General features: G+C 62.1%; 57 protein-coding genes (2 of these 57 cut by a window edge). 23 read left to right on the top strand and 34 right to left on the bottom strand.

Going from position 1 to position 56210, the window contains the following annotated elements:
• The 5 genes from ACYU03_RS05105 to ACYU03_RS05085 form a co-directional block, all read left to right on the top strand.
• Positions 1-63 carry the 3' portion of a penicillin-binding protein activator gene (locus ACYU03_RS05105; RefSeq protein WP_461888547.1) on the top strand. It extends 1752 nt beyond the left edge of the window, so 63 of the gene's 1815 nt are visible here — the last part of the coding sequence; the start codon falls outside the window, past its left edge; it ends in the stop codon at positions 61-63.
• The gene (locus ACYU03_RS05100) at positions 63-434 is read left to right on the top strand and encodes a YraN family protein (protein WP_461888545.1); all 372 of its coding nucleotides are present in this window, start codon (positions 63-65) and stop codon (positions 432-434) included. Before ACYU03_RS05105 ends, ACYU03_RS05100 begins: the two co-directional genes overlap by 1 nt.
• An 88-nt stretch (positions 435-522) precedes the next feature.
• Positions 523-1116 carry a phosphoheptose isomerase gene (locus ACYU03_RS05095; protein ID WP_461888544.1) on the top strand — a complete coding sequence of 198 codons (594 nt, stop codon included), beginning with the start codon at positions 523-525 and terminating at the stop codon, positions 1114-1116.
• The gene (locus ACYU03_RS05090) at positions 1113-1691 is read left to right on the top strand and encodes a BON domain-containing protein (protein ID WP_461888542.1); all 579 of its coding nucleotides are present in this window, start codon (positions 1113-1115) and stop codon (positions 1689-1691) included. Before ACYU03_RS05095 ends, ACYU03_RS05090 begins: the two co-directional genes overlap by 4 nt.
• Positions 1692-1803: 112 nt before the next feature.
• A complete protein-coding gene (locus ACYU03_RS05085; protein WP_461888540.1) occupies positions 1804-2022 on the top strand; it encodes a YgdI/YgdR family lipoprotein in 219 nt (72 codons plus the stop codon).
• 52 nt (positions 2023-2074) lie between these two features.
• Here ACYU03_RS05085 and ACYU03_RS05080 read toward each other — a convergent pair whose 3' ends face one another.
• The 7 genes from ACYU03_RS05080 to rplM all read right to left on the bottom strand — a co-directional run bounded on the left by ACYU03_RS05080 (position 2075) and on the right by rplM (position 6958).
• The gene (locus tag ACYU03_RS05080) at positions 2075-2506 is read right to left on the bottom strand and encodes a ClpXP protease specificity-enhancing factor (RefSeq protein WP_461888538.1); all 432 of its coding nucleotides are present in this window, start codon (positions 2504-2506) and stop codon (positions 2075-2077) included.
• Positions 2507-2518: 12 nt separating this feature from the next.
• Positions 2519-3142: a glutathione S-transferase N-terminal domain-containing protein gene (locus tag ACYU03_RS05075; RefSeq protein ID WP_461888536.1), complete on the bottom strand. Its 624-nt coding sequence runs from the start codon at positions 3140-3142 to the stop codon at positions 2519-2521.
• A gap of 130 nt (positions 3143-3272) precedes the next feature.
• Positions 3273-4052: a cytochrome c1 gene (locus ACYU03_RS05070; RefSeq protein WP_461888534.1), complete on the bottom strand. Its 780-nt coding sequence runs from the start codon at positions 4050-4052 to the stop codon at positions 3273-3275.
• Positions 4052-5263, bottom strand: a complete 1212-nt coding sequence (locus ACYU03_RS05065; RefSeq protein ID WP_461888532.1) for a cytochrome b — start codon at positions 5261-5263, stop codon at positions 4052-4054. The genes ACYU03_RS05070 and ACYU03_RS05065 overlap by 1 nt, the downstream gene beginning before the upstream one ends.
• Positions 5263-5856 carry a ubiquinol-cytochrome c reductase iron-sulfur subunit gene (gene petA / locus ACYU03_RS05060; RefSeq protein ID WP_461888531.1) on the bottom strand — a complete coding sequence of 198 codons (594 nt, stop codon included), beginning with the start codon at positions 5854-5856 and terminating at the stop codon, positions 5263-5265. The genes ACYU03_RS05065 and petA overlap by 1 nt, the downstream gene beginning before the upstream one ends.
• A 266-nt stretch (positions 5857-6122) precedes the next feature.
• Positions 6123-6515: a 30S ribosomal protein S9 gene (gene rpsI, locus ACYU03_RS05055; RefSeq protein ID WP_461888529.1), complete on the bottom strand. Its 393-nt coding sequence runs from the start codon at positions 6513-6515 to the stop codon at positions 6123-6125.
• Positions 6516-6529: 14 nt separating this feature from the next.
• Positions 6530-6958, bottom strand: coding sequence for a 50S ribosomal protein L13 (gene rplM / locus ACYU03_RS05050; protein WP_038607182.1), 429 nt, complete (start codon positions 6956-6958; stop codon positions 6530-6532).
• Between the two features lie 253 nt (positions 6959-7211).
• Here rplM and ACYU03_RS05045 point away from each other — a divergent pair, with 253 nt between their 5' ends.
• Positions 7212-8252 (top strand): NADP(H)-dependent aldo-keto reductase, encoded by a 1041-nt coding sequence (locus ACYU03_RS05045; protein ID WP_461888527.1) that lies wholly within the window; start codon positions 7212-7214, stop codon positions 8250-8252.
• Between the two features lie 266 nt (positions 8253-8518).
• Positions 8519-9415, top strand: coding sequence for a GlxA family transcriptional regulator (locus ACYU03_RS05040; RefSeq protein WP_461891391.1), 897 nt, complete (start codon positions 8519-8521; stop codon positions 9413-9415).
• 99 nt (positions 9416-9514) lie between these two features.
• Here ACYU03_RS05040 and zapE read toward each other — a convergent pair whose 3' ends face one another.
• The 3 genes from zapE to ACYU03_RS05025 form a co-directional block, all read right to left on the bottom strand.
• On the bottom strand, positions 9515-10609 hold the full coding sequence (zapE, locus tag ACYU03_RS05035) for a cell division protein ZapE (RefSeq protein ID WP_461888525.1): 1095 nt from the start codon (positions 10607-10609) through the stop codon (positions 9515-9517).
• Positions 10610-10692: 83 nt separating this feature from the next.
• Positions 10693-12042, bottom strand: a complete 1350-nt coding sequence (locus ACYU03_RS05030) for a tryptophan--tRNA ligase (protein ID WP_461888523.1) — start codon at positions 12040-12042, stop codon at positions 10693-10695.
• Positions 12043-12067: 25 nt separating this feature from the next.
• Positions 12068-12703 carry an alpha/beta hydrolase gene (locus tag ACYU03_RS05025; protein ID WP_461888521.1) on the bottom strand — a complete coding sequence of 212 codons (636 nt, stop codon included), beginning with the start codon at positions 12701-12703 and terminating at the stop codon, positions 12068-12070.
• Between the two features lie 139 nt (positions 12704-12842).
• Between ACYU03_RS05025 and ACYU03_RS05020 the strand changes: the two genes are divergently transcribed.
• On the top strand, positions 12843-13277 hold the full coding sequence (locus ACYU03_RS05020) for a Z-ring associated ZapG family protein (protein WP_461888519.1): 435 nt from the start codon (positions 12843-12845) through the stop codon (positions 13275-13277).
• A gap of 80 nt (positions 13278-13357) precedes the next feature.
• On the opposite strand, the gene ACYU03_RS05015 is transcribed toward ACYU03_RS05020, so the two are convergent.
• Entirely contained in the window at positions 13358-14554 is a 1197-nt protein-coding gene (locus ACYU03_RS05015; protein WP_461888517.1) for a methionine gamma-lyase, read from the bottom strand.
• A gap of 127 nt (positions 14555-14681) precedes the next feature.
• Between ACYU03_RS05015 and ACYU03_RS05010 the strand changes: the two genes are divergently transcribed.
• From ACYU03_RS05010 to ACYU03_RS04990, 5 genes are all read left to right on the top strand, one after another.
• Positions 14682-15161 (top strand): Lrp/AsnC family transcriptional regulator, encoded by a 480-nt coding sequence (locus ACYU03_RS05010; RefSeq protein WP_461888515.1) that lies wholly within the window; start codon positions 14682-14684, stop codon positions 15159-15161.
• Positions 15162-15272: 111 nt separating this feature from the next.
• Positions 15273-17585, top strand: coding sequence for an S-type pyocin domain-containing protein (locus ACYU03_RS05005; RefSeq protein ID WP_461888514.1), 2313 nt, complete (start codon positions 15273-15275; stop codon positions 17583-17585).
• Entirely contained in the window at positions 17582-17845 is a 264-nt protein-coding gene (locus ACYU03_RS05000) for a bacteriocin immunity protein (protein ID WP_461888512.1), read from the top strand. The genes ACYU03_RS05005 and ACYU03_RS05000 overlap by 4 nt, the downstream gene beginning before the upstream one ends.
• Positions 17846-18087: 242 nt before the next feature.
• Entirely contained in the window at positions 18088-18408 is a 321-nt protein-coding gene (locus ACYU03_RS04995) for an S-type pyocin (RefSeq protein WP_461888510.1), read from the top strand.
• A complete protein-coding gene (locus tag ACYU03_RS04990) occupies positions 18402-18668 on the top strand; it encodes a bacteriocin immunity protein (protein ID WP_461888509.1) in 267 nt (88 codons plus the stop codon). Before ACYU03_RS04995 ends, ACYU03_RS04990 begins: the two co-directional genes overlap by 7 nt.
• Before the next feature lie 455 nt (positions 18669-19123).
• On the opposite strand, the gene cysN is transcribed toward ACYU03_RS04990, so the two are convergent.
• From cysN to ACYU03_RS04975, 3 genes are all read right to left on the bottom strand, one after another.
• On the bottom strand, positions 19124-21025 hold the full coding sequence (gene cysN, locus ACYU03_RS04985; RefSeq protein ID WP_461888508.1) for a sulfate adenylyltransferase subunit CysN: 1902 nt from the start codon (positions 21023-21025) through the stop codon (positions 19124-19126).
• Positions 21026-21041: 16 nt separating this feature from the next.
• On the bottom strand, positions 21042-21959 hold the full coding sequence (cysD, locus tag ACYU03_RS04980) for a sulfate adenylyltransferase subunit CysD (protein WP_461888506.1): 918 nt from the start codon (positions 21957-21959) through the stop codon (positions 21042-21044).
• A gap of 178 nt (positions 21960-22137) precedes the next feature.
• Positions 22138-22896, bottom strand: coding sequence for a Nif3-like dinuclear metal center hexameric protein (locus ACYU03_RS04975; protein ID WP_461888504.1), 759 nt, complete (start codon positions 22894-22896; stop codon positions 22138-22140).
• A 211-nt stretch (positions 22897-23107) separates the two neighbouring features.
• Between ACYU03_RS04975 and algW the strand changes: the two genes are divergently transcribed.
• Positions 23108-24271, top strand: a complete 1164-nt coding sequence (gene algW / locus ACYU03_RS04970; protein ID WP_461888502.1) for a Do family serine endopeptidase AlgW — start codon at positions 23108-23110, stop codon at positions 24269-24271.
• Positions 24272-24472: 201 nt separating this feature from the next.
• Here the strand turns inward: algW and ACYU03_RS04965 are convergent, their stop codons facing one another.
• The 4 genes from ACYU03_RS04965 to ACYU03_RS04950 all read right to left on the bottom strand — a co-directional run bounded on the left by ACYU03_RS04965 (position 24473) and on the right by ACYU03_RS04950 (position 28631).
• Positions 24473-25237 (bottom strand): amino acid ABC transporter ATP-binding protein, encoded by a 765-nt coding sequence (locus ACYU03_RS04965; RefSeq protein WP_461888500.1) that lies wholly within the window; start codon positions 25235-25237, stop codon positions 24473-24475.
• 11 nt (positions 25238-25248) lie between these two features.
• On the bottom strand, positions 25249-26346 hold the full coding sequence (locus ACYU03_RS04960; RefSeq protein ID WP_461888499.1) for an amino acid ABC transporter permease: 1098 nt from the start codon (positions 26344-26346) through the stop codon (positions 25249-25251).
• 10 nt (positions 26347-26356) lie between these two features.
• Complete coding sequence (locus tag ACYU03_RS04955; protein WP_461888498.1) at positions 26357-27535, bottom strand: amino acid ABC transporter permease; 1179 nt, start codon at positions 27533-27535, stop codon at positions 26357-26359.
• A 67-nt stretch (positions 27536-27602) separates the two neighbouring features.
• A complete protein-coding gene (locus ACYU03_RS04950) occupies positions 27603-28631 on the bottom strand; it encodes an amino acid ABC transporter substrate-binding protein (protein ID WP_461888496.1) in 1029 nt (342 codons plus the stop codon).
• Positions 28632-28966: 335 nt separating this feature from the next.
• Between ACYU03_RS04950 and ACYU03_RS04945 the strand changes: the two genes are divergently transcribed.
• Both ACYU03_RS04945 and rhlB read left to right on the top strand, forming a co-directional pair.
• Positions 28967-29623 (top strand): alpha/beta hydrolase, encoded by a 657-nt coding sequence (locus ACYU03_RS04945; RefSeq protein ID WP_461888494.1) that lies wholly within the window; start codon positions 28967-28969, stop codon positions 29621-29623.
• A 102-nt stretch (positions 29624-29725) separates the two neighbouring features.
• On the top strand, positions 29726-31156 hold the full coding sequence (gene rhlB / locus ACYU03_RS04940) for an ATP-dependent RNA helicase RhlB (RefSeq protein WP_461888492.1): 1431 nt from the start codon (positions 29726-29728) through the stop codon (positions 31154-31156).
• A gap of 132 nt (positions 31157-31288) precedes the next feature.
• Here the strand turns inward: rhlB and moaE are convergent, their stop codons facing one another.
• The 5 genes from moaE to ACYU03_RS04915 form a co-directional block, all read right to left on the bottom strand.
• Positions 31289-31735: a molybdopterin synthase catalytic subunit MoaE gene (gene moaE / locus ACYU03_RS04935; RefSeq protein ID WP_461891389.1), complete on the bottom strand. Its 447-nt coding sequence runs from the start codon at positions 31733-31735 to the stop codon at positions 31289-31291.
• Positions 31736-31737: 2 nt separating this feature from the next.
• Complete coding sequence (locus tag ACYU03_RS04930; protein ID WP_461888490.1) at positions 31738-31983, bottom strand: MoaD/ThiS family protein; 246 nt, start codon at positions 31981-31983, stop codon at positions 31738-31740.
• Positions 31980-32453, bottom strand: coding sequence for a cyclic pyranopterin monophosphate synthase MoaC (gene moaC, locus ACYU03_RS04925; protein WP_461888488.1), 474 nt, complete (start codon positions 32451-32453; stop codon positions 31980-31982). The genes ACYU03_RS04930 and moaC overlap by 4 nt, the downstream gene beginning before the upstream one ends.
• A 97-nt stretch (positions 32454-32550) precedes the next feature.
• Complete coding sequence (locus ACYU03_RS04920) at positions 32551-33945, bottom strand: PhoH family protein (protein ID WP_461888486.1); 1395 nt, start codon at positions 33943-33945, stop codon at positions 32551-32553.
• A 329-nt stretch (positions 33946-34274) separates the two neighbouring features.
• Positions 34275-35396, bottom strand: a complete 1122-nt coding sequence (locus tag ACYU03_RS04915) for a polysaccharide deacetylase family protein (RefSeq protein WP_461888484.1) — start codon at positions 35394-35396, stop codon at positions 34275-34277.
• A 134-nt stretch (positions 35397-35530) separates the two neighbouring features.
• On the opposite strand from ACYU03_RS04915, the gene yaaA reads away from it, so the two are divergent.
• The 3 genes from yaaA to ACYU03_RS04900 all read left to right on the top strand — a co-directional run bounded on the left by yaaA (position 35531) and on the right by ACYU03_RS04900 (position 37889).
• A complete protein-coding gene (gene yaaA, locus ACYU03_RS04910) occupies positions 35531-36310 on the top strand; it encodes a peroxide stress protein YaaA (RefSeq protein ID WP_461888482.1) in 780 nt (259 codons plus the stop codon).
• Between the two features lie 171 nt (positions 36311-36481).
• Entirely contained in the window at positions 36482-36946 is a 465-nt protein-coding gene (locus tag ACYU03_RS04905; RefSeq protein WP_461888480.1) for a multidrug transporter, read from the top strand.
• A gap of 118 nt (positions 36947-37064) precedes the next feature.
• On the top strand, positions 37065-37889 hold the full coding sequence (locus ACYU03_RS04900; RefSeq protein ID WP_461888478.1) for an SDR family oxidoreductase: 825 nt from the start codon (positions 37065-37067) through the stop codon (positions 37887-37889).
• A 47-nt stretch (positions 37890-37936) separates the two neighbouring features.
• On the opposite strand, the gene ACYU03_RS04895 is transcribed toward ACYU03_RS04900, so the two are convergent.
• The 4 genes from ACYU03_RS04895 to ACYU03_RS04880 all read right to left on the bottom strand — a co-directional run bounded on the left by ACYU03_RS04895 (position 37937) and on the right by ACYU03_RS04880 (position 43031).
• A complete protein-coding gene (locus tag ACYU03_RS04895) occupies positions 37937-39385 on the bottom strand; it encodes an efflux transporter outer membrane subunit (protein ID WP_461888477.1) in 1449 nt (482 codons plus the stop codon).
• On the bottom strand, positions 39382-40443 hold the full coding sequence (locus tag ACYU03_RS04890) for an HlyD family secretion protein (protein ID WP_461888475.1): 1062 nt from the start codon (positions 40441-40443) through the stop codon (positions 39382-39384). Before ACYU03_RS04890 ends, ACYU03_RS04895 begins: the two co-directional genes overlap by 4 nt.
• A 30-nt stretch (positions 40444-40473) precedes the next feature.
• Entirely contained in the window at positions 40474-42015 is a 1542-nt protein-coding gene (locus ACYU03_RS04885) for an MFS transporter (RefSeq protein WP_461888473.1), read from the bottom strand.
• Between the two features lie 110 nt (positions 42016-42125).
• Positions 42126-43031, bottom strand: coding sequence for a LysR family transcriptional regulator (locus ACYU03_RS04880; protein ID WP_461888471.1), 906 nt, complete (start codon positions 43029-43031; stop codon positions 42126-42128).
• Positions 43032-43188: 157 nt separating this feature from the next.
• Here ACYU03_RS04880 and ACYU03_RS04875 point away from each other — a divergent pair, with 157 nt between their 5' ends.
• A complete protein-coding gene (locus ACYU03_RS04875; protein WP_461888470.1) occupies positions 43189-43638 on the top strand; it encodes a universal stress protein in 450 nt (149 codons plus the stop codon).
• A 44-nt stretch (positions 43639-43682) separates the two neighbouring features.
• Here the strand turns inward: ACYU03_RS04875 and ACYU03_RS04870 are convergent, their stop codons facing one another.
• From ACYU03_RS04870 to ACYU03_RS04855, 4 genes are read right to left on the bottom strand one after another with little or no spacing between them, the layout of a single operon-like run.
• Positions 43683-44543 (bottom strand): efflux RND transporter periplasmic adaptor subunit, encoded by an 861-nt coding sequence (locus ACYU03_RS04870; protein ID WP_461888468.1) that lies wholly within the window; start codon positions 44541-44543, stop codon positions 43683-43685.
• A gap of 11 nt (positions 44544-44554) precedes the next feature.
• Entirely contained in the window at positions 44555-44755 is a 201-nt protein-coding gene (locus tag ACYU03_RS04865) for a DUF1656 domain-containing protein (RefSeq protein ID WP_461888466.1), read from the bottom strand.
• Positions 44745-46931, bottom strand: coding sequence for an FUSC family protein (locus ACYU03_RS04860; protein WP_461888464.1), 2187 nt, complete (start codon positions 46929-46931; stop codon positions 44745-44747). The genes ACYU03_RS04865 and ACYU03_RS04860 overlap by 11 nt, the downstream gene beginning before the upstream one ends.
• Positions 46928-48454 carry an efflux transporter outer membrane subunit gene (locus ACYU03_RS04855; protein WP_461888462.1) on the bottom strand — a complete coding sequence of 509 codons (1527 nt, stop codon included), beginning with the start codon at positions 48452-48454 and terminating at the stop codon, positions 46928-46930. The genes ACYU03_RS04860 and ACYU03_RS04855 overlap by 4 nt, the downstream gene beginning before the upstream one ends.
• 185 nt (positions 48455-48639) lie before the next feature.
• Between ACYU03_RS04855 and ACYU03_RS04850 the strand changes: the two genes are divergently transcribed.
• Both ACYU03_RS04850 and ACYU03_RS04845 read left to right on the top strand, forming a co-directional pair.
• A complete protein-coding gene (locus ACYU03_RS04850; RefSeq protein ID WP_461888460.1) occupies positions 48640-49587 on the top strand; it encodes a LysR family transcriptional regulator in 948 nt (315 codons plus the stop codon).
• A gap of 118 nt (positions 49588-49705) precedes the next feature.
• Positions 49706-50677: a 2-hydroxyacid dehydrogenase gene (locus tag ACYU03_RS04845; RefSeq protein WP_461888458.1), complete on the top strand. Its 972-nt coding sequence runs from the start codon at positions 49706-49708 to the stop codon at positions 50675-50677.
• Between the two features lie 78 nt (positions 50678-50755).
• Here the strand turns inward: ACYU03_RS04845 and ACYU03_RS04840 are convergent, their stop codons facing one another.
• Positions 50756-51658 (bottom strand): DMT family transporter, encoded by a 903-nt coding sequence (locus tag ACYU03_RS04840; protein WP_461888456.1) that lies wholly within the window; start codon positions 51656-51658, stop codon positions 50756-50758.
• Between the two features lie 227 nt (positions 51659-51885).
• On the opposite strand from ACYU03_RS04840, the gene ACYU03_RS04835 reads away from it, so the two are divergent.
• Positions 51886-52761, top strand: coding sequence for a helix-turn-helix domain-containing protein (locus ACYU03_RS04835; protein ID WP_461888454.1), 876 nt, complete (start codon positions 51886-51888; stop codon positions 52759-52761).
• A gap of 3 nt (positions 52762-52764) precedes the next feature.
• On the opposite strand, the gene ACYU03_RS04830 is transcribed toward ACYU03_RS04835, so the two are convergent.
• Entirely contained in the window at positions 52765-55161 is a 2397-nt protein-coding gene (locus ACYU03_RS04830) for a TonB-dependent siderophore receptor (protein WP_461888452.1), read from the bottom strand.
• Between the two features lie 153 nt (positions 55162-55314).
• Positions 55315-56210, bottom strand: partial view of a FecR family protein gene (locus ACYU03_RS04825; RefSeq protein ID WP_461888451.1) — the 3' portion only. 88 nt of this gene lie beyond the right edge of the window; the window shows 896 of its 984 coding nt (coding positions 89-984); its start codon lies beyond the right edge, outside the window; its stop codon occupies positions 55315-55317.

Genomic DNA, 56210 nt, shown 5'->3' with positions numbered 1-56210 from the left:
CAGCTGCCATGGGCCGAATTCACCGGCGGCCAGGTCAAGCGCCTGCCAGACACCCCACGCTGATGCCCCAGACATCGCCCTTGAGCGCTGGCCAGGCCGCCGAAAGGCAAGCCCTTGAATACCTTCAAGAGCAAGGCCTGCGCCTGCTGACGCAAAACTGGCGATGCAAAGGCGGCGAGCTTGATCTGGTCATGCTCGACAGCGATACAGTAGTATTCGTCGAAGTCCGCTACCGGTTGCACGCGGACTTCGGTGGCGCCCTCGGTAGTATCGACGGGCGCAAGCAGAAACGACTGGTGCTTGCCGCCAACCTTTTCCTGCAGAAGGAGTCCCGCTGGGCCAACCATCCCTGCCGTTTCGACGTTGTCGCCCTGCAGGGCAGCCGCCACGCAGGTCAACCGCTTCAATGGCTGAAAAACGCCTTCGAATGCTGAACCCATTCAACCTTTTTGCTCTATGTTTCGCGGGCTGGCCTGTTGCCGCGCGTCGCGCCGGCCACCGCCCCACTTAAGGTCACACCAGATGGACATGCAATCCCGAATTCGCCGGCTATTCCAGGCCAGCATCGACACCAAGCAACAGGCAATGGACATCCTGGCACCGCACATCGAGCTGGCCAGCCAGGTCATGGTCAATGCCCTGCTCAACGAGGGCAAGATGCTCGCCTGTGGCAACGGCGGCTCGGCAGGCGATGCCCAGCACTTTTCCTCCGAGTTGCTCAACCGATTCGAGCGCGAGCGCCCGAGCCTGCCGGCCATTGCCCTGACCACCGATAGCTCGACCATCACTTCGATCGCCAACGACTACAGCTACAACGAAGTCTTCTCCAAACAGATCCGCGCCCTGGGGCAACCCGGCGATGTGCTGCTGGCAATCTCCACCAGCGGCAACTCGGCCAACGTGATCCAGGCGATCCAGGCCGCACATGATCGGGAAATGATTGTCGTAGCATTGACCGGACGCGACGGTGGCGGCATGGCTTCGCTGCTACTGCCTGAAGATGTCGAGATTCGTGTACCGTCGGCGGTCACCGCACGTATCCAGGAAGTCCACCTGCTGGCGATCCACTGCCTCTGCGACCTGATCGACAGCCAACTGTTCGGGAGTGAAGAATGATCCCTAAACGCCTCGGCCTGATGGCCCTGACCCTATGCCTGAGCGTCACCGGCTGCACCTCGGTGCTTACCGCATCACGCGAAAAACCCATCGAGGATGACCGTGGCACCCGCACCATCGGCAGCAAGATCGACGACTCATTGATCGAAACCAAGGTGGCAGTCAATGTCGCCAAGGCCAGCCCCGACCTGGACAAGAACTCGCACATCGTCGTCACCAGCTACAACGGCATCGTCCTGCTGGCCGGACAGACCCCACGCGCCGACCTCAAGGGCCTCGCCGAACAAGCTGCCAGTCAGGTCCAGCGGGTCAAGAAGGTACATAACGAGCTGCAGGTGATGCAGCCCTCCTCCCTCCTGGCACGCAACAACGACGCCTGGCTGACCACCAAGATCAAGACCCAGATGCTGGCCGACGCCAACGTCCCCGGTTCGCGCATCAAGGTGATCACCGAGAACGGCATCGTCTACATGCTCGGCCTGCTGACCCAGCAGGAAGCCGCCCGCGCCACCCGCGTGGTGCAAGGTGTGTCGGGCGTGCAGAAGATCGTCAAACTGTTCGAGTATATCGACTGACCGGCTCTTCCCATCACGGGGCAAGCCACCTCCACGCTCGACCACATTGGCGCAACAGGAGGTCGGCCAGCCCCGCGACCAGCTCCATCAACCACTCCTCCAGGAACCCTCTATGAAAAACCGCCTGCTGCCCACCCTGCTGCTCGGCGCCTTCGCCGCCCTGGCCGGTTGCTCCACTCCTAGCCTGATAACCCTCAATGATGGTCGCGAATATCAGGCCTTCGACAAACCGCACTACGACCGCAACTCAGGCTTCTACGAGTTCGAACAGCTGGATGGCAAGCTCACCCGCGTCAACAAGGATCAGGTTCGCAGTATCAGCGACCTGTAATCGCGGACAAGCCTCCATGAAAAAGGCGATCCCGGAGGATCGCCTTTTTTGTTTACTTGACCACCTTGAGGCTGGGCCGACCGCTCGGCCGCGGCGGCTGCCCACCACCGTTCGGCGGCCCATCATCATCCGGCTCGACACCTTCGTCCTCCAGCTCATCGCTCTCCATCAACGGAGGCTCGAGCTCGAAGACCATGCCCTGACCATTCTCGCGGGCATAGATGCCAAGGATGGCACCCACCGGCACATAGAGCGTATGAGCCACGCCACTGAAGCGCCCTTCGAAGCTCACCGCCTCGTTGTCCATGTGCAGCTGGCGCACGGCATTGGGAGAGATGTTCAGGACGATCTGACCATCACTGGCGAAACCCTGAGGCACCTGGACCGCCGGATACTCGGCATTGACCAGCATATGTGGGGTGCAATCGTTGTCGACGATCCATTCGTACAGTGCACGTACCAGATAGGGGCGACTGGAGTTCATCAACGGCTCCTCTTAAACCTTGCGCATTTCACGTTCAGCAGCGGACAAGCTCGCCTGAAAGGCATCACGAGCAAACTGTCGCTCCATATAATCAAGCAGCGGCTTGGCCTGCCGCGGCAACTCGATACCCAGGACTGGCAAACGCCAGAGTATGGGCAGTAGACAACAATCGACCAGGCTTTGCTCCGCACTCATGAAGCAAGGCATTTCCGCGAACAGCGGAGAAACGCCGGTAAGGCTTTCGCGCAGCTCCTTGCGTGCCTGGGTACGTGCGCTGTCTTTGCTGCGTGGATCAAGGATGGCATCCACCAATGCACACCAGTCGCGCTGGATGCGATGCATCAGCAGACGGCTGTTTCCCCGTGCCACCGGGTACACCGGCAATAGCGGCGGATGTGGATAACGTTCATCGAGGTACTCCATCACCACGCTCGACTCGTACAACGCCAAGTCGCGATCGACAAGGGTTGGCACACTGCCATAAGGGTTCACTTCGATCAGCTTGGGGGGCAGGTGGCCGGCATCGACATCGATGATCTGCACACTGACCCCCTTCTCGGCGAGAACGAGGCGCACCCGATGAGAATAATGGTCAGCGGGGTCGGAATAGCAGGCTAACCTGTTGGTCACGCCCATGGTGTTCCTCCTCGCGGGATTTCCCAAACAACATTCTTGTGAAACTACAAATGCAAACGCGCCCTGGGTGCCCTCCTGCTGTCGCAGGAGCGCCCCAGGGCGCGTTCAACTACCAGAAACTACTGCGTGATCAGTGCACGTCCTTCCAGTATTCGCGCTTGAGCAAGTAGGCGAAAACGAAGAAGAAAGCCAAGTACAGCAGCACATAGGTACCAATGCGCTGGCTTTCCAGTTTTACCGGGTTGGCCGAGTAGGCCAGGAAGGTCACCAAGTTCTTGACCTTCTCGTCGAACTGCTCTTCCGTCAGGGTACCGGAATTCGGCTCGATGGTCAGCTGGTCACAGGCCTCATGGGTCAATGGGCTGCCAGTCAGGGGGTCGAACTGCTTCTTGCCATCGACCACCGTCTGCACCTGCTTGCACCCGATCACCTGGTTGCCTTGCAGGCCAACCAACACGTTGGGCATGCCGACGTTCGGGAATACCTTGTTGTTCACACCCCATGGGCGCGACTTGTCTTCATAGAAGCTGCGCAGGTAAGTGTACAGCCAATCGTTGCCCCGCACCCGAGCAACGAGAGTCAGGTCGGGCGGCGCGGCACCGAACCAAGCCTTGGCGTCGTCAGGCTGCATGCCGATATTCATGTGGTCGCCGATCTTGGCGCCGGTGAACACCAGCTTCTCGAGCATCAGCTCGTGAGGAACCCCCAGATCGTCGGCAACACGCTCGTAACGCTGGAACTTGGCGCTGTGGCAGCCCATGCAATAGTTGGCGAAAGTGCGCGCACCATCCTGCATGGCGGCCTTGTCGGTCAGATCGATATCGACCTTGTCCAGTTCGAGAGAATGCTCGGCAGCGAAAGACAAGGTGGGCATCACTGCCAGGATCATTACTGCAATAAGCTTTTTCATCAGCCAGTCACCCTTTCCGGAACCGGTTTGGTCTTCTCAAGCCTGGTGTAGAACGGCATCAGAACGAAGTAGGCGAAATACAGCACGGTACAGACCTGCGACAGCAGGGTGCGACCTGGTGTCGGCGCCAGTACGCCCAGCACGCCCAGGATCACGAAGGAGATGCAGAACACCACCAGCCAGATCCTGCTCAGCCAGCCCTTGTAGCGCATGGAGCGTACCGGACTACGGTCGAGCCAAGGCAGGACGAAGAGCACAGCGATCGCCGCCCCCATGGCGATGACGCCGAACAGCTTGTCAGGCACCGCGCGAAGAATCGCGTAGAACGGCGTGAAGTACCAGACCGGCGCGATGTGCTCAGGCGTCTTGAAGGCGTTTGCCTGCTCGAAGTTGGGTTTTTCCAGGAAGTAGCCACCCATTTCCGGGAAGAAGAACACCACAGCGCAGAACACGAAGAGGAACACCACGACACCGACAATATCCTTCACCGTGTAGTACGGGTGGAAAGGAATACCATCGAGCGGCACACCATTCTCATCCTTGTTCTTCTTGATATCGATGCCATCGGGGTTGTTCGAACCCACCTCATGCAGTGCCAGGATGTGCAGCACCACCAGACCAAGGATGACGATCGGCAAGGCGATCACGTGCAGAGCAAAGAAGCGGTTCAGGGTGATGCCCGAGATCAGGTAGTCACCACGGATCCACTGGGTCAGGTCGTCGCCGATCACCGGAATCGCGCCGAACAGCGAGATGATCACCTGGGCACCCCAGTAGGACATCTGGCCCCAAGGCAGCAGGTAGCCCATGAAGGCCTCGGCCATCAGCGCCAGGTAGATCAGCATGCCGAACAACCAGACCAGCTCGCGTGGCTTCTGGTAGGAGCCGTAGAGCAAGCCCCGGAACATGTGCAGGTAGACCACGATGAAGAACGCCGAAGCGCCGGTAGAATGCAGGTAACGCAAGATCCAGCCGTACTCCACATCCCGCATGATGTACTCGACCGAGGCGAATGCCTCTTCCGCCGACGGCGTGAAGCTCATGGTCAGCCAGACCCCGGTGACGATCTGGTTGACCAGCACCAGTAACGCCAGGGAGCCGAAGAAATACAGGAAATTGAAGTTCTTTGGCGCGTAATACTTGCTCAGATGGTCTTCCCACATCTTCGTCGCGGGGAAGCGGGCGTCAACCCAATCCATGAACTTACTCATCACGCGTTCTCCTGATCGACGCCGACGACGACGATGTCGTCCGACTCATAAGAGTGCGGTGGCACTGGCAGATTAAGCGGTGCCGGCTGGGCCTTGTAGACGCGGCCGGCCAGGTCATAGTGCGAACCGTGGCAAGGGCAGAAATAACCGCCGACCCATTTCGGGCCAAGGTCGGCTGGAGCGACTTCGGGACGGAAGGTCGGCGAGCAACCCAGGTGGGTGCAAAGGCCGACAAGGATGAGAATCTCGGGCTTGATCGCGCGGTTTTCCGGATCGACGTAGGCCGGTTGATCCGAAGCCTTGGATTCAGGATCAGAAAGTTCGCCAGTGATTTTCTTGAGGTTACCGAGAATCTCTTCCGTTCGCCGCACGATAAATACTGGTTGGCCACGCCACTCAGCGACCATCTGCTGACCCGGTTCGATCTTCGCGATATTGACCTTCACCGGTGCACCTGCAGCCTTCGCCTTGGCACTGGGGAACCATGACCCCACGAACGGGACCGCAGCCCCCACCGCCCCCGCCGCACCCACCACAGACGTGGCAGCTACGAGGAAGCGGCGCCGGCCCGCGTTGACGCCGTCATTGCTCATTCAGTCCTCTCCCATCAGCTTTGTGGCCTGTTAGAACAGGCATCTACTTAAGTAATGTCTGTAGCACTAAAAAGTGGCCGCATGGTAAATAAAAAAACCCTACACTGACAAGGTGATTTACCCCCTCAAAAGGCTACAACCCTTGCAATGCTTGACCTGCGTCTATGCGGCAAGTTGTCACAGACATGCTTCACAGGTTAGTTCAAGACATAAAAAAAGCCCGGTTCCATTTGGAACCGGGCTTTTTTTTGACTGCCGAAGCGTGATTAACGCTTGGAGTACTGAGGACGCTTACGCGCTTTACGCAGACCCACTTTCTTACGCTCGACTTCACGAGCGTCGCGGGTGACGTAGCCAGCACGGCGCAGGGCGCCACGCAGGGACTCGTCGTAGTCCATCAGGGCGCGGGTGATACCGTGACGGATCGCACCGGCCTGGCCGCTGACACCACCACCGATAACGGTGACGTAGATGTCGAACTTTTCAACGGTCTCGGTCAGCTCCAGCGGCTGGCGAACAACCATACGAGCGGTTTCGCGGCCAAAGAAAGTGTCCAGGGGACGGTTGTTGATCGAGATGTTGCCAGTGCCCGGACGCAGGAAAACGCGAGCGGTTGCGGTCTTGCGACGGCCAGTGCCGTAATTTTGAGTCGCCGACATAATGAACTATTCCGTTAAATCTTCAGTTCTTGAGGCTGCTGAGCAGTATGAGGGTGGGTAGCGCCCGCATAGACTTTCAGCTTACGGTACATGTCGCGACCCAGCGGGTTCTTAGGCAGCATGCCTTTAACCGCGGTCTCGATCACGCGCTCAGGGGCCTTGGCGATCAACTTCTCGAAGTTGATTTCCTTGATACCGCCCGGGAAACCGGAGTGGGAGTAGTACATCTTGTCCGAAGTCTTGGCACCAGTGACACGGATCTGCTCGGCGTTGATGACGACGATGTAGTCGCCGGTGTCAACGTGAGGAGTGTACTCTGGCTTGTGCTTGCCACGCAGACGGCTAGCGATTTCGGTAGCCAGACGACCCAGGGTCTGACCAGCGGCGTCAACTACGAACCAGTCGCGCTTTACTGTTTCCGGTTTAGCAGTAAAAGTTTTCATTCTTTATAGCCTCAGGGGCCGCCCAGCGAAAATAAGACGGCGGATCTTACTGGATAGTGCTTCGCTTGACAAGTCAAGCGCGCAGCCGCACACGGACGCTATCGGGGGCTCGGGTCAGCGCGTCCAATATTCGGCAGGGTTCCTCCAGCGGGCGGGGCATCACTTCCACCACACGGAGAGGGCCAGAATTATCCAGATTGCGGAAAAAAATTCAACCTGCTTTGATGGCTATTTTACCTGGGAGAGAAAACACATGGACTACCGCAAGCTCGGCCGGACCGATCTGAACGTCAGCGCACTATGCCTGGGCACCATGACCTGGGGCGAGCAGAACGACCAGGCTGAAGCCTTCGCCCAGATCGCCCGGGCCAAGACCTGCGGCATCAATTTCATCGACACCGCCGAGATGTACCCGGTCCCGCCCCGCCCGGAAACCTATGCCGCCACCGAGCGCATCATCGGCAACTGGTTCCAGCAGATGGGTGACCGTGACGACTGGATCCTGGCCAGCAAGGTCGCCGGCCCCGGCAACGGCATCAGCCACATCCGCGACGGCCAGCTCAAGCACAACCGCCAGCATATCGTCGCCGCCCTGGACGACAGCCTTCGGCGTCTGCAGACCGACCACATCGACCTGTACCAGTTGCACTGGCCGGAGCGCAGCACCAACTTCTTCGGCAAACTGGGCTACCAGCACCTGCCCCAGGACCACTTCACCCCTCTGGAAGAAACCCTCGAGGTGCTCGACGAACAGGTCCGCGCCGGCAAGATCCGCCACATCGGCCTGTCCAACGAAACGCCCTGGGGCACCATGAAGTTTCTGCAACTGGCCGAGAGCCGTGGCTGGCCGCGCGCGGTATCGATCCAGAATCCCTACAACCTGCTCAACCGCAGCTTCGAGGTGGGCCTGGCGGAGATCGCCATCCGCGAACAGTGCGGCCTGCTGGCCTACTCGCCCCTGGCCTTCGGCATGCTCTCAGGCAAATACGAGAACGGCGCCCGCCCGCAGAACGCCCGCCTGACCCTGTTCAGCCGCTTCGCCCGCTACTCCAACCCGCAGACGGTGGCCGCCTGCAGCCGCTATGTGGCGCTGGCCCACGAGCATGGCCTGGACCCTGCACAAATGGCCCTGGCCTTCGTCACCCAGCAGGCCTTCGTGACCAGTAACATCATCGGCGCCACTACCCTGGAGCAGCTCGACAGCAACCTCGCCAGCATCGACCTGACCCTCAGTGACGAATTGCTGGCCGCCATCGAGGCGATCCACCAGGAGCAGCCCAACCCCGCGCCATGACGAATCTGGGGGCCAGCGTCGGTTGGCAAAGCCTTGCCAACGGCAGGAGCGCGGCCCCCACTTGCCCACGACAACCAGCAACAATCCCTGGGGTAGACACAACCGACAAAAAATAAGACGATCCAGCCGGTGATTGACCACTTTCCCTTATAAGAACAATGACAATGATGTTTACCCAACCCTCCGCGTCCTTGCGGCGCGTCAGCATCCTGGCCATTGACAAGGTGTTCGCCTCGACCCTGATGCAAGCCAAGGATTTCTTTCACCTGGCCGCCCTGCGCTACAGCAAGCAATTGGGGCTGGGCCTGCAACCGATGTTCGAGACTCGCCTGGTGAGCCCGGACGGGCAGCCGGTGGACAGCTTCAGCAACGTCCAGATACCGGTCGACGGCGGCCTGGAAGAAGCCGATATCATCATCCTTCCAGCCTTCTGGGACGATTTCGATGAGCTGTGCCAGCGCTACCCCCAGGTCCTGCCGTGGCTACGCGAACAGCACGCCCGTGGCGCAGTGCTCTGTGGCGAAGCCAGTGGTGTGTTCTGGCTGGCCGAGGCCGGCCTGCTCGATGGCAAGGAAGCGACCACCTACTGGCGTTTCTTCAACAGCTTCGCCGAGCGCTTCCCCCAAGTCCGGCTGAACCAGGACAAACACCTGACCGACGCCGACAACCTTTACTGCGCCGGCGGTACCACTTCAGCCTGCGACCTGTACATCTACCTGATCGAGCGTTTCTGCGGCGCCAATGTCGCCCAGGCGGTGGCCCGCGACATCCTCTACGAAGTGCAGCGCAGCTATACCCCAGGACGCATGGGGTTCGGCGGCCAGAAGCTGCACCAGGATCTGACCATCCTGCAGATCCAGCACTGGCTGGAGGAGCACTTCGCCGACAAGTTCCGCTTCGAGGATGTGGCCCGCAACCATGGCATGAGCATCCGCAACTTCATGCGCCGCTTCCAGACCGCCACCGGCGACAAGCCCCTGCACTACCTGCAGCGTCTGCGCATCGAGACCGCCAAGGGTCTGCTGTCGAGCACACGCAAAAGCATCAAGACCATCAGCTATGAAGTCGGCTACGACGACGCCAGCTTCTTCGCCCGACTGTTCCGCCAGCACACCGAACTGTCACCAAACCAGTACCGGCAGCAGTTCATGCAAGAGGCCTGAACGGCCTCTCGGACAGCAAGCTACAAGCCATAAGAAAAAGCCAGGGCAGTCTGCGAACTGTCCTGGCTTTTTCTTATGGCTTGTAGCTTGCCGCTGCTGTCAGGGCTTGTGCGCCCGCGACAGGAACTCGTGGGACTGCATCTCCAACAGCCGGCTGAGGGTACGCTGGAACTCGAAAGTCAGGCGGCCACCGGTGTACAAGTCCTTGAGCTCGACCTCGGCAGAGATGATCAACTTGACGTTGCGGTCGTAGAACTCGTCGACCATGTTGATGAAGCGCCGGGCGATGTCGTCTGTGGTCACACCCATCTGCTCCACACCGCTGAGCAGCACAGCGTGGAAGATCTTGCCCAGCTCGATGTAGTCGTTCTGGCTGCGCGGGCCGTCGCACAGGGCGCGGAAGTCGAACCAGGCAACGTCATCACAGGTGCGCAGGGCACGGATTTCACGATTCTCGATCATCAGCACGTCGTTCTCGACGGCCTGGGTGCAGTCCGGGGTCAGTGCCTTGAAGCTCTGGCGCAGGCTTTCCTGGGCCGCTTCATCGAGCGGGTAGTGATACAGCTCGGCCTGCTCCAGGTGACGCAGGCGGTAGTCGACGCCGCTGTCGACGTTGACGACTTCAGTATTCTGCTTGATCAGGGCAATGGCCGGCAGGAAGCGGGCACGCTGCAGACCATCCTTATACAGGCCGTCCGGAACGATGTTGGAGGTCGCCACCAGGGTAACGCCGTTCTTGAACAACTCCTCCATCAGGGTGCCGAGGATCATGGCATCGGTGATGTCGGACACGAAGAACTCATCGAAGCAGATCACCCGCGCTTCTTCGGCAAAACGCTTGGCGATGATGGTCAGCGGGTTCTTCTCGCCCTTGAGCGATTTCATCTCCTCGTGTACGCGCTTCATGAAGCGGTGGAAGTGCGTGCGCATCTTCTGCTTGAACGGCAGCGCTTCGAAGAAAGTGTCGACCAGATAGGTCTTGCCCCGGCCTACCCCGCCCCAGAAATACAAGCCCTTGACTGGTGCCTGCTCCTTCCTGCCGAACAGCTTGCCGAACACTCCCGGCTTGTTGTGCTGGGCGGCCAGCAGGTCGTCGTATAGACGCTGCAGGTGACGCACCGCTGTTTCCTGCGCCGCATCATGGAAGAATTCGGGACGTTTGAGGTCTGCTTGATATCGTTCTAGGGGCGTCATAATTCGTTAGCGAGGTAACAAAAGCGGGCCGTCACTGTAGCGACGGCCTCGGATAATGGCAATCAGACTTGCGTCAAAGTGCCTCAGTCCTGTTGTGGTTGCAGGGCTGCGCGCAGGTTGCCGATGGCCGAATCACGCGCTTCGGCGTCGGCGAACTGCGGCCCGTCGGCGACGCTTTCGCCATCCAGCCATAGGCTGAAGCCCAAGCCGTCGACACGTACATCTAGTTCACCGCCCTGCTGCAGCTGCTTGCTCACCGCACCGGCGCTCTTGCCATCGGCAAAGTTGCGCGACAGCAGCAGTTGCTCGCCGTCGGCAGCCAGCAGGCGGAAGCGGAAGCTGCCGTCCTCGTCACGGAAGCTGACGAAACGCGCAGCCTTGGCCGCCTTCTTCTTCACTTCACCACTGGCCTGGACGCTGGTGCGGAACGAGCGCAGGCCAACCGCTTCGCGCAGTTGCTCGAGGAGCGGACTGGCGATCTTGCGCGCCTTTTGCGCGCCGGCCAAGAGGATGTCCTCGAGGTCCGCCGGGCGATCGATCAGTTGATGGTAACGTTCACGGGCCTCGCCCAACTGGCTGTCGAGCAACTGGAACAAACGCTGCTTGGCCTCCCCCCAGCCCAAGCCCTGCAGCAACTCATCACGGAAGCCAGCGGCCTGGTCCGGGGTGGAAAACGCCTGGTACAGGGTGAACAGGTGCGAATTGTCCGGATCCTTCGGCTCGCCTGGGGCGCGCGAGTCGGTGACGATGCGCGAGATGGCGTCCTTCATGTCCTTGGCGCTGGTGAACAACGGGATGGTGTTGTCGTAGCTCTTGGACATCTTGCGACCATCCAGGCCAGGCAGGGTCGCCACGCTTTCCTCGATCACCGCCTCGGGCAGGACGAAGAACTCCTTGCCCTGGCCGAACAGGTGGTTGAAACGCTGGCCGATGTCACGGGCCATTTCCACGTGCTGGATCTGGTCGCGGCCGACCGGCACCTTGTGCGCGTTGAACATCAGGATGTCCGCGGCCATCAGCACCGGGTAGCTGTACAGGCCCATGGTGATGCCGGCATCCGGGTCTTCGCCGTTTTCCAGGTTCTTGTCCACCGAAGCCTTGTAGGCGTGGGCGCGGTTGAGCAGGCCCTTGGCGCTGACGCAGGTCAGCAGCCAAGTCAGTTCCGGGATCTCGGGGATATCGGACTGGCGATAGAAGGTCACCCGCTCGTGGTCCAGGCCGCCGGCCAGCCAAGTGGCGGCGATTTCCAGGCGCGAGCGCTGGATGCGCAGAGGGTCGTCGCACTTGATCAGGGCGTGGTAGTCGGCCAGGAAATAGAACGAATCGGCACCCGGCTGCTGGCTGGCGAGGATGGCCGGGCGGATGGCACCGGCGTAGTTGCCCAGGTGCGGGGTGCCAGTGGTGGTGATACCGGTGAGGATACGCGTAGTCATGGGTTATCGCTTAATCAGGCTTGGCTCAGTTCGAAAGGCGCGGCAGTACCAGATCCTTGAGGTCGGTCAGCTTGCCATGAAAGAAGTGTCCGCATTCTGCCACTTTCAGCAGCTCATGGGGGCGCGGGAGTGCGTCAGACCAGTCGTAGACCAACTGCGGCTCGACCACTTCGTCGGTCTCTGGCTGGATCACGCTCAGCGGGCAGCGCTGAGGCAGTGGGTAATCATCGGTCAAGCGCATCACCGCCGGAGCCACCATGAACAGATGTTGCAGCTCAACGCCCTCGGCCTCCAGGCGGCCGCCCAGGCTCGCGGCGACGAAGCCTCCGAAGGAGAAGCCCATCAGTACCAGAGGCAGGCCCGGGTGTTGCTGCCGCGCCCAGGCAGCAGCGGCTTGGGCGTCAGCGACCTCGCCACTCCCCATGTCGTGACTACCGGCGCTTTGACCAACACCTCGGTAGTTGAAGCGCAGCGTGCTGTAGCCGGCGTCGCGGGCGGTGCGTTGCAGGGTCGAGACCACCTTGTTGAGCATGGTGCCGCCCTGGACCGGGTTGGGGTGACAGATCAGCACGATGCCGTGGGCATTGGCGACGTCCAGGTACAAGGCTTCCAACTGACCGCAGGGGCCATCGATGAATACAGGGGTTTCGCGGATAAGCAAGGCACTACTCCGTGACCTCGAGATGGGTCGACTCGTCTAGCTGAAGAATTCTGTTCTGAGATATTTGCGATCGCTCGCGGTATACAGCGCAGGTCCGAGCCGTTAACGTAAAGCAAAGCCGTTTATAGAGGAAGGACTCGTGGAACTCTCGCTCTTAGTTTGGTTGTTGCCGACCCTGGCCCTCATCGTGGGTGTCGTCGTTGGTTTTCTGGTTGCCCGCCTGTTGCCCAATGCCGCGCCGAGCAGCACACAGCGGCAGCTGGACGACATCCAGCAGCGTTTCGACAACTACCAGAACGAAGTGGTGACCCACTTCAACAGCACCGCCGCGTTGGTCAAGAAGCTGACCCAGAGCTACCAGGATGTCCAGGACCACCTGGCCGAAGGCGCCAACCGCCTGGCGCTGGACGAACTGACCCGCCAGCGCCTGCTGGCCTCGCTACATTCCGATGCGGCCCAAGGTCCACGTGACCGCCTGACCCCACCGAAGGATACCGAAGTGCCGCGCGACTACGCACCCAAAACGCCGAACTCGCCGGGCATGCTCGACGAGCACTACGGACTCAAGCGCTGAGTCTGAAGCAATGACTGAAGGCCTCGTAAGAGGCCTTTTTCTTTTATGGGCCGGTAGGGCATGCCTTGAGTCTTTTCACGCTATGCACAGGCCTCCAGTGCCTGCTCAATGTCGGCCAGCAAATCCTCGGCATCCTCAAGGCCAACCGACAACCGCACCAGGCCTTCGGAAATACCATGATGCCCCCGCTCTTTCGCGGTGTAGCTGGAGTGCGTCATGCTCGCCGGATGCTGGGCCAGCGACTCGGCATCCCCCAGGCTGACCGCACGGCTGAATAGCTGCAGGGCATTCATGAAACGCCGCCCGGCCTCAATGCCCCCCTTGAGTTCGAAAGCGATCATCCCACCCGGCAGACGCATCTGTCGCTGTGCCAGTTCGTACTGGGCGAATGTCGGCAACCCCGGGTATTGGATCAGTTCCACCAGAGGGTGGCGCTCGAGGAACCTGGCGACCAACTGAGCATTGGCGCAATGGCGCTCCATGCGCAACGCTAGGGTTTTGATACCACGCATCAGCAGCGACGCATCATGCGGCGACAACACCGCCCCGGTCATGTCTTTGAGGCCCTTCAGGCGGATACGATCGATCAGTACCTTGCTCCCCACCACCAGGCCCGCGGTGATATCGCCATGCCCGCTGAGGTACTTGGTCGCTGAATGCACCACCAGATCGGCGCCCAGCTCCAGCGGACGCTGCAGGTAGGGCGTGCAATACGTATTGTCGACCACCACCTGGATGTCATGGCCATGGGCAAGGGTGGCCACCGCGGCAATATCCACCAGGTGCATGTTCGGGTTGGCCGGGGTCTCGAAGTAAATCATCCGAGTATTTGGCCCGATGGCCGCTTTCAGCGCCCGTAGGTCATTCAGATCGACGTGGCGCACCTTGACCCCGAACTCGCCGATACCGTGGTGCAGGAAGGCGAAGGTGCAGCCATACAAGGTGCTGCCGACAATCACCTCATCACCAGGGCGCAGCAGGGTCCACAGCGTAGCGGTGATGGCCCCCATGCCCGAGGCCAGCGCCAGTCCGGCCTCCCCACCCTCCAGCGAAGCTATGCGCCCTTCCAGCAACGCCAGGGTCGGGTTGGAAATACGGCTGTAGAAGTGCCCGTTCACCTCACCGGCGAAACAAGCAGCACCGTATTCGACCGTTGGGAAGGCAAAGGTAGAGGTCTGGTAGACCGGCGGCACCAGCGCACCATTGTGCGTCTGCGGATCGTAACCATGGTGGATGGCCCGGGTGGAAAAACCAGAATTATTGTTGGAGTCGCGCATGGCAACAGCCTCTGAGGGTTTGTTATAAGCTTATGCCAGCGAGGTACTGATATTTTTCCAAAATCACCCACACATCCATGGGCTCATTGGAATGAAAACCACGATTAAAACGACTGGAGGGCAAGATATGCCTTCGACCCTCGACCGTACCGACCGCGCCCTGCTCGCGGCCCTGCAAGACAATGCCCGCCTGACCGTCTCGGAGCTCGCCGACCAAGTCGCCCTGACCACCTCGCCTTGCTGGCGGCGGGTCAAGCTGCTGGAGGAAAGCGGCTATATCACCGGCTACCAGGCCATCCTCTCGCCCAAATCCCTGGGCTTCGGCGTCACCGCCTTCGTCAGCATCATGATGGACTCGCACAATAAGGAAATGGCCCGCTCCTTCGAGCAGCGGCTGATGGAAATTCCTGAAATCGTCGCCTGCCACAACATCTCCGGGCGCTATGACTTTTTGCTGGAGATTCTTGCCAGGGATCTGGAGTCGTTCGGAGACTTCACCCGCGAGGTCTTGCAGTCACTGCCGGGGGTGAAGGAGATCTATTCGAGTTTTTCGTACAAGGCTGTGAAGGAAAGGCGGGTGATTCCAGTGTCGGAGCAACACATATAGGAAGAGCCCTCCCCTTGACCGGGCCCAGCCCTACGGCGGTCTAGGCAACGCCCGGCATCTTCAAATCCGCAAAGCCAGCAATCTGACCATGTCGAGATCAGGAGGATCTACATGGCTCAGGACAATGCATACCATCTTACAGAGGGGCTCTGGATTACCGCAGCGGCACCCGACCGCACTCCCTTGCCCCCCTTGAACTCTGGCGGAGGCGGACCAGGCTACGGAGGCTGGGGTCTGAGCGACGGGAGGCCCCGGGGCACGGGCGGCCCGAACAAGAACCTCAACTATGAAATTTCCACTCGAAGAGTCCTGGGTGAGGAACGCCAAAGCATAGACCGAGAGTACGCCGACAAATACGCACCTTTGATCAAGGACCTGCCAGCCCAGATTGCTGCGCAGCGTGCTCAAGTGCGCGAACACGCGAACAAAGCAGGTGCAACCTCATTATTACGGCAAGCAGCCGAACAACACGGTTTGACCAGTCTCATCCGACAGAAGCGGGAGAATTACCTAAGGATATTGCCTGATGCTCTGAGCTTCTACGGCTCTCCATCGTTCTACAAACGTTCGGACTCAATGATGAGCCGAATCTATGACCCTGGCGTATTCACACAGAGAGGCGAAGCGTTCGCAAACGAGTTCTGGTCAAGGTTGAACAGGTCTGCCGATGGCGCCTACCGCTTGCATATTGAAGCGACGGCAATTCACTCATTGGCCAATGATCTGCCCAGCCTCGCCTTGCAGCATGACCTGACCGAACTCCAGTCTCAGCCTGTCGACCTACCGAAAGCCATCTCACGGCGAACAGCACAACTTCATCAGGAACGGCAGATCTGTTTCGAATGCCTGCCCAACTTCCTGCAGCACGAGTTGGTCAAGTCAACTACGGTCAAGCCCGAGCACAACCTCGCACAGGCCATCTCAGCTTACCTGGCCAGTGCTGCTAGCCTCATCGCGTCGAAACAGCGAAATATCCCGAAATTCAAAACGCACAACCCAGAGATCAAGAGCCCGCTTTCAAAACCGCAACTAGAGGCGCTCCATCATCTGGTGGCGGAACAGAAAATCCGCCGCGCCGGGTCGTTATGGAAGGAATACCACAGCGCCCTTACCCAGACCGAATCCATCCGCTACCTCCAGTGGTTCACCGCAGCCTTGAAAGGGCTGCACCAGCGGGCTGAGCAAATAGAAGCACTTCAAAAAAAATATCAAGCTGAACTGGTCGCAGCGCGGGAAGCGCAAGAAGCTGCACGGAAGAAAGCAGAGGCTGAGCGCAAGGCCAAGGAAGCAGCACAGAAAGCCGAAGCCGAGCGCAAGGCCAAGGAAGACGAACGAAAACGCACAAGTTATGTCGCTCTGGGCAGCGCTTCCGCCTCGATACCCCTGGTAATCCCGATTGGTAGCGCCGCTTTCGATCTCACGCTAGGTGGCTACCTGGCGATGCAACAAGCGATTCGCATCGCAGTCTTGCCAGCTACCGCCTCCGCTGGCGCAGTGGCCCTTCCCTTTATCGTCGGCGTTGTCAGCCTGCTCTGGCCATCAACCCTCGGCAATAGCGAACGACAGTACCTGACCAGCGTTCCATTGGCCGATCTCTCTCCGCTTGAAGGCATTGACCTGGCAGCACTCGCCGCTGCCGGCGGCAGTCTCAAGTTGCCTTACACCCTCGGCACTCGCGAGACCGAGGATCAATTACACCTAATGGTCACCGAGGGGAGTGGGCCAATCCCCGTCCGTGCTGCGACCTTCGACAATGAACGTCAAGTCTATAGCCTGGCTCTCGATAACCCCTCGCGCCTCCTCACCTGGACCCCGGCCAACGCTCCCGACAACGACCAGAGCAATTCCACCAGCCTGCCGCCAACACCACCCGGTGTCGTCATCTATGCCGGCAATACGCTTAAGCCCCCAAGCAACGAGCAAGAAATCTATCCAGCACTCGACCTACTCGACCTTGAGCGTCTGATCGTTACCTTCCCGGCTGACTCGGGATTGGCACCGATACTGATTGTATTCAGAGACCCCAGACTCGAGCCTGGAGCATTCTCTGGAAGTGGTGAGTTCATTTCTGATACATGGCTGAATGAGAAAGCACGAGGTGCAGGTGCTCCGGTCCCAACGCAAATCGCTGAAAAATTATCAGGAAAGCACGTCAGCAGCATTAAAGACTTCAGAGAAATTCTCTGGAAAACGGTTGCAGAAGACAAAAAATTGTCTACTCAGTTTAGCGAGTCAAATGTGAAACGCATGAAACTTGGTCTCGCACCAAAAGTTCAGAGAATCGATAGGCACAAGTCACAATCGACGTACGTCCTTCACCACCACACTCCAATATCGGAAGGTGGAGCAGTTTATGACCTTGACAACATAAGGGTCGTTACTCCGAGCGCTCACCAACACATCCATTACGGGACAAAACCATGACAGCCAAAACGAAGCTATCAGACTATACCGAATCCGAGTTCCTAGCATTTATAAGATTAATATTTGAAACAAACGGTTCTGAGCCTGATGAGATACTAGACCCTCTACTTGAGCATTTTGAAGTCATTATCGAGCACCCCGCTGGTACTGACCTGATCTTTTGGCCGGAATCTGAAGGCCTGGACACACCAGAACAGATCCTACGCATAGTTAAAGAGTGGCGCGCTGCTAATGGTAAACCGGGTTTCAAGCCAACATAGCCCGAGCAGACAGAACGCCAATTAAAGCGCCCCGCCACCGCGGGGCTACTGCTTGCCACTCACTGATAGAAAAGCCCAGACTTATGCGGGGCATTTTTCTTCCCCGCCCCCGATAATACAATGGAAATCTCCTATGTAGAATTAGAAATCCCCTACAATACTCTCAGCAATCCAAAAACATCTTCTGCGCTAAGATCAAGCGAGTCTCTTTATCCCCTATATAAAAGGAGAAAATCGCTGATATGGCCGCCTACCTCCCAGACCACATCATCAAAAAACTATCAGGACAAACCTTCAATCATTTCGAGCATTTCTCTCAGTCTTTCTGGATGGCGATCGCCGAAGACCCCATTTACTCTCAACAATTCATCCCCTCTCAACTCAACCGCATCAAGCGAGGCTGGCCACCCCGCGCGCCCTTCCATGACACTGCGAAGGGCCTGCGCTCATACCAGATCCTCCATCTCACCCCACCCGAGTTCGGTGGACTGATGTATGACGCCGATAACCTGCGCATCATGAGTGCGATGCAGTACGCTCTTTCTTCGGAGGTGCCGTGGTGATCGACCAAAAACGCAACCTTGCGGACTACACCTGCGCCGAGTTCGAATCCATAGTGGAAGAACTACTACAGGCCGCCGGGACCTCGGCTTGGCAGGACCGACTGCTGGAGCACTTCATCGAGCTGGTAGAGCACCCCAATGGCTCGGATCTGATCTATTACCCCGAATCCGAACAGCAAGGCTGCGCCAAGCAGGTGATCGCTCATATCATGGCCTGGCGAAAAACAAAGGGGCTTCCCCTGTTCAAGGATGTGCAATAAAAAGTACTGATACTGTTACTGCTTCCGTCCGGCTTCGTCGATGGCATCTTCCTTTTGCCTGACCAGCAGAATCAGAAGTTTGGCTGTGACATGGACCATGACATGCAAGGACACCAACGAGAAAGCGACTACGACCGGTACTTAAAATCGATTGAAAACAAGAAAAACCAAACGGTGATGGCTACTGCGTCAAGGCTGCCTCTTTCCTGCAACCCTTTCACCTAGCGGCCTCTCCGCGTATGAATACATTGATCGGATAGTCTCATGAGCAGTACGGTAAGTGGCACGAAGATAAATTAACTGTGCAAGTAGTAGAAACGCTCAACAGATATCCGACTTGGCTGAATGGATATAAAAAAATCCGATGCCAGGAGGCTGGCATCGGATTTTCTAGAAAGCCCTGCTTGGACTCAAGTGCTTAAGCCCAAGCAGTTTTTTTCATGCAGCATCAGCGCTTAGATAGCACCACGCTGACGCAGCAGCTCCAGCACTTGCCTGACACCCTCTTCCACGCTAGTGCTCTGGGTGTCGATCACCAGATCGGCATCCAGCGGTACGTCGTACGGGAAGCTTTCACCCGGGATATTGTCGCCAGCGGCGGCGTACAGGCCCTGTGGATCGCGTTCGCGGCAAGCCTGGGGCGACGCCTGGACGTAGACGGTGAGCAGGCGCTCCTTGCCGATCAGGGCCTTGGCCTGTTCACGGCCTTCGGCATCCGGGGCGACGAAGGCGGCCAAGGTCAGCAGGCCAGCTTCGTTGAACTGACGCGCTACATGGGCAGCACGGCGCCAGTTCTCAGTGCGACCGGAACGGTCCTGGGGCAGGCCTTTGTTCAGGTCGTGGCGCAGATTCTGGCCATCGAGCACGTAGACCGCACGGCCCATATCGAACAGTTTGCGCTCCACAGCGTAGGCCAGGGTGCTCTTGCCTGCGCCGGACAGGCCGCTGAACAGCACGGTGGCCGGCTGCTGGCCAAAGCGCAAGGCGCGCTCTTCGGTGGCGACGTGGGCCAGCTTGCCATGCTGGCCGATGGTGCCGTGGGGCACGACCGGTGGCGCGATGATCATGCCGGCACCTACGGTGCCGTTGGTCAGGCGGTCGATGACGATGAAGGCACCAGTGGTGCGGTTGCTGTCGTAACCGTCCAGGGCAATGGCAGCGTCAAGGCTGACCTTGACCCGGCCGATCTCGTTCAGTTGCAAGGCACTGGCCGACCCCTGCTCCAAAGTGTTCACATCGACCTTGTGGCTGATGCTGGCGATCGAGCCCGGCACATAGCTGGTGGCGCGCTTGATGTCGTACTTCTTGCCCGGCAGCATCGGCTCTTCAGCCATCCACACCAGCATGGCGTCGAACTGGTCGGTGACCGGCGGCACGTTGTCGGCATGCACCAGCAGGTCGCCACGGGAGATGTCGATCTCGTCTTCCATGGTCAGGGTCACGGCCTGGCCTGGGCCAGCGTGCTCCAACTCGCCTTCGAAGGTGACTATGGACTTGACCCGGCTGCTCTTGCCCGACGGCAGCACGACGATTTCGTCACCCTTGTACACCACGCCGCTGGCCAGGGTGCCGGCGAAGCCACGGAAGTTCAGGTTCGGGCGGTTGACGTACTGCACCGGGAAGCGCAGGTCGGTGAAGTTGCGGTCGGCCGCCACTTCCACGGTTTCGAGGATTTCCATCAGCGCTGGGCCCGTGTACCACGGCGAACGTTCGCTGCGGTTGACCACGTTGTCGCCCTTGAGCGCCGACATCGGCACGAAGTGCAGGCTGCTCGGGGTCAGGTTGATAGCTTCGGCGAACGCCAGGTAATCAGCCTTGATCGACTCGAACACCTGCTCGTCGAAGTTCTTCAGGTCCATCTTGTTGACCGCGACGACGATGTGCTTGATGCCCAGCAGCGAGGCGATGTAACTGTGCCGGCGGGTCTGGGTCTGCACACCGTAGCGGGCATCGACCAGGATGATCGCCAGGTCGCAGGTCGAGGCGCCGGTGGCCATGTTGCGGGTGTACTGCTCGTGGCCCGGCGTGTCGGCGATGATGAACTTGCGCTTGGCAGTGGAGAAGTAGCGGTAAGCCACATCGATAGTGATGCCCTGCTCGCGCTCGGCCTGCAGGCCATCGACCAGCAGCGCCAGATCGACTTCTTCGCCCGTGGTGCCGGACTTCTTCGAATCACGAGTGATGGCCTCGAGGTGGTCCTCGTAGATCATCTTGGAGTCGTGCAGCAAGCGCCCGATCAGGGTGCTCTTGCCATCGTCCACGTTGCCGCAGGTGAGGAAACGCAGCAGTTCTTTACGCTCGTGCTGAGCCAGATAAGCGACGATGTCTTCGCTGATCAAATCGGATTGGTGCGACATGGAGTAACCCTGAAAATTAGAAGTAGCCCTGACGTTTCTTGTCTTCCATGGAACCGGCGCCATCGTGGTCGATGACTCGGCCCTGGCGCTCGGAAGTGCGCGTCAGGAGCATTTCCTGAATGATGTCGGTCAGCGTCTCGGCTTCCGACTCGACAGCGCCCGTCAACGGGTAGCAGCCGAGGGTACGAAAACGCACCTTCTTCTTGACGATGCGGGCCTTTTCCTCATCGCTCAGGTGCTCGAGGATGCGTTCGTCATCGATCATGATCAGGGTGCCGTTCTTCTCGATCACTTCACGCTCGGCGGCGAAGTACAGCGGCACGATCGGGATGCCTTCGAGGTAGATGTACTGCCAGATATCCAACTCGGTCCAGTTCGACAGCGGGAAGACCCGGATCGACTCGCCCTTGTTGACCTTGCCGTTGTACACGTTCCACAGCTCTGGACGCTGGTTCTTCGGGTCCCAGCGGTGCTTGCTGTCACGGAAGGAATAGACGCGTTCCTTAGCCCGCGACTTCTCTTCGTCGCGGCGCGCGCCACCGAAGGCGGCGTCGAAGCCGTACTTGTCCAGCGCCTGCTTGAGGCCCTGGGTCTTCATGATATCGGTGTGCTTGGAACTGCCGTGGGTGAAAGGGTTGATGCCCTGCGCCACACCTTCGGGGTTGACGTGGGTGATCAGCTCCAGCCCCATTTCCTCGACCATCTTGTCGCGGAAGCGATACATCTCCTGGAATTTCCACTGAGTGTCGACATGCATCACTGGAAACGGCAGCTTGCCCGGGAAGAAGGCCTTGCGCGCCAGGTGCAGCATTACGGCGGAGTCCTTGCCGATCGAGTAAAGCATCACCGGGTTGTCGAACTCGGCGGCCACCTCGCGGATGATGTGGATGCTCTCGGCCTCCAGCTGTTTCAAGTGCGTCAGTTTGTCGACCATGGCTACTCACGAAAAACGATCTTATGGACGGCCAAAGCGGGCCGTGTTCGAGCGGGCCACTTTATCACAGCACCCAATTCTATTTAGGCAGCCAACTAGAACGAAACAATCTAAGAATATGCCTGGGCGTTGTAGACGAATTGGCCCTCCAACGTTGCCGAACCTAATGTGGAACGACTCAGATCGGATTCGGGCAATCGATGAACAGGTGCTCCAGGGCAAAGCGTCGCGCCAGGTAATCGCCCAGGGCCTGGACACCGTAGCGTTCGGTGGCGTGATGACCAGCGGCGACGAAGCTGATGCCATTCTCGCGGGCACTATGGAAAGTTTGCTCGGAGGCCTCGCCACTGAGGAACAGATCGACCCCAGCGGCGATCGCCTGGTCGATGTACCCCTGGCCTCCCCCCGTGCACCAGCCGACACGGCGGATGATCTGATCACCCTCGATCAACAGCGGCTCGCGACCCATCACCTCCTGTACACGCCGGGCGAAGTCACGCGCCGACATCGGCTCGGCCAGGGAGCCCACCAGGCCGACCACACGCGAGTTGTCCGGGTCCAGCGGGCCTTCCACGGTGATGTCCAGTTGGCTCGCCAACTGGACGTTGTTGCCGACCTCCGGGTGCACGTCCAACGGCAGGTGGAAGGCCAGCAGGCTCAAGTCGTGCTTGAGCAAAGTCTTCAAGCGGCGCTGCTTCATACCGGTGATGCAAGGGTTTTCACCCTTCCAGAAGTAGCCGTGGTGCACCAGCACCAGGTCGGCTTCGGCTTCGACCGCCGCATCGAGCAACGCCTGGCTGGCAGTGACGCCGCTCACGATGCGGCTGACATACGGACGGCCCTCGACCTGGAGGCCATTGGGGCAGTAATCCTGGATTTTCGCGCTCGCCAGGTAGCGCTCGGCTTCCTCGACCAGGGTGCTCAGGGCAACAGCCATGAAAAGTCTCCTCAAATCAGCTTCTGCCGGGCTGCAAGGCCCGTATAATGGCCGCCATTATGGGCCGTCGCCGGTGTCGGGGAAACCAGCGGCCGTCACCTGGAGGCCAGGCTCATCCAACTATCGCCGACCACCCTGCTTCACCGGTATGATCGCGCGCGCTCGCCCCGTTCGCGCTGACGCGGCCCCGCCCACACCCAGGATTCGTTCAATGCTCAAGGCTTTGCGTTACTTTGGCTGGCCACTGTTGACCGGCGTGCTGATCGCCCTGCTGATCATCCAGCGCTTTCCCGAATGGGTGGGCCTGCCCAGCCAGGACGTCAACCTGCAACAGGCCCCGCAGACCACGCGGATCATGCAAGGGCCGGTGTCCTATGCCGATGCCGTGGCCATCGCAGCGCCAGCCGTGGCCAACCTGTACACCACCAAGGTGGTCAACAAAGGCGCCCACCCGTTGTTCGAAGACCCGCAGTTCCGCCGCTTCTTCGGCGACAACCTGCCCCAACAGCGGCGCTGGGAGTCGAGCTTGGGCTCGGCAGTGATCATGAGCCGTGAAGGCTACCTGCTGACCAACAACCATGTGACCTCTGGCGCCGACCAGATCGTGGTGGCACTCAAGGATGGTCGTGAAACCCTGGCACGCGTCATCGGCAGCGACCCGGAGACCGACCTGGCAGTGCTGAAGATCGACCTCAAGAACCTACCGGCGATCACCATTGGCCGCTCCGACAGCATCCACATCGGCGATGTCGCCCTGGCGATCGGCAACCCCTTCGGCGTCGGCCAGACCGTGACCATGGGCATCATCAGCGCCACAGGGCGCAACCAGCTCGGCCTGAACAACTACGAAGACTTCATCCAGACCGACGCAGCGATCAACCCGGGCAACTCGGGCGGCGCGCTGGTCGATGCCAACGGCAACCTCACCGGGATCAATACGGCGATCTTCTCCAAGTCCGGCGGCTCCCAGGGTATCGGCTTCGCCATCCCGACCAAGCTGGCGCTGGAGGTGATGAAGTCGATCATCGAGCATGGCCAGGTAATCCGTGGCTGGCTGGGCATCGAAGTACAGCCGTTGAGCCAGGAACTGGCTGAGTCGTTCGGCATGCAAGGTCGGCCGGGCATCGTGGTAGCGGGGATCTTCCGTGACGGCCCAGCGCAACGGGCTGGCCTGCAACTGGGCGACGTGATCCTCAGCATCAATGGCGAGCCGGCCGGTGATGGCCGTAAATCCATGAACCAGGTCGCACGGATCAAGCCCAACGAGAAAATCACCATAGAAGTGGTGCGTAATGGCGAGCAGTTGAAGCTGATCGCAGAAGTCGGGCTGCGTCCGCCACCGGCACCGGTCGCGGGCAAGAAAGAAGACAGTTGAAACCTGGGTGGGCCGATACAGGCTGGATATCTGCCAAGCGAGGGCGTTGTCCTCGATTCGGGGCTCCCAGACCTCGGGCCCTGTGGCCGCCCCCTCTACCTGAGCTAAGGGCCGGGACAAGCAATACATCACTTGTCCCCACCCCTGGAGCCGCCCACAAGACCAGGGCGGTCGAGACAGGCTCCTCCTCGAAACCGCCTCCTAGTGCAGGATCTGGCTCAGGAACAGCTTGGTCCGCTCGTTGCGCGGCCGGTCGAAGAAGTCATCCGGCGAGGCCTGCTCGACGATCTCGCCCTTGTCCATGAAGATCACCCGGTTCGCCACGGTGCGCGCAAACCCCATTTCGTGGGTCACGCAGAGCATCGTCATACCGTCCTCGGCCAGGCTGACCATGGTGTCGAGCACTTCCTTCACCATTTCCGGGTCGAGCGCCGAGGTCGGTTCGTCGAACAGCATGATCTTCGGCTTCATGCACAGGGCCCGGGCAATCGCCACGCGCTGCTGCTGGCCGCCAGACAACTGCCCCGGGTACTTGTTGGCCTGCTCGGGAATGCGTACGCGCTCTAGGTAGTGCATGGCGATTTCCTCGGCCTTGCGCTTGGGCATCTTGCGCACCCACATCGGCGCCAGAGTGCAGTTCTGCAGGATGGTCAGGTGCGGGAACAGGTTGAAGTGCTGGAACACCATGCCCACCTCGCGGCGGATCGCCTCGATCTGCTTGAGGTCGTTGGTCAGCTCCACGCCATCGACCACGATGCGTCCCTGCTGGTGCTCTTCCAGGCGGTTGAGGCAGCGGATGGTGGTCGACTTGCCGGACCCGGACGGCCCGCACAGGACGATGCGCTCACCCTGGCGCACGTTCAGGTTGATGTCCTTGAGCACGTGGAACTGGCCATACCATTTGTTCACGCCCTGCATCTGGATAATGCCTTCAGGGCCCACAGGCTGTTTGATCGCTTCACTCATCTCGAAAACTCCTAACGCTTGTGGCCTGTGTCCAACTTACGCTCCAGATGCATGGAGTAGCGGGACATACCGAAACAGAAAATCCAGAACACCAGGGCCGCGAATACATAGCCCTCGGTGGCCATGCCCAGCCAGGCCGGATCGGCCGCCGCCTGCTTGACGCTGTTGAGCAGGTCGAACAGGCCGATGATGATCACAAGGCTCGTGTCCTTGAACAGGGCAATGAAGGTGTTGACGATGCCGGGAATCACCAGCTTCAGGGCTTGCGGCAGAATCACCAGGCCCATCGAGCGCCAGTAGCCCAGGCCCATGGCCGCGGCCGCTTCATACTGGCCCTTGGGAATGGCCTGAAGACCGCCACGCACCACCTCAGCAATGTAGGCCGACTGGAACAGAATCACGCCGATCATTGCCCGCAGCAGCTTGTCGAAGCTCATGCCTTCGGGCAGGAACAGCGGCAGCATCACCGAGGACATGAACAGCACGGTGATCAACGGCACGCCGCGCCAGAACTCGATGAAGGTCACGCAGACCACCTTCACCGCCGGCATGTTGGAGCGCCGCCCCAGTGCCAGCAGGATGCCCAGCGGCAAGGCGCCGACGATGCCCACGGTGGCGATTACCAGAGTCAGCATCAGCCCGCCCCACTGGCTGGTCGGCACCGTATCCAGGCCCAGGGACCCACCGTGCAGCAAGGTGTAGGCGATGATCGGATACAGCACCAGGAAGCACACGCCGTAGATGGCCTTGCGCGGGAAGCGAGAGATGAACAGCGGCGCCGCGCCGATCACCGCCAGCCACACGGTCAGGTCGACCCGCCAGCGCAGCTCGCTGGGATAGTAGCCGTACATGAACTGGCCGAAACGCTGCTGGACGAACACCCAGCAGGCACCCTCCTTGGTGCAGTCGGCGCGGGTGGTACCGACCCAGTTGGCGTCGATGATCGTCCATTGCAGCAACGGCGGCACGATCAGCCAGACCAGGTACAGGGCAACCAGGGTCAGCAGGGTGTTGAACCAGCTGGAGAACAGGTTGGCGCGCATCCACGCCAGCACGCCGACGGTTTTCACCGGTGGCGGCATATCAGGTTTGAAAACATGGGAAGTCATGCGCGTATCCTCACCGCTCGATCAGCGCAATGCGCTTGTTGTACCAGTTCATCAGCAGGGAAATGCTGATGCTGATCGCCAGGTAGACGCTCATGGTGATGGCGATCACCTCGATGGCCTGGCCGGTCTGGTTGAGCACAGTGCCGGCGAACAGCGAGACCATTTCCGGATAACCGATACCGGCGGCCAGCGAGGAGTTCTTCGCCAGGTTCAGGTACTGGCTGGTCAGCGGCGGGATGATTACCCTCAGCGCCTGGGGAATGATCACCTTGCGCAGGGTCGGTCCCTCGCGCAGCCCCAGGGAACGAGCGGCCTCGGTCTGCCCGTGGCTGACCGAGCGGATGCCGGAGCGCACGATCTCGGCGATGAAGGCTGCGGTGTAGATGGTCAGCGCCAGGGTCAGCGCCAGCAGCTCGGGGATCAGCACCCAGCCACCGACGAAGTTGAAGCCCTTGAGTTGCGGCACCTCCCAGTGCAAAGGGCTGCCGAACAGCAGCACGCAGAGGCCCGGAATGCCCAGGAACAGCACCAGACCGACCCAGAACTTGTGGAACGGCTCGCCGGTTTCCTCGAACCTCCGGTTGGCCATGCGCACCATCAGGACAATCGCCAGCACGGCAAGCACCACGCTCAGGACGAAGGGCCAGAACCCCTCGGCCATCGAAGCGCCGGGCATGTTCAAGCCACGGTTGCTGATGAAGAAGGCGTCATTGAGGTTGATGCTGCCACGCGGCCCTGGCAGGGTCAGGAACACCGCGAAGTACCAGAACAGGATCTGCAACAGCGGCGGAATGTTACGGAACGTCTCGACATAGACCGTGGCCAGCTTGTTGATCATCCAGTTCGGTGACAACCGCGCTACGCCGACGATGAAGCCGAGCAAGGTGGCCAAGACAATGCCGATGAAGGTCACCAGCAGGGTATTGAGCAGGCCGATGACGAAGACCCGCGCATAGCTGTCCGACTCGGTGTAGGAGATCAGGTGCTGGGCAATGCCGAAGCCGGCACTGCGTTCGAGGAAGTCGAAACCGGAGGTGATGCCCCGGTGTTGAAGGTTGGTCTGGGTATTGTGGAACAAGTACCAGCCCAGACCGACCACGAAAAGTACCGTGAGGATCTGGAAAAGCCACGCACGCACACGTGGATCGCTCAGGGAAAACCCCTTGGGTGCGCCGATTTGATTTTGCATGAAATGCCCCGGAGAAAAGGGAACCGAACAAACCTGCGGCGGCCCATCGCCGCCGCAGGGTGCCGCATCAGCGCACCGGTGGTGCGTACTGGATGCCGCCGTTGTTCCACAGAGCGTTCAGGCCGCGGTCGATTTCCAGCGGGGTGCTCTTGCCCAGGTTCTTCTCGAACACTTCGCCGTAGTTGCCGACCTGCTTGACGATCTGCACGACCCAGTCCTTCGGCAGCTTCAGGTCCTTGCCGTATTCGCCATCGGCACCGAGCAAGCGAGCGACGTCAGGGTTCTTGGTGGCCTTGGCTTCAGCCTCGACGTTCTGCGAGGTGATGCCCATCTCTTCGGCATTGAGCATGGCGAACAGCGTCCACTTGACGATGGCGAACCAGTCCTCGTCGCCCTTGCGCACGACAGGCCCCAGTGGTTCCTTGGAGATGGTCTCCGGCAGCACCACGTAATCGGTCGGACCGGCCAGCTTGGAACGCTGTGCATACAACTGCGACTTGTCGGAAGTCAGCACATCGCAACGGCCGGATTCGAGCGACTTGGCGCTCTCGTCGGAGGTGTCGAAGGTGATAGGGGTGTACTTCAGGCCGTTGGCCCGGAAGTAGTCGGACACGTTCAGTTCAGTGGTGGTGCCCGCCTGGATGCAGACGGTCGCGCCATCGAGCTCCTTGGCGCTGGAAACACCCAGCTTCTTGTTCACCAGGAAGCCGATGCCGTCGTAGTAGGTGACGCCGGCAAACACCAGGCCCATGCCGGCATCACGCGAGCTGGTCCAAGTGGTGTTGCGCGACAGCACGTCGACTTCGCCGGACTGCAGCGCCGTGAAGCGCTCCTTGGCGTTGAGCTGACTGAACTTGACCTTGGTCGCGTCGCCGAACACCGCAGCGGCCACCGCGCGGCAAACATCGGCATCGATACCGACGATAGTCCCCTTGGCATCCGGCACCGAGAAGCCCGGCAAGCCATCACTCACGCCACACTGGACGAACCCCTTCTTCTTCACCGCATCCAGGGTAGCCCCGGCTTGCGCAAGACCACTCGCACCCAGTGCGGTGGCCGCAGCCAGCACTGCCAGGGTGGATTTCAACATCTTCATCAATACCTCCAAATCGCTCTTGTTGTACCGAGCCGGGATTGCACCGCGCCCTTGTGGGGCGCCTCCGACCCGTGTTGGCTTGTTTTTGGGTCAATTGGCGCAATGCGCTGTTCTGTGACAGCCTTGTATCAGTGCAAAGGGTGTTACCGTCGCAAGCGCGTCACTTTGCATCCGGAAGTTCTTAGCAAAGCGCGTACCATAGTTGGAGGCTTAAGCGTTCCAGCCGGCGTCAAGTGAAAAACTTCCAGAGTTGCGACATCTATTTCTGTGATCCCCCGGCAACGCCTTCTTTTCATGCACTTAAACAAGAACGTGCGCACTATTTCGGAGCAGTCATGACCAACCCGCTGATTCTCGAACCCCAGCAAACCGCAGACGCTTGTGTGATCTGGTTGCACGGCCTGGGGGCCGACCGTTACGACTTCCTACCGGTGGCCGAGGCCCTGCAGGAACATCTGCTCAGCACCCGGTTCGTCATGCCCCAGGCTCCGACCCGCGCGGTCACCATCAACGGTGGCTATGCCATGCCCAGCTGGTACGACATCAAGGCCATGACGCCGGCGCGGGCCATCGACCAGGAGCAGTTGGAAGATTCTGCCGACCAAGTCATCGCCCTGATCGAGGCTGAACGGGCCAAGGGCATCGACCTGGCGCGGATCTTCCTCGCTGGTTTCTCCCAGGGCGGCGCGGTGGTGCTGCACACCGCCTATATAAAGTGGCAAGAGGCCCTCGGCGGTGTACTGGCGCTATCCACCTATGCCCCGACGTTCGCCGAAGAGGTGGAACTGAGCGCCTGCCAGCAACGCACTCCCGCCCTGTGCCTGCACGGCGTGCATGACCCGGTGGTGATTCCGTCCATGGGCCGCACTGCCTACGAGCACCTCAAGCAATGGGGCGTCACCGCGAGTTGGGTGGAGTACCCCATGGAGCACGAAGTGCTGCCCCAGGAAATCAGCGACATCTACCACTGGCTCAGCGAGCACTTGCGCTGACGGAACGCTTCGCTGTAGCTGCCTGCGCATTCCACTACGCCGCGCCCGAATCTTGCATTACACTGCGCGGCGTACATTCCTTAACCAATTGATGAGAAGACCGTGCTCAAGGCACTCAAAAAAATATTCGGCAAGGGAGACGCCGCGCCACAGGCCGCCGAGCCCGTTGCCACCGTGAAGCCGCCAGCGGCTCCCGCCCACCCAGCCGTGCCAACGGCTCCGATCAAGGCCGAAGCCGCCGCGCCACGCACTGAAAAGCCGGCCAAAGACAAACCCCGCCGCGAACGCGAGCGCAAACCCAGGCCCCAGGCGTCGCTGTGGAAGCTGGAAGACTTCGTGGTCGAACCGCAGGAAGGCAAGACCCGCTTCCATGACTTCAAGCTCTCGCCCGAGGTGATGCATGCCATCCATGACCTCGGCTTCCCCTACTGCACGCCTATCCAGGCCCAGGTCCTGGGCCATACCCTGCGAGGCCAGGACGCCATCGGCCGCGCTCAGACCGGCACAGGCAAGACCGCGGCGTTCCTGATCTCGATCATCAGCCAGCTGCAGCAGACGCCGCCGCCCAAGGAGCGCTACATGGGCGAGCCGCGGGCGCTGATCATCGCCCCGACCCGTGAACTGGTGGTGCAGATCGCCAAGGACGCCATGGCGCTGACCAAGTACACCGGGCTGAACGTCATGAGCTTCGTCGGCGGCATGGACTTCGATAAACAGCTCAAGGCCCTCGAAGCGCGCCATTGCGACATTCTGGTCGCCACCCCAGGCCGGCTGCTGGACTTCAACCAGCGTGGCGAGGTGCACCTGGACATGGTCGAAGTGCTGGTGCTGGACGAAGCCGACCGCATGCTCGACATGGGCTTCATCCCCCAGGTTCGGCAGATCATCCGCCAGACCCCACCCAAGAGCGAACGCCAGACCCTGCTGTTTTCCGCCACCTTCACCGACGATGTGATGAACCTGGCCAAGCAGTGGACCACCACCCCGGCCATCGTCGAGATCGAGCCAGAGAACGTCGCCAGCGAAACCGTCGAACAGCACGTCTATGCCGTGGCCGGCAGCGACAAGTACAAGCTGCTGTACAACCTGGTCACCAGCAACAAGTGGGAACGGGTGATGGTCTTCGCCAACCGCAAGGACGAAGTGCGGCGCATCGAGGAGCGCCTGGTGCGCGACGGGGTCAATGCCGCCCAGCTGTCCGGCGATGTGCCGCAGCACAAACGCATCCGCACCTTGGAAGCGTTCCGCGAAGGCCGCATCACCGTGCTGGTGGCCACCGACGTGGCCGGCCGCGGTATCCACATCGACGGCATCAGCCACGTGATCAACTTCACCCTGCCGGAAGACCCGGACGACTATGTGCACCGCATCGGCCGCACCGGACGCGCCGGCACCAGTGGTGTATCGATCAGCTTTGCCGGCGAGGACGACTCCTACCAGTTGCCGGCGATCGAGGAACTGCTCGGGCGCAAGATCAGCTGCGAGATGCCGCCAGACGAACTGCTCAAAGCCGTACCGCGCAAGCACAGTTGAGAATGGGGGCCGGCTCCGGCCCATTCGCGGGCAAGCCCGCTCCTACAGGCCTGTGGCAGATTCTATGGTCCAGGGCAATGCCCCCAATGAGCAGGGGCCGCTTTGCGGCCCAGCGCAGCGGTTCGCCCCCTCTTACCAGCGCCCCGCCGCTTCCTGGTCGCTCTGCCTTCCTTCTACCCAGCGCGGCCCCTGCGCGGTGTTCTCTTTCTTCCAGAACGGCGCACGGGTCTTGAGGTAATCCATGATGAAGTTGCAGGCATCGAACGCCGCCTGACGGTGCGCACTGGCCACCCCGACGAAGACGATCGGCTCGCCAGGTTCCAATGCGCCGATACGGTGCAACACCTCGACCTTGAGCAGCGGCCAGCGTTCGCGGGCCTCGTCGACGATCTTGCCCAGGGCCTTTTCGGTCATCCCCGGATAGTGTTCGAGGAACATGCCCGCCACATCGCGCCCGTCGTTGAAGTCCCGCACATAGCCGACAAACCCGACCACCGCCCCGACGCCGACATTGGCGGCGTGCATGGCGTTGACTTCCTGGCCGGGGTCGAATGCCCCTTCCTGCACACGTACGCTCATCATCAACCTCCGGTCACCGGCGGGAAGAACGCCACTTCGTCGCCCTCGGCCAAGGCTTCGTCGAGCCGGCACAGGTCCTGGTTGCGTGCGCACATCAGGTTCTGTTCGGCCAGCACCTCGTATTGGCCACCGCGGGCCAACAATGCCCGCCGCACATCATCCAGGGCGACGAAATCTCCCTCGAGGGCCTCGCCATCGCGCCCCAGCGCTTCACGGTAACGGGCGAAATACACCACCTGGATCTTCATTTCGCCTCCGCCTGGTAATGGCCGCTCTTGCCACCGAGCTTCTCCAGCAGACGCACTTGTTCGATGGTCATGCCCTTGTCCACGGCCTTGCACATGTCATAGAGGGTCAAGGCCGCGACGCTGGCGGCTGTCAGCGCTTCCATTTCAACACCGGTCTGCCCGGCCAGCTTACAGCGGGCGACGATATGCACGGCGTCGCTGCCTTCGGCGCTGAGCTCGACCTTGACGCTAGTGAGCATCAGCGGATGGCACAGCGGGATCAGGTCGCTGGTCTTCTTCGCCGCCTGGATGCCAGCGATACGCGCCACGGCGAACACATCCCCCTTGGGGTGCTCGCCATCGACGATCATCTGCAAGGTCTGCGGCAGCATGCGCACCCGCGCTTCGGCCACTGCTTCGCGCGCGGTCACGGCCTTTTCGGTGACGTCGACCATATTGGCGCGTCCCTGGGAATCGAGATGAGTCAGCACAGCTTTCCTCCTGTTCAGGAGCAAAGAGTGTAAACCCCAAGGTCAGCTTCTCGCAGCGAAAAAAACCGGGCGGCCCAAGCCGCCCGGCTGTGGTTGGCTACAGGTGTGATTCGGCGTATTCGGCCAGCACCGAACGCGGAACCCCTTGCAGGGTAATGTGCACGCCGTGGGGGAAGTCCTTGAAGCGCTCGGTCAGGTAGGTCAGGCCCGAGCTTGTGGCGGACAGGTAGGGGGTATCGATCTGCGCCAGGTTGCCTAGGCAGACCACCTTCGAACCGGCCCCGGCACGGGTGATGATGGTCTTCATCTGGTGCGGGGTGAGGTTCTGGCACTCGTCGATCAGGATCAGGCTCTGCTGGAAGCTGCGGCCACGGATGTAGTTCAGCGACTTGAACTGCAGCGGGACCCTTTCGAGGATGTACTCGACGCTGCCATGGGTGCTCTCATCATCCATGTGCAAGGCTTCGAGGTTGTCGGTGATGGCGCCGAGCCAGGGCTCCATCTTCTCCGCCTCGGTGCCCGGCAGGAAGCCGATCTCCTGGTCCAGCCCCTGCACGCTGCGGGTGGCGATGATGCGCCGGTAGCGCTTGCTGACCATGGTCTGCTCGATGGCAGCGGCCAAGGCCAGGATAGTCTTGCCGGAACCGGCGGCGCCGGTCAGGTTGACCAGGTGGATATCCGGGTCGAGCAAAGCGAACAGTGCCAGGCTCTGATGGATGTCGCGCGGTTTCAAGCCCCAGGCTTCCTGGTGCAGCAGTGGTTCCTGGTGCAGGTCGAGCAACAGCAGTTCGTCGTTCTTGATGCCCTTGATCCAGCCGACGAAGCCCTGCTCATCGATGATGAACTCGTTGACATGCACGGCCGGCAGGTTGTCGGTCAGTTGCACCCGGTGCCAGGTCCGTCCACGCTCCTGGCGGGTCTCGACCTTGCTCACACGGTCCCAGAAGGAGCCGGTCACCGAATGGTAGCCCTTGGACAACAAGGACACGTCATCGACCAGTTGGTCGGTGCTGTAATCCTCGGCGGCGATACCGCAGGCCCGGGCCTTGAGGCGCATGTTGATGTCTTTGGTCACCAGCACCACGTCCAGCTCCGGGCGCTTGGCGCGCAACTCGAGCAACTGGTTGATGATGATGTTGTCGTTCAGGGTCTCCGGCAGCAGACGGTTGGGTTCGTTGCGCGGGCTCATCAATATCGACAGGTAGCCTTTGGGCCCGCTCTTGCCACGCTGGATCGGCACGCCCTGCTCGACGTCGCTGGGCGAGGCATCGCCGAGGGTCTGGTCGATCAGGCGAATGGCCTGGCGGCATTCGGCGGCGATGGTGTGTTTGCCGGTCTTGAGCTTGTCGAGTTCCTCCAGCACCGTCATCGGAATAGCGACGTGGTGCTCCTCGAAGTTAAGCAATGCGTTGGGGTCGTGAATCAGGACATTGGTATCGAGCACATACAGGATTGGCTGGTTGGAGGAAGGGGTGCGTCCTTGGTCATCCATACTCGGTCACCTTATGTGGGGCCAGACGGCGCATCAAAGCTGCGCCGCAGAGTGACCGCCGGTATTCCCGTATCCGCGTCGTTACGGGCGGGAAGTACTGCCAGCAAAAGATGGGCCTTGGATGACGCCACCTGTGCTGCAGGGTTCGGCTGTCTGACTCCTTGATACCGCAAAAAGCATGACCGGAAAAAGCATTTTTACTCGAATTTGAAGTTTATTTTTCCGATTGACGAACAGGACTTGGCGTACAGCCCTGCTGCCGCTACAGTCAGAGATCAGGCCTACCGATACGGCAAGCAGCACGCTGAAGGCAGCACCGGCCGCTCCGTTCAGCCCGCGTAATCCTGACACTCTTCCCAACCAATCCCGCTCTGCGCCGTGTGCTGCAGCAACCAGGCCACGGCCGGCTGTGCCTTAGGCAGGCTGTCATGGAACTGGATAACGCCCTTGCGCCACAGCAGCATCAAGCTCAGTACGCGCTGGGCAGACTCCTCGGCCGTCAGTGGGCCATTGTCCTGGGCATCGATATCCCATAACGAAACCTGCAACTGCTGGCTGGCCATGAAAGCATCGCCGTCGGTACGGCGCTGCCCGTAGGGCGGTCGGAACAACGGCACAAACTGTTCAGGCAGGTCGCTCTTTACCCGCGCCTGGCTGCGCCGCAGCGAGTCCTGCCAGCCTTGCCATAAGGCGTGGGAACGGTACTCCCAGCCCTGGATGCCCACGCATTGTCCGGCATAGAGCATGCGCAAAGCATTGGCCGAAGAGGCATCACGGCGTTGCTGCAAGCGGTTGCCAAGGACGAAGAAGACCGCTGCCTGCTTCTGTCGCCGCAGGTAGTCGACCAGGCCATCGGTGGCACCGCCCATAGCTCCCGGCCCGCCGACGAAGGTCAGCAAGAACATGCGGTCATTGAGCTCGCCGCCATTGCTCTCCGGATCCAGGAAACGCTCGATCTCGCTGCCGGTTTGCGGCAGCAGCGCGGCTTTGCGCAGTTGCTCGTCCAGGTAATGGCCGTGGAACTGCCGGCTCGGCTCGACCCACTCGCCATAGAACGAACCGACAGTGCTGCCGAAGGTGGCAGCCTGGGCGCGCAGGTCGGCCACCGACTCGACTGGGTAGCAGAACGAAGCATCCTGCTCGCAGCTCTGGCGCGCCTGGTCATAGTTCTGCCACAGGCGTTGCCACATCCGCGCGCGCACCGCCCGGACACTCTGCAAGTTGATCTGCTTGAGCTGCAGGCGCTTGGTCAGTTCGGCCTCATCCAGCATCTCGCTCTCTTGAAGCGCCTGGGCGAACGACAGGATCTCGGCACGCGAAGCGACATCGAACAGCGCCGGGCTGTCGAGCTGCTCCGGCCAAAGGTCACGGTCGAAACTGGCGACCGCCAAGGGGACGGCCTGAGCGGCCAGGCTCAACAGGCCGGCCAGCAGGGCGAGGGCAATGCGCACAATCGAGGTCTCCGCAAAAGCATGCCGCGCACTATAGCGTTTGGCAGGACGATGGTCTGTGGCTATTGTCGCCATAGCTGGAGATCACGGGCTCGGCCCCGTAGAATCAGTTCCCTGACTTCAGGAGCCGACCCATGCTGACGGTGATTTCCCCCGCCAAGACCCTCGACTACGACACTCCGCCGGTAACCCAGCGCCACACCCTCCCCCAGTACCTGGATGATTCCCAGCAGTTGATCACCCAACTGCGCGAACTGTCGCCGGCCCAGATCAGCGAACTGATGCACCTGTCCGACAAGCTCGCCGGCCTCAACGCCGCACGCTTCGGTAGCTGGACCCCGGACTTCACCCCGGCCAACGCCAAGCAGGCGCTGCTGGCCTTCAAGGGCGATGTGTACACCGGGCTGGATGCCGAAAGCCTCAGCGAAGACGACTTCAGCTATGCCCAGGAACACCTACGCATGCTTTCCGGCCTTTACGGCCTGCTGCGCCCTCTGGACCTGATGCAACCGTACCGCCTGGAAATGGGCACCAAGCTGGCCAACGCCCGCGGCAAAGACCTCTACGCCTTCTGGGGCACGCGTATCAGCGAATGGCTCAACCAGGCGCTGCTCGACCAGGGCGATGACCTGCTGCTGAACCTGGCCAGCAACGAGTACTTCAGCGCGGTCAAGCGCAGTGCCCTCAAGGCCCGGGTGATCAACACCGAGTTCCGCGACCAGAAGAACGGCCAGTACAAGATCATCAGCTTCTACGCCAAGAAAGCCCGCGGCCTGATGAGCCGCTTCGTGATCCAGGAACGGATCAACGATCCCGAGCGACTCAAGCAGTTCGATGTGCAGGGGTACTACTACAGTGCCGAGCTGTCGAAGCCAGACAACCTGGTATTTCTGCGGGACCATCCGCACGACTGATCCAGACGGCAGCCATGCTTGACGATGAGCGCACCTGGCGAGAGCCTGGCAATCATCGCAGCGCTCGACATTGGCCTTGTGGGAGAGCCGGCGCCCACAAGGCTCCTGCTTTTTGAGCCCGGCACGTTTTACCGCTAGGATGGTTTGACCTGCGCAAACAAGGCCTACTCCATGCTCATCGGCGCCCTGCTCATCCTCACCTGGCTGGTGCTGCTCCTGCGCTACCCGGCCAAAGCCCTGCCCATTTCCCTGTCCGCCATGGTCGGCCTCGGCCTGGTTGCACTGTGGGTCGTCTGGCAAGACAACCGCGAAGCCGCGCAATTGGCCCGCCTCGACCTGCGCCTGAGTTATGCTCCCGAGCAGTGCCCGCCTGACCGCCCTCTGCAGGTGCGCATGACGAACGGCAACAAGGCGCCCCTCCAGGAACTGCGTTGGCGGGTCGGCGCCTACGCCCCTGGCGATACGGTCAACCTCGCCGAGAACACCTACGGCGCTCCACGCTACCGGGGCCCCGGCGAATTGCAGCCGGGAGCGCAGTGGAGCGACTGCCTGCCTCTGCCGCCACTGCGTTCCGGGTATCGGCCACAGACCCTGGAGTTCCGCGCCGAGCGCCTGCAGGGCAGCTTCGCCAACTGACCTCGTAGCACCACGAAGACCTGCGGGATCAGCCTTATGTCGTGATCGAGGGCAACGCCCTCGCCGATACACGATTGTCGTACTATCGCCCCATCTCTCTCATCCAGCAGGCCCCACCATGCCCACCGTCCTCATCACCGGTTGTTCCAGCGGCATCGGCCGCGCCCTGGCCGATGCCTTCCGCGACGCCGGCCACGACGTCTGGGCCACGGCCCGCAAAGCCGAGGATGTCGAGCAACTGACAGCGGCCGGCTTCAATGCCCGGCCGCTCGATGTGAACGACGCCCAGGCGCTGCAACACCTGGCAGAGGAGCTGGAAGAGCGCCACGGCGGCCTGGACATCCTGATCAACAACGCCGGCTACGGCGCCATGGGCCCATTGCTCGACGGCGGCGTCGATGCCATGCGTCAACAGTTCGAAACCAATGTCTTCGCCCCGGTCGGAGTGACCCGCGCCCTCTTCCCGTTGTTGCGCCGCACGCGCGGTCTGGTGGTGAACATCGGCAGCGTTTCTGGCGTGCTAGTGACGCCGTTTGCCGGTGCCTATTGCGCCTCCAAGGCCGCAGTGCACGCCCTGAGCGATGCCCTGCGCCTGGAGCTGGCACCCTTCGGCATCCGGGTGATGGAAGTGCAACCGGGCGCCATCGCCTCGCAGTTCGCCAACAATGCCCAGCGCCAGGCCGAGCAGGTGTTGGCCGCCGATTCGGCCTGGTGGCCGCTGCGTGAGCATATCCAGGCCCGCGCCCGTGCTTCCCAAGACAAGCCAACACCAGCGGCAGTGTTCGCCCAAGGGCTACTGGCAGCCACTCGCAAGACGCCGCCCCCAGCACTGGTGCGCCTGGGCAATGGCAGCACAGCGCTACCACTGATGGCCCGACTGCTGCCGCAACGCCTGCTGGACAAGGTCCTGAGCAAACGCTTCGGCTTGCAACGCCCTCTGTAGAAGCCAGTGTCAGCTGGCGCCTACCAACTTGGCGCTGTCCTGCCCCCTCAGGCCTTCGGCTGTTGTTCGTCGAAGGCCTGCCAACCACCGCCCAGGGCCTTGTACAGGCCGACCAGGGCCTGCGACACCGCCGCCGAGCTGTCGATCCACTGCTCCTCGCTGGCCAGCAAGGCGCCCTGCACGCTCAGCACGTTGAGAAAGTCCACGGCCCCTTCGACATACTGGCGCTGTGCTGTTTCCAGGGCGATGCGGTTCTGCCGCACCGCTTCGGCCAGGCGGTCGCGACGCAACTGGCTGGCGTTGTACAGGCGCAGCACATCGTCGATTTCATGCCACGCACGCAGCACCACCTGACGGTAGTGCAAGGCCGCTTCCTGCTGCTGGGCCTCACGCAGTTCGAGCATGCCGCGCAGGCGGCCACCCTCGAAGATCGGCAAGCTCAGTTGCGGGCCGATGCCGAAGCGCCGTGAATCCCAGGCGCCGAAGTCGCTCAGTTGCATGGCCTGGAAGCCAACGTTGCCGGACAGGCGGATGCTTGGGTAGAAGTCCGCCTTGGCCACACCAATGCTCGCTGTGGCAGCGTGCAATTGCGCTTCGGCCTGGCGGATGTCTGGGCGGCGCTCAGCCAGTTCCGAAGGGACGCCGATGGCGAAACGTTGCTGCGGCGCCGGTAGGTCACCGGCTTCTTGCAGCTCGTTCTGGAGGCTACGCGGTGGCTCGGCGGCGAGCAGGCTAAGGGCATTGATCAGGTCGGCCTGCTGCGCTTCGAGGGTCGGCAGGCGTGATTCGATCGAAGCCACCTGGGCACTGGCCTGGGCCACGTCAAGGCGGGTGGCGACGCCATCGTTCTGGCGCAGTTGCGACAGTTTCAAGCTGTGCTTGGCCACCTCCAGGTTGTCACGCGTCACCGCCAGGGTGTGCTGCACGGCGCGCAACTGGATGTAATTGCCGGCGGTCTCGGAGAGCAGCGCCAGGAGCACGCCCCGGCGGTCGTTCTCGGCTACCTCCACCGAGGCGTCGGCGGCTTCGACCTGGCGCCGCACTCGGCCCCAGAGGTCCAGCTCCCAGCTGGCGGTTAGGTCACCCTGCCAGAGATTGAACGCCGACTTGCCAGCCTTGCCGGATGGGTCGTTGAGGCCTTCGGCACTGTTGCGGGCGCGGCTGTAGCCGCCGTTCAGGTCCACCGACGGCGTTTCATCGGCGGCAATGCTACTGCGCAGGGCCCGGCTCTGCAGCAGACGTGCGCTGGCCATCTGCAAGTCCAGATTGCGCTCGGCCACCCGCTCGATCAGGGCACTGAGCCTGGCGTCATGGAAGTTCTCCCACCAGCGCATTTCCAGTGGTTCGGCCTGAGGCTGGCTTGGCCCGGCATCACCCTGCAACGGGCCCCAGGCGCTTGGTGCCTGGCTGTCAGGGCGCTGGAAGTCCGGCCCCAGCGTGCAACCGGCCAGCACCAACGCGAGCAGCGTGGGGCCAAGGCGTAATGCAGGTTTCATCGGGTGCTGACCTCTTTGCCGGACAGGGTATCGCCGCGGGTGTCGATGGTCGCTTCCACCGACATGCCGACGCGCAGGCGCTCAAGCAGCGGCTGATCAGCGTCGAAGACGATCTTCACCGGAATACGCTGGACCACCTTGGTGAAGTTGCCAGTGGCGTTGTCCGGCTTGACCGCGGCGAAGGTCACACCAGTGGCCGGGGCGATGCTTTCGACATGGCCGTTCAGGGTTTCACCGGAGAAGGTATCGACACTGATGCTCACCGGCTGGCCGGGCTGCACGTGGGTCAGCTGGGTTTCCTGGAAGTTGCCCACCACATAGGCCCGAGCCAGAGGCACCACCGAGAGCAGGCGGGCCCCTGGGTTGACGTAGGCGCCGACACGCAGCGCACGCTCACCGACCATGCCGTCGACCGGTGCAGTGATGCGGGTGTAGGACAGGTCCAGGCGCGCCCGCTCCAAGTCGGCCTCGGCACGCTTGAACTGGCCATCGGCGCTGGCCACCTGGGCATTGAGGATGTCCACCTGCTTGCGTGCCGCCAACAGCGCCGCCTGGGTGTTGGCCAAGCGCGCCTTGGCCTGGTCGACACGGCTGCGCGCCTGCTGGGCATTCTGCACCGTGCCGGCGCCCTGCTCGGCCAGGCGGCTGTAGCGGGTGACCTCATGATTGGCGAAAGCCATTTCCGCCTGGGCGGCGTTCACCGCGGCCTGGGCCTGGGCGATCACTGAGGCCTGGCGTTCCAGGGTGGCGCGGGCATCTTCGCTTTGCGCCTTGGCCACCAGCAATTGCGCTTCGGCAGCCGCCAGGGCGGCCTGGTAGTCGCGCTCATCGATCAGCGCCAGCAACTGGCCGGCCTTGACCTGCTGGTTGTCTTCGACCAGCACTTCCTTGATGAAGCCGGCGACCTTGGGCGCGACCACGGTGTAGTCGGCGGTCACATAGGCGTCGTTGGTGGTCTGCGCCTGGTTGCGGCCCAGCAGCCAGGGCCCTAACAGGCCGGACAACACGGCCACGGCGAGCACAGAGCCGATCAGAAGGGTTTTACGGTTATTGGTCATTTTTCAGCAGTCTCGAATTCATCCAGAGGCTCAGGCCACCGCACGCGGTGGGTAAACCCGGGTAGGCACGAAAGGAATCAGGCAAATCAAGGCCACGGCGATCAGCGCCATGACCAGGTAAAGATCGGCCGAGGTCAGCACCAGGGCCTGTTCATGGATACGGCGGGCCAGGTCCGGCGCACGGTCATCGATCAGCGGCGCGTTGCCCAGGCTGTCCACCAGGTGGTTGGAGTGAAAGTGCCGACGCAGCGTCCCCAAGGCATCGAGCAGGCCGCCCGCGATCACCGCGGCCAGGCCCTTGACCGTGTTGAACCAGGCCGAGGCGAACGGCCCGTCCTGGGGGCTCATGCCGTTGGTGGAGAGCATCAGCAACGGCAGCACGGCCATCGGCTGGCCGAACACCTGCAGCAGTTGCAGCAGGTAGAAGTTGTCGCGAATCCACTCCGAGGTCAGCTGGGTGCCGCCGATGCAGGTCAGCGCCAGCATGCCCAGGCCGACAGCCAGCACCCAGCGGCAGTCCACCGCACGGATATTGCACAGGGCCGCTACCAACGGCAGCGCCACCAGTTGAGGCATGGCCACCAGCAGCATCAGCGGGCTGGTCTGGGCCGGGCGGTAACCCTGGATCTGCGCCAGGTAGGCCGAAGGAATGCTGATCACCGCCGAAAGCACCACCAACACCCCAGCCAGGGTCAACAAGGCAAAGCTCAGGTTGCGCCGCCCAAGCATGCGCAACTGGAAGAACGGCAGCGGCTCGGACCACTCGTTGTAGAGGAACAGCACCAGCAACAGCAGGCCACCGCCGAGCAGCCAGCAGATCAGCGGCGAATCGAACCAACCCCAGCGGTCGCCCAGGCTCAGGCCGATCACCAGCGAGCTGATCGCCGGCAACCCCAGCAACACGCCACGCCAATCGAACTGCTTGAAGCGCTCCAGGCGCAACGGGTCCTGGGGCAGGCCCCAGCCGACGCAGAACATAGCCAGCAGCGACGGCAGGATGATCTGCCAGAACGCCCACTGCCAGCCGACGTACTCGGTCCACAAGCCGGCCAGTGGCGTGCCCAGGTTGGGCCCGAAGGTGGCGGTCAGGGCGTAGCAGGCCAGGCCGTAGACCTTGATCCCCGGCGGCAGGAAGCGCAGCGCCACGCTCATCAGCATGGGCGGCAAGGCGCCCGAGGCCAGGCCTTGCAGCACGCGCAGTAGCATCAGGCTATGCAGGTCCGGCGCATAGGGCTGGATCAGCCCGAGCACGGCGAACAAGCCGATGGCGCAGAGGGTGAAGCGGCGCAAGGAAAAGGTCGCAGCCAGCCAGGGAGAGAAGGCCATGGCCGAGACCGATGCGGCGGAATACACCGCCAGCAACCAGGCGCCTTCGTCAGCGCCAATGCCCATGGCGCCACGGATATCGGCCAGCGAAACCTTGGTCACCATTTCGTTGAGCCCGGCGCACAGCACCGCCAGCAACACGCCGAACAGCCCGACCACCACGCGCAGGCCAAAGGCCGTTTGCGCTGGGGGGCTGGCTGCGGGCGCAGCAGCGAGCGCGACAGTTGGCGCGGACAGCGAACTCATGGGAAGAAATCTCCGGCAACAAATTTACCAGGTGAAGTCTAAAAAGCCTGAATGCTGACGAAAACTGACATATCAGCAGTTTACAGTTGCGCCAGACGCAATCCGCTGTTTCAAGGATCGACGCTGCAGCAGTTCTTCAGGGTCTGGCGCAGCCAGCGGTGGGCCGGGTCGTTATGGAAGCGCGGATGCCAGGCCTGCATCACCGTCACCCGCTCCAGCGACAAGGGGATGTGGAAGGAGCGCAGGGGCAGGCCGAGCTTGTTGACGCTATTGAGGATATTGGCCGGCATTGGCAGCAGCAGGTCGGAGTCCGGCAGGGAAAACATCGCGGAGTGGAAGCTTGGAGTGATCAACGCCACCCGCCGCTGCACCTTGTGGTTGGCCAGCTCGACATCGATCGGGCCATTGGCACGGCCTCGGCGCGACACACTGATCTGCGGGTAAGCGGCAAAGCGCTCGGGGCTGATCTCGCCGTCGAAGATCGGATGATCACGCCGCGCCAGCCCCACATAGACGGTGTTGAACAAGCTCTGCACCTTGATCTCCGGGCCCAGGTCGATGCTCGAGCTGATGATCAGGTCGGTGCGGCCATCACGCAGCACAGCGTCGTCATCCCCACCGCTTTCCGGTACGAAGCGCAGCACGGTGCGCGGTGCTTGCTCGTGCATCATGCGCAGCAACTGGGCGCCGTAGAGGGCGATGAACAGGTCATTGGTGCGGATATTGAACGCCCGGTCGAGGTTCGGCAGGTCGACCTCGTCGCCACTGCGAAACACTTGCCCAGCCTGCTCCACCAGCGCCCGCACCTGCTCGCGCAGGGCCAGGGCACGCGGCGTCGGCACCAGGCCACGGCCGGCGCGGACCAGGATCGGATCACCGAGGGCATCGCGGATCCGGCCCAGGGTCCGGCTCATGGCGGCCGGGCTCAGGTTCATGCGCTGCGCCGCGCCGACAACGCTGCCCTCGTCGAGCAAGGCATCGAGGGCGACCAACAGGTTCATATCCGGGAGCTGCATTGCCGGGCTTCCATGGGCAGGTGGATGAATCGGGAAAGCTTACCAGCAGCTTGAGCGGGTTGCGCCTGGCACAACTACAGAGTGCATGGCAGGCCATTTATCCGCGGGCTGTTCATGGCCAAGAATGCGGGATTGATCTTGCGCCCAAGGAGACCGCATGCCCAGTAACGTCCTGATCGCCATCGACGCCTCCCCCGCGTCCAGCGGCCTGCTCGACCTCGCCCGCCGCTATTGCCAGCCCGAGCGCCACCGACTCCATGTGCTGTTGGCCATCGACTCGACCTTTGCCGTGCACGACAGGCCCGCCCCTATCCGCCAGGACGAACTCGAGGAGTACCCCGCCGCGTGCGAGGAACAGCGCCTCGCCGACAGCGCCGTGGCCAGCGCGGTTCGGGGCCTGCGTGAGAGCGGTTTTACCTGTGAAGGCAAGCTGGTCGCGGCGGAGCCTGTGGAAGCCATCGTCAGCCAGGCCGAAGCGCTTGGCTGCGAGTTGATAGTCATGGGGCACCGCCACCTATCGCGGCTGGGACGGTTACTGGACCCGTCGATCAGCAGCAAGGTGATCGACCGGGTGGCGTGTCCGGTGTTGGTGTGCGCGACTATCTAGCCGCACCTGCAGCGACAACGTCGGCCACGTGCATTGGGCGACACTCAACCCTCTCCCGGTTTCACCACCACCGTACAGGTCGTCCCCGCCGCCAGCAGAAACCCTTCGGGCACCTCGTCGATATGAATCCGCACCGGCACCCGCTGGGCCAGGCGCACCCAGTTGAAGGTCGGGTTGACGTCGGCGATCAGTTCGCGGCTTTCAGGGTTGTCGCGGTCATAGATGCCGCGGGCGATGCTCTCGACATGGCCCTTGAGGCGCTCGCCGCTCATCATCTGCAACTCAGCCTGGTCACCGACCTTCACGTGCGGCAGCTTGGTTTCCTCGAAGAAGCCATAGACCCAGAACGAGTGCTCATCCACCACCGCCATCTTCGCCTCACCGGTGCGGGCGTAGTCGCCCTTGTGCACGTTGAGGTTGGTTACGTAACCGTCGACGGTGGCGAGGATTCGAGTGCGCTTCAGGTTGAGCTCGGCCGCGGCCAGCTCGGCCTGGGCCTGCTGGTAATCGGCCAGGGCGGCATTGGCGATGTTGCTGGCGTCTTCACGGTTCTCCCTGGAGATCACCAGGTTGTCCAGGTCGGCGCGGCGGTGGGCGTTGACCTTACGCATCTCCCAGGTGGCCTTGCGCGATGAGACCAGGGCCTGGGCCTGCTTGACCGCCAATTCGTAGTGTGCAGGATCGATCTGGATCAGCAGGTCACCCTTCTGCACACGCTGGTTGTCGCGCACCGGCACATCGACCACATAGCCAGGCACGTCGGCGGCGACGTTGATGATGTCGGCACGCACCCGGCCGTCACGGGTCCAGGGCGTGGTCATGTAGTGCAACCACAACTGCCGACCGATCACCACGGCAGCAGCCAGCACGAGCAGGGTGGCGATCAGGCTGAAAAACTTTTTCATCGACAGGAATCTCACCAGTAGACAGGCAGCGCCATGGCGCCAAAGAGGCAGATGAACAGGCTCAGGCGCAGCAGCGCCGGGTGCCAGAAGAAGCGGTAGCCGTCATGGCTTGCGATGAAACGGTCCAGGCCCCAGGCCAAACCGGCGGCAAGCAGGAACATCAGGGTCATCATCGGCATGTACACGCCATGGAAGGCGATTTCACGGGGCATGGGGCAGTCCTTTGGCCGGGGCCAGGGCGGCCAGCGGCGACTGGGGGTCGAGCAGGGAGGTACGGATGAAATGCAGGTAGCTCTGCACCCGGCGCAGGGCCGAGGTGTCGAAGTGCCGGGCAAAGGGTTCGTCGGTGGCCTGCACACGGCTGATGGCATGGTCCACCGCCACCAGAGCGCGCTCGTGATTGCTCGCGCTCGGCTGCAGGAACAACCGCGCCAAGGCCCGGCCCATCACGCGGATGGCCTGGCGCCAGGGCTGCGACTCGGCGTAGCACGGATGCACCGGCAGCACCGCCTGCTCCTTGCGCAACTCGATGATCGCATGGCCGACCTCCAGCGCTACGAACATCCAACGCAGCAGGTTGCTCTGTACCAACGGCTTGCCGGCGGCCAGGCCATAGGCCTGGTGCAGCAGGTCACGGGTGCGGCTCTCGAACGCCGAGCCGAGCCCGCGCAGCCGGCCGCTGAGAGCGAACAGCACCTGGCCACGCAGGTCTTGCTCCAGGCGGCTCCATAACCAGCGGCTGTTCGGCGGCAGGATGATCGCCCCGGCGGCGGCGCAGACCAGCATGCCGATAACCATGCCGATGTAGTCGTTGATGAAGGTGTAGGGGTCATAGACCGTCAGGTTGTTCGGCACCGAGCCGATGGCGAAGAACACCAGAAGGCCCAGGCCGTACCCAGCATAGGCTGGCCGCGAGGCGAGAAAGGCACCGAGTACGAACACCGGCGCCAGCACCATGCAAAGCAAGGGGAAGCCATCGATCCAAGGGAAGACGAAGAAGGTTTCGAAGAAGCCGATGAACGCGCCCAGCAAGGTGCCGCAGGCCATCTGGAAAGACATGCGCCTGGGGTTGGGCGACGCCGCCGACAGGCCGACCGTGACCGTGGCGATCAACGTCATCATCGCCCCGCTGGGCCAGTCGGTGAGGATCCAGTAACTGCCCAGCAGCAACAGCACCACCGAGGCGCGCATGCCGGCGGCAAGCGACACCAGCCAGTTGGTCTGCGCCACGTAGGGTTCGTCCCACTGCTCCCGCTCATGCTTGTGGGCAGACAGCGAGGCGTGGGTCTGCGCGTAGTTGTGCATGTCGTCGACGAAGCGATACAGCAGCTCGTAGGCAGTGTGGAAATCCAGCAGGTCGGACTCGCTCGGACCGGTCTCCACATAGGCGGCGCGCAGGCTGCGCACCTGAGCCGGCAGGCCTTCCTTGTAGGCCGCCAGCTCCAGGGTCAGGCGCAGGGCGTCGGCATCGGTGAGGGCACGGCCGACGTAGGGTTCGAGCAGCTCGACCAGGGTCTTCAGGCCCGGCTCGATGGCACTGACGATCTGCAGTGGACCGCGCAGGCGCAAGCGTTCGAGCAGTTGGTGCAAGGCGTTGAAACGCGTGGTGATGGCCATGAACTCGCTGTTCATGCGCACCAGGCGGCCATTGCGCCGACGCATGTGCGGGTCTTCGAAAGCGGTGACGTTGCGCAGGCTTTCCAGGCCCACCGCCTCGGCGATGAAGCGCACGTTGCTGCTCTCGAAGCGGTCGCGCTGGCTGTCGCCACGCAAGCCCTCGACCACGAACCCGGCGAACACGCCAAAGCGCTGGTACAGGGCGTTGCGCATCGCTGCGCTGGCCGACTGAGGCAGGATCGCCGCGCTGACCAGGGTCGAAACCAGGATGCCCAGGGAGATTTCCAGCCCCCGCCATACGGCCGCCATGAAGGCATCCTGCGGGTGCTCCAGCACCGGTAGGCCGATCATCGCAGCGGTGTAGCCGGCCAGCACGAAAGCGTAGGCGCGCAGGGTGCGGTAGCGCATGGCGCCTGCCGAGCACAACCCAACCCACAGGGCCAGGCTGGGCAGGAACAGTTCGGTGTTCTGTGGGAACAGGGCGATCAACGCCACCATCATCGACGAGCCGGCCAGGGTACCGAGCACCCGGTAGAAACTCTTGGCGAAGACATGGCCGCTCTGCGGCTGCATGACGATGAACACCGTGATCATCGCCGTGCGCGGCTGCGGCAGCTCCAGGCGCATGGCCAACCAGAGGGTGATGAAGGCCGCCGCGAGCACCTTGAAGATATAGACCCAGGTCACCCCGTCGGTGCGCGCCCAGGCGAAGAACCCACGGCGCCACTCCAGGCTGGCCAGCCAGCGCGTGGACAAGCTCAATGCGCTCATTCAGGTTGGCTCGGTGTGTCGAAGAGGGCGAGGGCCGCCGGCGTTCGAGGGGCTGTTTGACGCTCCTCATCCGGCACATCGCTCCCTGCGTCAAGCCCCCCGCCCAGGGCCGTGACCAGCTCGGCATGGGCGGTCAGGCGCGCGGCGCGCACCTGTTGCTGGAGCTGCTGCTGGCGGAACAGCAGGGTCTGGGCGTTGAGTACGTTCAGGTAATCGGTCAGGCCACGCTGGAAAGCGACCATGGCGATGTCGTAAGTCTTCTGTGCCGCCGCCACCGACTCGGCGGTGAAGTGCGCCTGCTCCTTCATCGACTCACGGCGGATCAGTTGGTCAGAGATGCCCTTGAGCGCTTCGACCACGGTCTGGTTGTAGTGGGCCACGGCGATGTCGTAGCCGGCCGAGGCAACGCCCAGTTGTGAGCGCAAGCGACCGCCATCGAAGATCGGCAGGCTGATGGCAGGGCCGACGTTGTAGTTGAACTTGCGCCCGGTGATGAACTCCAGCGGACCGCCACCGGTGGCCATGAAACCCAGGCCACCGACCAGGTCGACGTTGGGGAAGAAGCCGGCATGGGCGACATCGATGCCGCGGGCCTGGGCCGCCACCTGCCAGCGACTGGCGACCACGTCGGGGCGCTGGCCGACCAGTTCGGCGGGCAAGGCCGATGGCAGTTTCAGCGGTGCGCCGAGGGACAGCTCGGGACGCTGGATCTTCGCCCCCTCCCCCGGCCCCTGTCCGGCCAGCGCCGCCAGCTGGTTGCGCGCCAGGGCAATCTCCTCGTTGAGGGCATCGAGCTGGCGATGGGTTTCCGGCAATGGCGCCTGCGCCTGGCTGACCTCGAAATGCGTGCCAATACCACCGGCCAGGCGTCGCTCGGCCAGGGCGAGGATCTGCTCCTGCTGCTCCAGCTCGGCCTTGACGATATCGCGACGGGCGAAGTGCAAGGCCAGCTGGATATAGACCTTGACCACGTTGTTCTGCAGTTCCAGCTGGGCCTGGCGTGCCAGGGCCGCGCTCATATGGGCCATGTCCACGGCCTGTTCGCTGGCGTTGCGCTCGCGTCCCCAGAGGTCCAGGGCATAGCTGAAACCAAGGGCGGCGTTGTTGTCCCAGGTGTTGGCCCCGGACAGTGCGCCAGGGCCGTAGAACTGATCCTCCGGCCAGTTGTGGCGCTTGAGGCTGGCCTGGCCGTTGACTTGCAGCTTCTGCGCCGACTCGACCACCCCGGCCATGGCCTTGGCTTCACGCACCCGCGCCGCGGCGATCGCCAGGCTCGGGCTGCCGGCCAGCGCCAACGCCATCCAATGGTCCAGCTGGGCATCGCCATAGGCATGCCACCACTGCTGCTCCGGCCAGTGGGCGTCTTGGGCGGCCTCACGGATCGCCTCGTCGGTGGTCAGGGTATTGGCTTGCAGCGTCTTGCTTTGCGGGGCGATGCCCCAGGTTCCGATACAGCCGCTCAAGGTCAAGCTAAGGGCACAGGCACTGAGCGCATTCAACGCTCTGATGATGCGACGCGGCACAACTGCAAATTCCCGAGGAGAAGTGGATAACGCTAGGAGAGCGCAATTCTAGGGGGCGGCCACACTGGCGATAAGCATGTATTCCTGCGAATCTTTGTTACGAAAACAGCGATAATCCGGCTTTAGTCGGAAGACCGACGCGTTTACTTCATGTCACAATTTGTCGTCTACTTCGAGAGCGACCCATGGACACCTTGCAAAACATGCGTGCTTTTAGCTGCGTAGCCCAAGTCGGCAGCTTCACTGCTGCGGCCGCGCAACTGGATACGACCACCGCGAACGTCTCGCGGGCGGTTTCCAACCTGGAAGCCCATCTGCAAACCCGACTGCTCAACCGCACCACCCGCCGTATCGCCCTGACCGAGGCTGGCAAGCGCTACCTGATGCGCTGCGAGCAGATCCTCACCTATGTGGAGGAAGCCGAGGCCGAGGCCAGCGATGCCCATGCCCGCCCGGCCGGGCAACTGAAAGTGCATTCGATGTCCGGCGTCGGCCAGCACTTCGTCATCGACGCTATCGCCCGCTACCGTGAAACCCACCCGGACGTGACCTTCGACCTGACCATGGCCAACCGCGTGCCGGACCTGCTCGACGAGGGCTACGACGTGTCCATCGTGCTGGCCAGCGAGCTGCCGGACTCCGGCTTCGTCTCCCAGCGCCTGGGGATCACCTACAGCATCGTCTGTGCCTCGCCCGACTACGTGGCCAAACACGGCATCGCGCGCAAACCGATGGACCTGGTCAACCATGCCTGCCTGCGCATGGTCAGCCCGGTGATCCCACTGGAGAAGTGGCTGTTCGACGGCCCGGAAGGCCAGGAGGTGGTCACCATTACCCAGGCACCATTCCAGGTGAACTCCGCCGATGCCATGAAGACCGCGATCCGCAGTGGCATGGGCGTTGGCGTGCTGCCGATCTACTCGGCCATCGACGGCCTGCGCGATGGCAGCCTGGTGCGGGTGATGCCCGAGTACCGCCTGCAGGAACTGAACCTGTACGCCATCTACCCATCGCGCCAGTACCTGGATGCCAAGATCAAGACCTGGGTCGAGTACCTGCGCAACTCCCTGCCGGAGATCCTCGCGGCCCACGAGGCAGACCTGAAGACCCACGAGTTGCTCATCGCCAACTGATCTCGGCGGCAAGCTTCAAGCCACAGGTAAAAGCGCATCGGTATGCGGCCGGCCTTTTCTTGCAGCTTGAAGCTTAAAGCTTGTAACTTGACGGCCCCCGTCTTGCAGAGAGTTGACGATGAAAAAGACCGTCCTGGCCTTCAGCCGCGTTACCCCCGCCACAGTCGAACGCTTGCAGCAAGATTTCACTGTCATCGTGCCGAACCCCAAGCAAGGGGATATCGCCGCCCAGTTCAACGAAGCCCTGCCCGAGGCCCATGGCCTGATCGGCGTCGGCCGCAAGCTTGGCCGTGACCAACTCGAAGGCGCGGCGAAACTGGAAGTGGTGTCGAGCATCTCGGTCGGGTACGACAACTATGACCTGGCCTACTTCAACGAACGCGGCATCGCCCTGACCAACACCCCCGACGTGCTCACCGAAAGCACCGCCGACCTGGCCTTCGCCCTAGTCATGGGCTGTGCCCGCCGGGTCGCCGAACTGGACGCCTGGACCAAGGCCGGCCAGTGGAAGGCTACCGTCAGCCCGGCCCAATTCGGCAGTGACGTGCATGGCAAGACCCTGGGCATCGTGGGCCTGGGCAACATCGGCGCGGCCATCGCCCGCCGTGGCCACTTCGGCTTCAACATGCCGGTCATCTACTCCGGCAACAACCGTAAGCCGGAGCTCGAGCAAGCGTTGGGCGCCCAGTACCGCACCCTCGACCAGTTGCTCGCCGAGGCCGACTTCGTCTGCCTGGTGGTGCCGTTGAGCGCCGCCACCCGCAAACTGATCGGGGCCCGCGAGCTGCAACTGATGAAGCCCAGCGCCTTCCTGATCAACATCTCCCGAGGGCCGGTGGTGGATGAAGCGGCGCTGATCGACGCACTGCAAAAAGGCACCCTCCGTGGCGCCGGCCTGGATGTGTACGAGAAGGAACCGCTGAGCGAATCTCCGCTGTTCCAACTGCCCAACGCCCTGACCCTGCCGCACATCGGCTCGGCCACCGCCGAGACCCGCGACGCCATGGCCAACCGCGCGGTGGACAACCTGCGGGCAGCGTTGCTGGGTGAGCGGCCACAGGACCTGGTGAACCCGCAGGTGTGGAAGTAAGCCTGCCGAAACGTTGCCTGCACACCTCGGCTTCCGCGACCGACGTAAGACCGGTACAGGCAACACTTGATCGATGAACTAACGCAAGGCCACACGCCCCTCCAGCCCCTTCGGCCTGGCCTTGCGGAACACCAGCACGTTCCCCAGCATCACCAACACCAGCCCCAGCAATGCCGGTGCGGTCCATTGATACCCCTCGGCAAAGGCCGAGACATTCAGCGCAACCAGCGGGAATAGCACGGTGCAGTAGGCCGCGCGCTCCGGGCCCATGCGCCCGACCAAGGTCAGGTAGGCGGTAAAGCCGATCACCGAGCCGGGAATCACCAGGTACAGCAACGAGCCGATATAGCGGACATTCCATTCCATGGCGAAGGGAATGCCGCTGAGCAGGCAGTAGATGCCCAGCATCCCTGCGCCGTAGAGCATGCCCCAGGCATTGGTGGTCATGGGCCTGAGCCCTGCCTTCTGCTGCAGACTGGAGAGCATGTTGCCCGCCGAAAAACACAGGGTGCCAAGCAGCGCCAGGCCCAGGCCGATCAAGGTCTCGGGGCTGGCCGCATGGCCGGCCAGTTCGGGCCAGAACAACAACCCCAGACCCGCCAGACCCAAGGCGCCCCCCGCGAGCACATTGGCCGCGATCCGCTGGCCGAAGAACACCCGGGCATTGAGCGCGTTCCACAGGGTCGCAGTGGAGAACACCACGGCGATCAGGCCGCTGGCGATCCACTGGCTGGCGGTGAGGAAGCACATGAAATTGACGCAGAACAGGCACAACCCCTGGGCCAGGCAGACCAGGTGGCCACGCCGGTTCATCGGTTGCAAGCGACGGCTGAGCAACAGGATGGCAAACAGGATCAACCCGGCCAGGGCAAAGCGATAGACAATCGACACCGGGATATCAACCACTCCCAGTTGCAGCTTCAAAGCGATCCAAGTGGTGCCCCAGATAAGGACGGTCAAGAGGTACAGCGACAGGTTCATGGCAAGGGTCCTCAGGTTAACCGTTCAATGCCAGCCAGAACCCCAGGGGCAGCTACCCGCCACACTGGTATGAAGCGTACGCAGAACCTGAGCGGCCTTGCATCGAAACGTGAAACCCAGTGTCTGCCCGCAGTCCGTCACCGCGCTTGCACAAACTTGCGCTTTTGCGCCCTGCCCTGCTGCCACGGCCAGATCGGCAGAGTACGATGGCGGCAGAGGTAGACACGATGACGCCACTGACCCAGCTGCAAGTCTTCAACGCCATGCACTCATCCCCCCATGCCCGTCTGGAACACAGCGCGCATCTGGGCGATGGCTTGGCCGCAGCCCTGTGGCGCAACCGCGACGACGCCCGCGACTACCTGGCGCCAAGTCACCACACCCTGTCCTGCTACATCGCCGACGGCACCGGCACCTTCCGCCGCCAGCGCCCCGCCGACAAGGGCGCGCCGGACAAGCTGTGCATCATGCCCGCCGGCCACGAATCGAACTGGGTGGTCAACGGCCCGATCCGCCTGGCGCACCTGTACATCAGCGAGGAACAGTTCGCCCTTGGCTGCATCCGCCTGCTCGACCGCGAGCCCCGGGAGGTGCAATTGCAGGAAGCGACCTTCCTCGATGATCCGCAACAGGCCCGGCGCTTCCGCCAACTGATCAGCCAGGACTGGGATGAGCCGGCCGAGCGTTTGCTGGCCAGCAGCCTGGCCCATGACATCGTCGATCACGCGGTGCTCAGCCAGGCCGGGCTGCGCCAGGGTCTGCGCCTCAAGGGCGGGCTGGCACCGCACCAGCGCCGGCAGTTGGTCGACTACATCGAGGCGCACCTGGACCAGGCCATCACCCTGGGTGAGCTGGCGGTGCGCTGCAACCTCTCCGAGTACCACTTCGCCCGTATGTTCCGCACCAGCTTCGGCCTGCCGCCACACCAGTACTTGCTGGCCCGTCGCCTGCACCGGGCCTGCCAGTTGCTGCGCCTGGGTGAACTGCCGCTGGGCCAGGTCGCCTTGCTCTGCGGCTTCGCCAGCGCCAGCCATTTCAGCAACCGCTTCAGGCAGGCGCTGGGGGCGACGCCCGGAGACTACCGGGCCGCCTTTGCAGGCTAGCCACTAGAACTCCAGGGTGCTGGACAAGCTGACCTGGCGCGCATCGCCGATCGCGACGAAATAGCGGTTCACCGCCGAGCTGTAGTAGGTCTTGTCGAACAGGTTCTTCACGTTCAGTTGCAAGCGCACCTTGTGCTCGTCCAACTGGGTCTCGTAGCTGGCGAAGACATCGGCCACAGTGTAGGCCGGCAGATCGAAATCGTTGGTCGGGTTGCCAGCGCGCTCGCCGACATAACGCGCACCGGCGCCCAGGCGCAAGCGGTCAGCACCGAACAACGTGCCCATGTCATACACCGCCGACAGCGAGCCGGTGTGCCGCGCCACGTTCTGCAGGCGGTTGCCCTTGAGGTCCGGATCCTTGGTGACTTCGGCATCGGTGAAGGCATAGCTGCCGATCACGCTCCAACGCTCGCTGAGCTGGCCGGCCAGGTCCAGCTCGACGCCACGCGAACGCACTTCGCCGGCATTGCTGTAGAGCGTGTCGCCGGTAGTAGTGTCGAAGTTGGCCACCAGCACGTTGCGTTTGGTGATGTCGAACAACGCCAGGGTGCCGGTCAAGGCGCCCGGCATGTCCAGCTTGGCGCCCAGCTCCCAGGATTTGGCCTCCTCCGGAGCGATCGCCGAGTCCAGCACCAGGCCACCGGTCAGCGGCGCGATACTGGAGTTGGGCTTGAACGACTCGGTGTAGCTGCCATAGAAGGACAACTGCTCATCGACCTTGTACACCAGGCCCGCATGCGGCACCCAGGCCTGGTCATTGTTGTTGGTGTTGGCCTGAAAGGGCCGGCCACGTCCAGCGATCTGGTCGTACTTCTGGAAGCGCGCGCCCGCCACCAGGATCCAGTGATCGTCCAAATGCACCGCATCCTGGAAGAACAACGAGTCGCTGCGCAGTTTATCGGTCTGGTCGCTGTCACTGGGGCGCACGGTACTGCCTTCCACTTCCAGGCCATACACCGGGTCGACGTAGCTGAAGGTCGAGCGGCTGGCCTGGCGAATCAGGTCGGCGCGATAGATCTTGCGGCGCTCATTGTCGTAGCCCAGCAGCAGGTCGTGTTGCATGCCGGCCACTTGCAGGCTGCCATCGAGGCTGAGGGTCGCGAACTGATCCCGGCTCATCGAGCCATGGGTGCCGTCGATGCTGCGTGAAAGGGTGCCGTTCTCGTCGTCGACGCCGGTAACGCGGACCTGGCTGGCGTCATAGGTCTCACGGTTGAAGCTGTAGCCGAAGTGCAGCTTCCAGTCATTGGCCATCTGGTGGTCGACCTCCAACCGATAAAGATCGGAGCGGCCCTCCATGTCGTTGAACGGCTCGTCCAGCCGGCGAGTGGCCGGAATATCCAGCGGATGATTGGTGCGTCCACTGATAGCCGTGCCACGGTCGAAGGGATAGAGGAACTCACGGTGCTCATAGGCCAGCAGCACCTGGGTGTCCTCGCCGAACCAAGCCAGGGAGGGCGCCACCAGGGACTCCCGGTGGACACCGTAGTTGCGCCAGTAATCCTCGTCTTCATGATCGACGATCAAGCGGTAGGCCAGGTTGCTGTCGCCCAGCGCGCCGGTGCTGTCGAAACCGCCGCCGCTGCCGTTCTTGCCGCTGCCGTAGGTCGAGCCGCGCAGGGTCAGAGCGTTGTACTGCTGCAACTGGGGACGCTTGCTGACCACATTGATCACCCCGCCAGGGTCCTGGATGCCATACAGCAGCGAGGCCGGCCCCTTGAGCACCTCGACCCGCTCGGTGCTGGCATTGAGGGCGCGACCCTGCACGATAGGCATGCCGTCGCGCATGATCGAACCATCGCGGTTATCGCCGAAACCGCGCTTCATCACGGTGTCGGCAGTACCGCCGAAGTTGTTGCCCTGGGTGATGCCGCTGACATTGGCCAGGGCATCGTCGAGGTTGCGCGGAGCCTGGTCGCGGATGACCTGGGCTGGTACCACGTTGATCGCCTGGGGGATGTCCTGGATCGCACCCTGCCCGCGCATGATCGAGGCGCTCGGCGGCGACTGGTAGCTGGCATCCTGCTGGGAGGTGATGGTGGTGGCCTGCAGGTTCAGAGCGCCCGACTCATCGAGCGGCTCCAGGGTCAGGGTCCGCCCATCGATGCGCCGCCAGGTAAGGCCACTGCTGCCCAACAGCTGTTGCAGGGCCTGTTCCACGCTCAGGTTGCCGTTCAGGGCTGGTGCTTGCAGGGCCGGCAGTTCGAGGGTGTACACCACGCTCTGGCCAGTGGTACGGCTGAAGGCATTGAGCGCCTGGGCCAACGGCTGGCTCGGCTGGGCAAAGCTGAAAACCTGGGCCTGGGCCGTAGCGGCATGGGCCAGGGGCGCCACGACCACAACCGCCGAAAGACCGAGCCAGAGAGAGACGCAACGCGGAGCCGAGAGGGGGAACTTCATGGACGCTGGACCTGTGAGAGGGTAATTATCTGCGAATGAATCGCACTTCCACTCACTACACGGATGCCGCGTTCCTTTACCTCACCCGTTTCGTGAAAATTTTTGAAAACAGCAGGTGCCTGCAGACCTCGCCCCGTGAGCTCGGTGCAGGATTCAGCGCAGCACCGTCACCCGACCAAGCAGCGTATGCCGTGAAAACCCAAGCACTGCGCCAAGCGAATCCAGTGCCGCCAGCGGCTCGCCAGCCGGGAAGCTGCCACTGACCTTGCGCTGCCCCAAATCGCCATCGAGCAGCAGGATCCGCCCGGGGTAGTAACGGCCCAGGTCCTCGAGCACGGTGCTCAACGGGACCTGGTAGTAGTTCAGCCAGCCTTGGCGCCAGGCCAAGCGATTGTCGCTGTCGACCGTAACGACGGCGCTGGCCTCTCCGTCGGCATAGGCGAGTTGCTGGTTGGCGGTCAACGGCCGAGGATTTTGTCCGCCGCCGGGGCTGACCGCCACGCGGCCACTGCGCACCGTGACCTGGGCGCCTCCTCCCTGCTCACGGACTTCGAACTCGGTGCCGACGACCCGCACTTCCCCCCCGGCCGCTTCGACCAGGAAAGGTTCGCCGGTGTGGGTCACCTGGAAGTAGGCCGCGCCACGCAGCAGCCGCACACGGCGCTCGCCATGGTCGAAATCGACGCTCAGCGCGCTGCCGGCATCCAGGGTCAACCGGGACTGGTCGGCCAGGGTCACTTGCCTGATCTGCTCGCTACTGACGTAGTCGGCCTGCGCGTCCTGCAACCAATGGCCGGGGTGCCAGCCAGCCGCAGTACCCAGCGCCAGGACCAGGCAGGCAGCCGCTGCCAGAGCCCCGCCACGGCGCAGCCAACGGCCCTTGGCTGGCTTGGCCTGCATGGCGTGCAGATAGGTCTGCAGGCTTTCGTGTTGCTCTTCGGCCAGGCGCGCCGCCGGCGCCTCGCTCAGGCGCCAGAGCGCCTGGGCTTCGGCATAAGCCTGGCGGTGCGCCGGGTCGGCCAGCAGCCAGCGCTTGAACGCCGCGCTCT

It is taken from the genome of Pseudomonas sp. X10, from assembly GCF_054889225.1.
The sequence above is the reverse complement of the archived record's forward strand: the minus strand, read 5'-3'. Positions and strand labels throughout refer to the sequence as shown.

Bases quoted from the DNA above. Each gene is read 5' to 3' on its own strand.
- ACYU03_RS05100 (WP_461888545.1), top strand. From the start codon at position 63: ATGCCCCAGACATCGCCCTTGAGCGCTGGCCAGGCCGCCGAAAGGCAA.
- ACYU03_RS05095 (WP_461888544.1), top strand. From the start codon at position 523: ATGGACATGCAATCCCGAATTCGCCGGCTATTCCAGGCCAGCATCGAC.
- ACYU03_RS05090 (WP_461888542.1), top strand. From the start codon at position 1,113: ATGATCCCTAAACGCCTCGGCCTGATGGCCCTGACCCTATGCCTGAGC.
- ACYU03_RS05085 (WP_461888540.1), top strand. From the start codon at position 1,804: ATGAAAAACCGCCTGCTGCCCACCCTGCTGCTCGGCGCCTTCGCCGCC.
- ACYU03_RS05080 (WP_461888538.1), bottom strand. From the start codon at position 2,506: ATGAACTCCAGTCGCCCCTATCTGGTACGTGCACTGTACGAATGGATC.
- ACYU03_RS05075 (WP_461888536.1), bottom strand. From the start codon at position 3,142: ATGGGCGTGACCAACAGGTTAGCCTGCTATTCCGACCCCGCTGACCAT.
- ACYU03_RS05070 (WP_461888534.1), bottom strand. From the start codon at position 4,052: ATGAAAAAGCTTATTGCAGTAATGATCCTGGCAGTGATGCCCACCTTG.
- ACYU03_RS05065 (WP_461888532.1), bottom strand. From the start codon at position 5,263: ATGAGTAAGTTCATGGATTGGGTTGACGCCCGCTTCCCCGCGACGAAG.
- petA (WP_461888531.1), bottom strand. From the start codon at position 5,856: ATGAGCAATGACGGCGTCAACGCGGGCCGGCGCCGCTTCCTCGTAGCT.
- rpsI (WP_461888529.1), bottom strand. From the start codon at position 6,515: ATGTCGGCGACTCAAAATTACGGCACTGGCCGTCGCAAGACCGCAACC.
- rplM (WP_038607182.1), bottom strand. From the start codon at position 6,958: ATGAAAACTTTTACTGCTAAACCGGAAACAGTAAAGCGCGACTGGTTC.
- ACYU03_RS05045 (WP_461888527.1), top strand. From the start codon at position 7,212: ATGGACTACCGCAAGCTCGGCCGGACCGATCTGAACGTCAGCGCACTA.
- zapE (WP_461888525.1), bottom strand. From the start codon at position 10,609: ATGACGCCCCTAGAACGATATCAAGCAGACCTCAAACGTCCCGAATTC.
- ACYU03_RS05030 (WP_461888523.1), bottom strand. From the start codon at position 12,042: ATGACTACGCGTATCCTCACCGGTATCACCACCACTGGCACCCCGCAC.
- ACYU03_RS05015 (WP_461888517.1), bottom strand. From the start codon at position 14,554: ATGCGCGACTCCAACAATAATTCTGGTTTTTCCACCCGGGCCATCCAC.
- ACYU03_RS05010 (WP_461888515.1), top strand. From the start codon at position 14,682: ATGCCTTCGACCCTCGACCGTACCGACCGCGCCCTGCTCGCGGCCCTG.
- ACYU03_RS05005 (WP_461888514.1), top strand. From the start codon at position 15,273: ATGGCTCAGGACAATGCATACCATCTTACAGAGGGGCTCTGGATTACC.
- ACYU03_RS05000 (WP_461888512.1), top strand. From the start codon at position 17,582: ATGACAGCCAAAACGAAGCTATCAGACTATACCGAATCCGAGTTCCTA.
- ACYU03_RS04995 (WP_461888510.1), top strand. From the start codon at position 18,088: ATGGCCGCCTACCTCCCAGACCACATCATCAAAAAACTATCAGGACAA.
- cysN (WP_461888508.1), bottom strand. From the start codon at position 21,025: ATGTCGCACCAATCCGATTTGATCAGCGAAGACATCGTCGCTTATCTG.
- cysD (WP_461888506.1), bottom strand. From the start codon at position 21,959: ATGGTCGACAAACTGACGCACTTGAAACAGCTGGAGGCCGAGAGCATC.
- ACYU03_RS04975 (WP_461888504.1), bottom strand. From the start codon at position 22,896: ATGGCTGTTGCCCTGAGCACCCTGGTCGAGGAAGCCGAGCGCTACCTG.
- algW (WP_461888502.1), top strand. From the start codon at position 23,108: ATGCTCAAGGCTTTGCGTTACTTTGGCTGGCCACTGTTGACCGGCGTG.
- ACYU03_RS04965 (WP_461888500.1), bottom strand. From the start codon at position 25,237: ATGAGTGAAGCGATCAAACAGCCTGTGGGCCCTGAAGGCATTATCCAG.
- ACYU03_RS04960 (WP_461888499.1), bottom strand. From the start codon at position 26,346: ATGACTTCCCATGTTTTCAAACCTGATATGCCGCCACCGGTGAAAACC.
- ACYU03_RS04955 (WP_461888498.1), bottom strand. From the start codon at position 27,535: ATGCAAAATCAAATCGGCGCACCCAAGGGGTTTTCCCTGAGCGATCCA.
- ACYU03_RS04950 (WP_461888496.1), bottom strand. From the start codon at position 28,631: ATGAAGATGTTGAAATCCACCCTGGCAGTGCTGGCTGCGGCCACCGCA.
- ACYU03_RS04945 (WP_461888494.1), top strand. From the start codon at position 28,967: ATGACCAACCCGCTGATTCTCGAACCCCAGCAAACCGCAGACGCTTGT.
- moaE (WP_461891389.1), bottom strand. From the start codon at position 31,735: ATGAGCGTACGTGTGCAGGAAGGGGCATTCGACCCCGGCCAGGAAGTC.
- ACYU03_RS04930 (WP_461888490.1), bottom strand. From the start codon at position 31,983: ATGAAGATCCAGGTGGTGTATTTCGCCCGTTACCGTGAAGCGCTGGGG.
- ACYU03_RS04920 (WP_461888486.1), bottom strand. From the start codon at position 33,945: ATGGATGACCAAGGACGCACCCCTTCCTCCAACCAGCCAATCCTGTAT.
- yaaA (WP_461888482.1), top strand. From the start codon at position 35,531: ATGCTGACGGTGATTTCCCCCGCCAAGACCCTCGACTACGACACTCCG.
- ACYU03_RS04905 (WP_461888480.1), top strand. From the start codon at position 36,482: ATGCTCATCGGCGCCCTGCTCATCCTCACCTGGCTGGTGCTGCTCCTG.
- ACYU03_RS04900 (WP_461888478.1), top strand. From the start codon at position 37,065: ATGCCCACCGTCCTCATCACCGGTTGTTCCAGCGGCATCGGCCGCGCC.
- ACYU03_RS04895 (WP_461888477.1), bottom strand. From the start codon at position 39,385: ATGAAACCTGCATTACGCCTTGGCCCCACGCTGCTCGCGTTGGTGCTG.
- ACYU03_RS04890 (WP_461888475.1), bottom strand. From the start codon at position 40,443: ATGACCAATAACCGTAAAACCCTTCTGATCGGCTCTGTGCTCGCCGTG.
- ACYU03_RS04885 (WP_461888473.1), bottom strand. From the start codon at position 42,015: ATGAGTTCGCTGTCCGCGCCAACTGTCGCGCTCGCTGCTGCGCCCGCA.
- ACYU03_RS04880 (WP_461888471.1), bottom strand. From the start codon at position 43,031: ATGCAGCTCCCGGATATGAACCTGTTGGTCGCCCTCGATGCCTTGCTC.
- ACYU03_RS04875 (WP_461888470.1), top strand. From the start codon at position 43,189: ATGCCCAGTAACGTCCTGATCGCCATCGACGCCTCCCCCGCGTCCAGC.
- ACYU03_RS04870 (WP_461888468.1), bottom strand. From the start codon at position 44,543: ATGAAAAAGTTTTTCAGCCTGATCGCCACCCTGCTCGTGCTGGCTGCT.
- ACYU03_RS04865 (WP_461888466.1), bottom strand. From the start codon at position 44,755: ATGCCCCGTGAAATCGCCTTCCATGGCGTGTACATGCCGATGATGACC.
- ACYU03_RS04860 (WP_461888464.1), bottom strand. From the start codon at position 46,931: ATGAGCGCATTGAGCTTGTCCACGCGCTGGCTGGCCAGCCTGGAGTGG.
- ACYU03_RS04850 (WP_461888460.1), top strand. From the start codon at position 48,640: ATGGACACCTTGCAAAACATGCGTGCTTTTAGCTGCGTAGCCCAAGTC.
- ACYU03_RS04845 (WP_461888458.1), top strand. From the start codon at position 49,706: ATGAAAAAGACCGTCCTGGCCTTCAGCCGCGTTACCCCCGCCACAGTC.
- ACYU03_RS04840 (WP_461888456.1), bottom strand. From the start codon at position 51,658: ATGAACCTGTCGCTGTACCTCTTGACCGTCCTTATCTGGGGCACCACT.
- ACYU03_RS04835 (WP_461888454.1), top strand. From the start codon at position 51,886: ATGACGCCACTGACCCAGCTGCAAGTCTTCAACGCCATGCACTCATCC.
- ACYU03_RS04830 (WP_461888452.1), bottom strand. From the start codon at position 55,161: ATGAAGTTCCCCCTCTCGGCTCCGCGTTGCGTCTCTCTCTGGCTCGGT.